The sequence below is a fragment of the Streptomyces sp. NPDC047315 genome, from assembly GCF_040643215.1.
Lineage (GTDB): Bacteria > Actinomycetota > Actinomycetes > Streptomycetales > Streptomycetaceae > Streptomyces.
On record NZ_JBEYTZ010000002.1, the window covers coordinates 112134 to 167511 of the forward strand.

Sequence of the window (55378 nt, forward strand, 5' to 3'; positions counted from 1 at the left end):
CGGACGGTGTGCACCATGCCGCGGAACTCGGGACGGTCCTCCTTGACGACCACGTCGTTGAGCTTCTTCAGCCCGAGCGAACGCAGCGTGTCACGGTGGTTCTGCTTGCTGCCGATGTACGACTTCGTCTGCGTGATCTTGAGGCGGGCCATTACGCACCCGCTCCCGCACGCGCACGAAGCAGGGCCGCGGGGGCGACGTCCTCAAGCGGCAGACCGCGGCGGGCCGCGATCTCCTCCGGACGCTGCAGGCCCTTCAGGGCCGCCACGGTCGCGTGCACGATGTTGATCGCGTTGTCGGAGCCGAGCGACTTCGACAGGATGTCGTGGACGCCGGCGCACTCCAGGACGGCGCGCACCGGACCACCGGCGATAACACCCGTACCGGGGGAAGCCGGCTTGAGCAGGACGACGCCCGCAGCCTTCTCGCCCTGGATGGGGTGGGGGATGGTGCCCTGGATGCGGGGGACCTTGAAGAAGTGCTTCTTGGCCTCCTCAACACCCTTGGCGATGGCGGCCGGCACCTCCTTGGCCTTGCCGTAACCGACACCCACGGTGCCGTCACCGTCGCCCACCACGACCAGCGCGGTGAAGCTGAAGCGACGACCACCCTTCACAACCTTGGCGACGCGGTTGATCGCGACGACGCGCTCGACGTACGCGGTCTTCTCGGCGGCAGACGCGCCGCCGTCACGGCCCTTCCGGTCCCGCCGCTCGCCGCCACCGGCACCGCTTCCGCGGCGCTGGGGTCCAGCCATTGGAATTACCTCTCTCTGTTACGTCCGCTAGCTCCGGAACCGGGGCTCAGAACTTCAGCCCGGCCTCGCGGGCGGCGTCAGCCAGAGCGGCAATCCGCCCGGCGTACTGGTTGCCACCACGGTCGAACACGACAGCCTCGACACCGGCGGCCTTGGCACGCTCCGCGACCAGGGCGCCGACCTGCTGGGCCTGGGCGCTCTTGTCGCCCTCGCCACCGCGGATCGAGGTGTCCAGGGTCGACGCCGACGCGAGCGTGTGGCCCGCGATGTCGTCGATGACCTGCGCCACGATGTGGCGGTTGGAACGCGTCACGACCAGGCGCGGACGCTCCGGCGTGCCGGAGATGCGCTTGCGGACGCGGATGTGGCGGCGCTTGATGGCGGCGCGCTTGTACGCGTCACCCTTGGCGATCTTCACACCGAATGCCATGGCTTACTTACCCGCCTTTCCGACCTTGCGGCGGATGACCTCGCCCGCGTACTTGACGCCCTTGGCCTTGTACGGGTCGGGCTTGCGCAGCTTGCGGATGTTCGCGGCGACCTCGCCGACCTTCTGCTTGTCGATGCCCTCGACAGAGAACTTGGTCGGCGACTCGACCTTGAAGGAGATGCCCTCGGGGGCCTCCACCAGGATCGGGTGGCTGTAGCCGAGCTGGAACTCCAGGTTGGAGCCCTTCGCGGCGACGCGGTAACCGACACCGCTGATTTCGAGCGCCTTCGTGTACCCCTTGGTCACGCCGGTGATCATGTTCGCCACCAGCGTGCGGGACAGGCCGTGGAGGGCCTTGTTCTGACGCTCGTCGTTGGGACGGGAGACGTTCAGAACGCCGTCCTCGCCCTTCACGATCTCGATCGGCGCCGCGACGACGTGGGTGAGGGAGCCCTTGGGGCCCTTCACCGAGACCGTACGACCCTCGATGGTGACGTCCACACCGGCGGGAACCTGGATGGGGAGCTTGCCGATACGCGACATTGCTATTCCTCCGTTCCCGTACTACCAGACGTAGGCGAGGACTTCCCCACCCACGCCCTTCTTCTGCGCCTGCTGGCCGGTCAGGAGACCGTGCGACGTGGAGATGATCGCCACGCCGAGGCCGCCGAGGACCTTGGGCAGGTTGGTGGACTTTGCGTACACGCGAAGACCCGGCTTCGAGATCCGCTTGATGCCCGCGATGGAGCGCTCACGGTTCGGGCCGAACTTGAGCTCCAGGACGAGGTTCTTGCCGACCTCGGCGTCCTCGACCTTCCAGCCCGTGATGAAGCCCTCCTGCTGGAGGATCTCCGCGATGTGCGACTTGATCTTGCTGTGCGGCATCGTCACGGAGTCGTGGTACGCCGAGTTCGCGTTCCGCAGACGCGTCAGCATGTCTGCGATCGGATCAGTCATGGTCATGAATTGGCCTTCGGCCTCTCTCGCCGGGGTTTCCTGTATGCGCCATCCCTCTCCCCACACAGGGGCGGGACGGGTGCGGCGCGGGGACCTACGGCGTAGTAAGTCGTATCAGGCGGCGGGCGCCCAACCCTCCAAGCCTAAGCCATGGAGGGTGGGGCGACCGCCACCCGTCTGCTTACCGAGAGACTCCGGGGTTCCCCGAAAGGGGAATTACCAGGAGCTCTTGGTCACGCCCGGCAGCTCGCCACGGTGAGCCATCTCACGAAGGCACACGCGGCAGAGGCCGAACTTGCGGTACACGGAGTGCGGACGGCCACAGCGCTGGCAGCGGGTGTACGCGCGCACACCGAACTTGGGCTTGCGGGCGGCCTTGGCAATGAGAGCCTTCTTCGCCATCTCGCTCACGCCTCCTTGAAGGGGAAGCCGAGGTGACGAAGGAGGGCGCGGCCCTCGTCGTCGTTGGTCGCCGTGGTCACCACGGTGATGTCCATACCCCGGACGCGGTCGATCTTGTCCTGGTCGATCTCGTGGAACATGACCTGCTCCGTGAGACCGAAGGTGTAGTTGCCACGGCCGTCGAACTGCTTCGGGGACAGGCCGCGGAAGTCGCGGATGCGCGGCAGCGCGAGCGACAGGGTGCGGTCCAGGAACTCCCACATGCGGTCGCCACGGAGCGTGACGTGGGCACCGATCGGCTGGCCCTCGCGCAGCTTGAACTGCGCGATGGACTTGCGGGCCTTGGTGACGGCCGGCTTCTGACCGGTGATCGTGGTGAGGTCCTTGATGGCGCCCTCGATCAGCTTGGAGTCGCGGGCGGCGTCGCCCACACCCATGTTGACCACGATCTTCACGAGGCCCGGGACCTGCATGACGTTCTCGTACGAGAACTCCTCAAGCAGCTTGCCCTTGATCTCCTCGCGGTACTTCGCCTTGAGGCGCGGAGTGGTGGTGGTAGCCATCAGATGTCCTCACCCGTCCGCTTGGCAACGCGGATCTTGTTGCCCTCTTCGTCGAAGCGGTAACCGACGCGGGTCACGACCTTCTTGCCGTCCTTCTCCACGACGAGCTGAACGTTGCTCACGTGGACGGGGGCCTCGGTGGTCACGATCCCGCCGGCCTGCGAGGCGCGGCCGGGCTGGTTCGCCTTGGTGTGCTTCTTGACCCGGTTGACACCCTCGACCAGGACGCGGTCCTCGCGGGGGAAGGCCGCGATGACCTTGCCCTGCTTGCCCTTGTCCTTACCGGTGATGACCTGGACCAGGTCGCCCTTCTTGATCTTCATGCTTACAGCACCTCCGGCGCGAGCGAGATGATCTTCATGAACTTCTTCTCGCGCAGCTCACGGCCGACGGGGCCGAAGATACGGGTGCCGCGAGGGTCGCCGTCGTTCTTCAGAATGACGGCGGCGTTCTCGTCGAAGCGGATGTACGAGCCGTCCTGGCGGCGGCGCTCCTTGACGGTGCGAACGATGACCGCCTTGACGACGTCACCCTTCTTCACGTTGCCACCGGGGATCGCGTCCTTGACGGTGGCGACGATGACGTCACCGATGCCCGCGTAGCGGCGGCCCGAGCCACCGAGAACACGGATGCAAAGGATCTCCTTGGCACCAGTGTTGTCGGCGACGCGCAGCCGCGACTCCTGCTGGATCACGTCTTATCTCCTGTGTGTCTGCCGGTTCCCCGGGGGGCCGCTCGCAAGCGGCCCCCCGGAGCCTGGCGGAACTGACCCGAGGGGAGTTGCCCCTCGGGCGATTACTTGGCCTTCTCGAGGATCTCGACGACGCGCCAGTGCTTGGTCGACGACAGCTTCCGGGTCTCCATCAGGAGGACGCGGTCGCCGACGCCGGCAGCGTTCTGCTCGTCGTGGGCCTTGAGCTTGTTCGTACGGCGGATGACCTTGCCGTACAGAGCGTGCTTGACGCGGTCCTCGACGGCGACGACGACGGTCTTGTCCATCTTGTCGCTGACGACCAGGCCCTCGCGGGTCTTGCGCGCGTTGCGCTCGATCTTCTGCTCAGTCACGTTGTTCTCGCTCATCAGGCGCTCTCCACCGTCTCGATGCCCAGCTCGCGCTCGCGCATCAGGGTGTAGATCCGCGCGATGTCCTTACGGACGGCCTTGAGCCGGCCGTGGTTCTCAAGCTGACCGGTCGCCGCCTGGAAGCGGAGGTTGAACAGCTCTTCCTTGGCCTCGCGGAGCTTGTCAACAAGCTCCTCGCTGCCCAGCTCGCGCAGCTCGGACGCCTTGGTTCCGGCCGACATCACGCCTCACCTGCCTCGCGCCGAACGATGCGGCACTTCATCGGAAGCTTGTGAGCAGCGCGGGTGAGCGCCTCACGAGCAATCTTCTCGTTCGGGTAGGACAGCTCGAACATCACCCGACCGGGCTTGACGTTCGCGACCCACCACTCCGGGGAACCCTTACCGGAACCCATGCGGGTCTCGGCGGGCTTCTTGGTCAGCGGGCGGTCCGGGTAGATGTTGATCCAGACCTTGCCGCCACGCTTGATGTGGCGGGTCATCGCGATACGGGCCGCCTCGATCTGGCGGTTGGTCACGTACGCCGGCGTGATGGCCTGGATGCCGTACTCGCCGAACGCAACCGTCGTACCGCCCTTGGCCATACCACTGCGCTTCGGGTGGTGCTGCTTGCGGTGCTTGACCCTACGGGGGATCAGCATGGCGGTCAGGCCTCCGTTCCGGTGCTCTCAGCAGCCGGAGCAGCGGCAGCGGCCTCGGCCTTGGGGGCCTCGGCAGCGGCGCTCTGCTGCGGCTTACGACCGCGACCGCCACGCTCGCCACCGCGGCCACCACGGCCGGCCGGGCGGTCGGAACCGCCACGGGCCGGGCGGTTGCCGGCGCGGGCAGCGGCGTTCTCGGCGCGGACCTCGGCGATGTTCTTGACGTCGCCCTTGTAGATCCAGACCTTCACGCCGATGCGGCCGAAGGTGGTCTTGGCCTCGAAGAAGCCGTACTCGACGTTCGCGCGGAGCGTGTGCAGCGGCACGCGGCCCTCGCGGTAGAACTCCGAGCGGGACATCTCGGCGCCGCCGAGACGGCCACCGCACTGGATCTTGATGCCCTTGGCGCCCGCCTTCATCGCCGACTGCATGCTCTTGCGCATGGCGCGGCGGAAGGAGACGCGGGAGGACAGCTGCTCGGCCACGGCCTGGGCCACCAGCTGAGCGTCCACCTCGGGGTTCTTGACCTCGAGGATGTTCAGCTGGACCTGCTTGCCGGTGAGCTTTTCGAGGTCGCCGCGGATGCGGTCGGCCTCGGCGCCACGGCGGCCGATGACGATGCCCGGGCGGGCGGTGTGGATGTCCACCCGCACGCGGTCACGGGTGCGCTCGATCTCCACCTTCGAGATGCCGGCGCGCTCCATGCCGGACGTCATCATCCGACGGATGGCGACGTCTTCCTTGACGTAGTCCTTGTACAGCTTGTCGGCGTACCAGCGGGACTTGAAGTCCGTGGTGATGCCGAGCCGGAACCCATGCGGGTTAACCTTCTGGCCCATTACCGGGTTCCTTCCTTGCTGCTGACGACCACGGTGATGTGGCTGGTCCGCTTACGGATCCGGTAGGCGCGGCCCTGGGCGCGCGGCCGGAACCGCTTCAGGGTCGGGCCCTCATCCACGTACGCCTCGCTGATGACCAGCGTGGAGGCGTCGGTGTGGTCGTAGTTGTGCGCGGCGTTGGCGATGGCGCTGTCCAGCACCTTGCCGACCGGCACGCTCGCGGCCTGCGGGGCGAAACGCAGGACCGCCTGAGCCTCCGTGGCGTCCATGCCACGGATGAGGTCCACCACGCGGCGGGCCTTCATGGGCGTGACGCGGATGTACCGCGCCTGGGCCCTGGCTTCCATGGTTGTCCCTTCAGTGTCTGACACGTTCGTCATAGTCGTTCACACCCCGCTGTTAGCGGCGCTTCGACTTCCGGTCGTCCTTGACGTGGCCGCGGAAGGTGCGAGTCGGCGAGAACTCGCCGAGCTTGTGGCCGACCATCGACTCGGTGACGAACACCGGGACGTGGATCTTGCCGTTGTGCACCGCGATCGTGTGGCCGAGCATGGCCGGGACGATCATCGAGCGACGGGACCAGGTCTTGATGACGTTCTTGGTGCCGGCTTCGTTCTGGGCGTCCACCTTCTTGATCAGGTGGTCGTCGACGAAGGGCCCCTTCTTGAGACTGCGCGGCATCTAAACCCGCTCCTAGCGCTTCTTGTTCGTCTTGCGGCGGCGGACGATGTACTTGTTGCTCGCCTTCTTGGGAGAACGAGTACGGCCCTCCTTCTGACCCCACGGGCTGACCGGGTGGCGACCACCGGAGGTCTTGCCCTCACCACCACCGTGCGGGTGGTCAACCGGGTTCATCGCGACACCACGGACGGTCGGGCGGACGCCCTTCCACCGCTTGCGGCCGGCCTTGCCCCAGTTGATGTTCGACTGCTCGGCGTTGCCGACCTCGCCGATGGTGGCGCGGCAGCGGACGTCGACCAGGCGGATCTCACCGGACGGCATGCGCAGGTGGGCCATGACGCCCTCCTTCGCCAGCAGCTGCACGGAGGCACCCGCGGAGCGGGCGAACTTCGCACCGCCGCCGGGCCGCAGCTCGATGGCGTGGATGGTCGTACCGACCGGGATGTTGCGCAGCGCCAGGTTGTTGCCGGGCTTGATGTCGGCGCCGGGGCCGTTCTCGACCCGGTCGCCCTGGCTCAGGCCGCGGGGGGCGATGATGTAGCGCTTCTCGCCGTCCGCGTAGTGCAGGAGCGCGATGCGCGCGGTGCGGTTGGGGTCGTACTCGATGTGAGCGACCTTGGCCGGCACGCCGTCCTTGTCGTGACGACGGAAGTCGATCACGCGGTAGGCGCGCTTGTGGCCACCGCCCTGGTGACGGACGGTCACACGACCGGTGTTGTTACGGCCGCCCTTGCTGTGCAGGGGGCGGACCAGCGACTTCTCCGGCGTGGACCGCGTGATCTCGACGAAGTCGGCGACGCTGGAGCCACGACGGCCCGGGGTCGTCGGCTTGTACTTGCGGATACCCATTGTCTCTCAGTCCTCGGAAGAATCCGGACTATCTAGACGCTCCGACCTCCGTCAGGAGGTCGGACCGCCGAAGATGTCGATGCGGTCGCCCTCAGCGAGGGTCACGATGGCGCGCTTGGTGTTGGCGCGCTTGCCGAAACCGGTGCGGGTGCGCTTGCGCTTGCCCTGCCGGTTGATCGTGTTGACCCCGGTGACCTTGACCGAGAAGACCGCCTCGACGGCCTGCCTGATCTGGGTCTTGTTGGCGCGCGGGTCGACGACGAACGTGTACTTGTTCTCGTCCAGCAGCGCGTAGCTCTTCTCGGAAACGACCGGCTTGACGAGGATGTCACGCGGGTCCGAGAAGGTCTTGCTGGTGACGACCGCCGTGGTGTTCTCGGACATCAGGCGTCGCTCCCTTCGGTCTCAACGGCCTTGTCGGGGCCAGACACGAAGGACTCGAAGGCGGCCTGGGTGAAGACCACGTCCTCGGAGCGGATCACGTCGTACGTGTTCAGCTGGCCCGGCTCCAGGATGTGCACCTGGGGCAGGTTGCGGGCGGACAGCCACGCGGCCTCGTCGGCGCGGTCGACGACCAGGAGCAGGTTCTTGCGCTCCGAGATCTTGCCGAACAGCGTCTTGGCGGCCTTGGTGGAGATCTCACCCTCGACCACGCCGGTGACGACGTGGATGCGGGAGTTGCGGGCCCGGTCGGTGAGGGCACCGCGCAGGGCGGCGGCCTTCATCTTCTTGGGGGTCCGCTGCGAGTAGTCACGCGGCACGGGGCCGTGGACGACGCCACCGCCGGCGAACTGCGGGGCGCGGGTCGAGCCCTGACGGGCGCGGCCGGTGCCCTTCTGGCGGTACGGCTTCTTGCCGCCACCACGGACCTCGCCGCGCGTCTTGACCTTGTGCGTGCCCTGGCGGGCAGCGGCCAGCTGCGCGACGACGACCTGGTGGATCAGCGGGATGCTGACCTTGGCGTCGAAGATCTCGGCCGGGAGCTCGACGGTCCCGGTCTTGTCGCCCGCGGGCGACAGAATGTCAATGGTGCTCATAGTCCCTTAGGCCCCCTTGGCCGCAGTGCGGACCAGGACCAGGCCGCCGTTCGGACCAGGAACCGCGCCCTTGATGAGCAGCAGGCCCTTCTCCGCGTCAACGGCGTGAACGGTCAGGTTCTGGGTGGTGACCCGCTCGTTGCCCATGCGGCCAGCCATGCGGAGGCCCTTGAACACGCGGCCCGGGGTGGCGCAGCCACCGATGGAGCCGGGGGAGCGGTGCTTGCGCTGGGTGCCGTGACCGGCGCCGAGGCCCTTGAAGTTGTGACGCTTCATGACACCGGCGAAGCCCTTGCCCTTGCTCTTGCCCGTGACGTCGACCTTGACGCCGGACTCGAACACCTCGGCAGTGACCTCCTGGCCGAGCGTGTACTCGCCGGCGTCGGAGGTACGGATCTCCACCAGGTGGCGGCGGGGGGTCACGTCGGCCTGGGCGAAGTGACCCTTGAGGGGCTTGTTCACCTTGCGCGGGTCGATCTCGCCGAAGGCGATCTGGACCGACTCGTAGCCGTCCCTGTCATTGGTGCGGACCTGGGTAACGACACAGGGCCCGGCCTTGACGACGGTCACCGGGACGACACGGTTGTTCTCGTCCCAGACCTGGGTCATGCCGAGCTTCTCGCCCAGGACGCCCTTGATCTGCTTTGCCATCTTCTCCCGGCCTCTCAGAGCTTGATCTCGATGTCAACGCCGGCCGGAAGGTCCAGGCGCATCAGCGAGTCAACGGTCTTGGGCGTCGGGTCGAGGATGTCGATCAGGCGCTTGTGCGTACGCATCTCGAAGTGCTCGCGCGAGTCCTTGTACTTGTGCGGCGACTTGATGACGCAGTACACGTTCTTCTCAGTGGGCAGCGGCACCGGGCCCGCGACCGACGCACCAGTACGGGTCACCGTCTCGACGATCTTCTTCGCCGAGGAGTCGATGACCTCGTGGTCGTAGGCCTTGAGCCGGATGCGGATCTTCTGTCCCGCCATGGCTACTCAGTAGTCCTGTCTCTCGATGAACGCTCTGGAACCCGGCGGGCTGATGCGGCCTTCTCCGACCCCCGCGGTCGGGCGTGTCGCACTCCCTCTACGCAGATGTCCCAAGGGACATCCCAACCAAGGGGGTGCGGGCCCTGCCCGCGCGTCGGGGTGAAGACCACCCACCGGGTGCCTGGTCGGTACCCCGCTGACACTTCCCGGAAGATTCCCGTACGTCCGCCCCAGCGCTGCCGTGCGGCCCTTGCGGGCCGTGGGGCAGTTGGGACGACGAGTACTGTGGGACTCGCTTCCGGTCCTCCCGGCGGGAGGCGCGCAGCATCGGCACTCAACCGAGCAACCCGGACAGTCTGCCACATGGCCGTGCGGCCTGGCCAATCGGGCGCAAGAGGTTACCCGCCGATCCTCTTCTTTCAAACTCCGCCACGCACTGCGCTCCGCTGGGCTGTGCGGGATGCGCCGATCCGCCGCTGCGGTACGGCCCGCCTGGCGCCTGCGACCCGTGTGTGCCTGGTCTCGCAGTTCCCCGAGCCCCTAAACACCTCCGCCGCCAGCCTGCACCTAAGTGACGGGGGCAGCGAAACAGGGGCGCGGGGAACTGCGCGAACAAGCCCCACCGGGCCGCAGTGGAAATGACTTCCGTAGGGGAACGGCGAGGTTCTGGGGGCGCGGGGAACTGCGCGAACAGCCACAGACGGGTGGCAGGCGCCAGGCGGGTCGCACCGCAGCGGCGGATCGGCGCATCCCGCCCCGCACAGCCCAGCGGAGCGCACGCGTCGCAAATTCGATCGAGCCCGAGCCGGCCCGGCTCCTACAGTGGCCGCACCCACTCACCCCGCAGCCCCCCGGAGGGTAGTCGCATGCGTACGCACTACCCCCGCACCCCACACCTCCCCTGGTCACCAGGCGCCTCCGCCGACGACATCCGCGCCTCAGCGCCACCCCCCGCCCTCACCGACCGCGACGTCGTCGTCACGGAGAAGCTCGACGGCGAGAACACCACCCTCTACTCCGACGGCCTGCACGCCCGCTCGCTGGACTCCGCGCACCACCCCTCCCGCGCCCCCGTCAAGGCGCTCCAGGCCCGGCTCGCCCACGCCATCCCCGCCGGCTGGCGGATCTGCGGCGAGAACCTGTACGCCCGCCACTCCCTCCCCTACGACGACCTCGACGGCCACTTCTACGGCTTCTCCGTCTGGGACGAGCGGGGCGACTGCCTCGACTGGGACCGCACCGTCGCCTTCCTCCACGGCCTCGGCGTCCCGACCCCGCGCGTGCTGTGGCGCGGCACGTACGACGCCCGCGCCGAGAGGGCGCTGCGTGCGCTGAAGGTCGACACCGCACGCAGCGAGGGGTACGTCGTCCGTACGGTCGAAGGGTTCGGATACGCCGACTTCGCGACCCGCGTCGCGAAGTGGGTTCGGCCCGGGCACGTGCAGACCGACACGCACTGGATGCACGCCGCCGTCGTCCCGAACCGCCTCGGCCCACGAGCCGCGCTCTGGGACGTACGCTCCGGCGCCGCCGTGGACGCGGCGGAGCTGGCCCGGGCCGCGGGCTGCCCGCCGACGGGAGACTCCGGGAACCTCGACGCCGTCGAAGGCTTCGGCGTCCTCGGGGACGACCGCCTCGCCGGCGCGCTCGCCCTGCTGTCGCGCGACCACCCGCGGAGCGGACTCGCTGCCCGGCTCTCCCCCGCCGTCGGCATGCGGACCGCCCGCCGCGCCGCCGACCTGGTGGGGCTGTGCCCGAACCTGCACCGTCCGTACCCGGACGAGGCGCGCCGGACGGGCCTCGTACGCATGGCGCACGCGGCCGACCCGCGGGTGCTGCACGCCGTCGCCCGCGCGCTCGCGCCGGACGCGGCGGCGCGGGAGCAGGTGGAGTGGTCCGCCCTGTACGCACAGGACGCGGGCCTGTTCGACGCGCCGACGCCCTGGTCCACGTGGCCCTTCCCCGGCCTCGCCCCGCACGCCGCGGCCCGCTGCCGCGCGGAGGCCCGTGAGGCGTACGCGCAGGGCCGCGTCCACGGCCCTGAGGAGGCCGTCGCGGCGACCTGGCGGTGGCGCGACGGGGACTTCCCGCACCTGATCCACCTGGTCGGCCCGTCCGGCAGCGGCAAGAGCAGCTTCGCCGCGGGCCTGGGCGCCGACCGGCTGATCTCGCTGGACGCGCTCCGCGAGGCCGCCGGCTCCCGCGCCGACCAGCGCGGAAACTCCGACGTCCTACGGGCCGGGCTGACCGAACTGGACGCGGCACTGGCGCGCGGCGGGACGGTCGTCTGGGACGCCACCTCCCTCAACCGGCACCAGCGCTCCCTGGTGCACGCCGTCGCCGCGCGCCGGGACGCGCTGATCACGCACGCGGTCGTCCTCGTCGACGAGGACGAGCTGCTACGGCGCAACGGCACGCGACGGCACCCGGTCCCGCCCGAGGTGCTGACGGCCCAGCTCCGCCGGTTCGCCCCGCCGTACCCGGGCGAGGCGCACCGCACCTGGTACGTCGGCGCGACGGGCCACGTAGAAGACGAAGACACGGGGAGCGTTTGTGCGTACGAGTGAGGAGATCTATCACCGGGTGCGGTGGGACGCGCGGTTCGACCCGGCGCGGTTCGTGCTCGGCGTCGCCCAGCGGGGCACCGAGCCGAAGCGGATCCCGTTCACCTCCTTCGTCCCCGGCGGGGACGTCCCCTGGCACCGGGTGCTGTTCATCGAGGCGGACGGCGAGGTCGTCTGGGACCGCGCGAGCGGTGTGGACCGGATCGACGCGACGGACGCGGGCCGGGTGCGCGAGCCGCGCCGTCTGCGCCCGCCGTTCTTCGAGTCGCGCCCGGTCCCCGAATCCCCCGGTCGCACCACCAGTTCCGACCTGCGCGTACTGACCTGGAACACGCTCTGGGACCGCTACGACCCCCACCTCCTGGACACCGCCCGCCGCCGGCTGCTCCTCCTGGACGCCCTGCGCGCCGCCGACGCGGACGTCATCGCCCTCCAGGAGGTCCAGTCGCCGCTGTACGACCTGCTGCGCGACGCGGACTGGCCCGGCGCCGGCTACGCGCTGGTCCCCGGCCGCCGCGAGGCCGACGAGTACGGCCTCCTGCTGCTCAGCCGGCTGCCGGTACGGGAGGCGGGCCTGCACGTGCTGGGCCCGCACAAGGCGGTCGCCGCAATCGTGGTGGAGACCGGCGCAGCCCCCGTGACGGTGGCCGTGACCCATCTGACCAGCGACCACTCCCCCGAGGGCCCGGCCCTGCGCGCCTCCCAACTCGCTGCCCTGGCCGAGGGCTTCGGTTCCGTGGCCGGCGACCTGGTCCTGATGGGCGACTTCAACGACGCGACGGACACACCGGAGAAGGCACTCTCCCTCCAGGACGTGTCCCCGGACGGCCCCCCGACCTTCGACCCGAGCACCAACCCCCTGGCCGCCCTCTCCTCCACCACGGGCCGCCCGGGCCGCCTGGACCGCGTCCTGCTGCGGGGCGCCTGCCGACCCGTACGCACGGACCTCCTGGGCGTCGCCCCGGTGGACGGCCTCTTCGTCTCGGACCACTTCGGCGTCGCGGCGACCTTGGCTAGGGCGGAGAGCTCGACGGCGGCGGAGAGCCGGGAGCGCCGGGGGCCCCTCCAGCCCCAGGCGCCCGCGGACCTGCGCGACCAGTCGCGAACGGCCCGCGCCCAACTCGCCGCTGCCTTCCCGGAAGGCGCCCTCCACCTCGCCGGCTCCCGCCGCATGCGCTGCGAACTCCCCGGCGCGGACCTGGACTTGGTCCTCGCGCTGCCTGGCGCGGTCGCCGTCGAGGACGTACGCGACCGGGTGCGGGCCGCGCTCCCGGACGCGGTACGCCTCCGTGCGGTCACCCGTGCCCGTACGGACGGTGTGAAGTTCTCGTTCCAGGGCCTGGACGTGGACCTCGCGGTCGTGGCCACGGGCGACGTCCCACCCGCCGAAGCCGTGCCCCGCCGCACCGAACTGCCGCCGCCCGCCGCGATCGCGCTCAGCGCCGTCAGCGACGCGGACGCCGTCCTGACCCTGGTGGGCACCGCACGCCACGACGCCTTCGCCCGCCTGACCCGCCGCGTCAAGGCGTGGGCCCGCGTCCGCGGCCTGGACTCGGCCCCGTTCGGCGGTCTGCCCGGCCTGGGCTGGGCCGTACTCACCGCCCGTACGGTCCACTCCGCCGACCCCGACCCCGACGCCGCCCTGTCCGACGACGCCCTCCTCAGGGACTTCTTCGCCACCTGGGCCGCCCACGACTGGGACACCTTCGAACTACTGACCCCCACCGCCCCGATCCGCCCCCTCACCGACGGCATCGGCCCGAGCGGTCGGGACCTGATCGCGAGGGAGCTGTACGACGCGTGGGAGACGGTCGACGCGGCACACTCCTCCAACACCGCACCGGAACCGCAGCTCCTCACCGCCCCACCCCTGACCGACCGGCACGCCGCCTGGGCGGTGATCACCGTCCCGACCCCCGACGACGCCCTGATCGGCCGCGTCCGCGGCCGGATGCGCGCCCTGATCACCCACCTCGAAGACGCGGGCCTCAACGGCATCCAGGGCTGGCCCCACCCACACGGCACCACCCCACTGCACTTCACCGTGGGCCTGGGCCCCCACCGTCCGGACATCCGCCAGTTCACCGAGGCGACGTCGGACTGGGCCCGCGGCCTGCGAGGCGTAACGGTCACGATGGAGCGCTCCGTCCCCCGTTGGCGTTCGCCGAGTCTGGAGCCGTGAGTCAGCGCTCGACGGCGTACGGGAGGAAGGCGGTCCAGGCACCCGGGGTGAAGTCGAGGTGGGGGCGGGTGGTGTCCTTGGAGTCGCGGACGTGGATGGTGCCGGGGGTGGTGGCGACCTCGACGCAGTCGTTGATGTCGCTGCTGTCGCTGTAGCTGCTCTTGAACCAGGCGACCTCGACGCAGTCGTTGCCGTCGCTGCTGTCGCTGTAGCTGCTCTTGAACCACTCCAGCTCGGCAGCATTTCCGGAGGGCTTCAGGGTCATGTCTCTCCCAGCACTTGCTCGACAAAGGCCAGTGACTCGGTGGTGTTCAGAGCCTGGGTGCGGATGATGCCATAGCGCAGCTCGATGATCCGGAGCTGTTTCGGATCAGAGACGGGACGGCCGTGGAACTCGTCCTCGCAACGTCCCACCGAAGTGCCGTCCGGAAACTTCAGCACCCGGATCAGCCCCTTCATTCCGGCGTGCTCTTCGCGGTCGGTCGGCATCACCTGGAACGTGACGTGTCGCAACTGGGCCACCTCCAAGAGGTGTTCGAGCTGTCGGCGCAGCACCATTCTGCCCCCGATCGGCCGGCGGAGGGTCACCTCTTCCTGGATGAAACTCAGCTCGGGAGCAGGAGACCGCTCATAGATCGAGTGCCGAGCCATTCGGGCTTCCACCCCACGCACGACCTGGTTCGGCGAGTGCGCAGGCCGCTGCATCGTGAAGAGCGCTTGGGCGTACTCGGGCGTCTGGAGCAGCCCATGGATGTTGTGGTTGTTGTACGTCTGGATCTCGGCGGCCTGCGCCTCCAGCAACGCCAGCTCCCGAACCCTCTTCGGGTACCTCGCGTCCGCCGCCTGCTTCTTCATCGCCGCGATCTTGCCGTGGGCCTCCAGCACCCGGTCCGACCTGTCCAGGTACTCCGGCCGGGGAATCCGCAGGCCCCTTTCGACCTTCCGGACCATGTCCTCGCCGTACCCGATCTGACACCCGAGGTCCGCCGCGCTGAGCCTCGCTTCTTCCCGCCAGAGCTTCAGTTGGCTGCCGACCATCGCGATCATCGGGGCGATCTCGTCGCCCGGATCGACATCCCAACCGGGTTCGTCGACCTCACCCGTAACGTCCGTCGCAACGTTCGTCGCATCGTCCACTTCACACCCGCTTTCGACGTGTTGGCCGTGTCCAACGGCCGCCGTACCCCCAGGTCACGCGGGACAGCCGGGACAGCTCGGGACAACGGCGAGACAGAATCCGTACGTACCGAGCGGATCCCTGTTCCGGCGCTGTGCCCTTCGTCACGCTGTTCTGCGTGAGCAAAGAGATCACCCAACCCCCCACCGCCACCCGCCAGTTCTCCGTGCAGCTCTCCGCGACCCGACGCGGTGCCCGGCTCGCCCGGCTGCTCGCGATCCAGCAGCTCCAGTCCTGGGGCTGCGAGCACGCGAACGTCAGCCACGTCGTCGCCGAACTGGCCGCGAACGCGGTGATGCACGGGCGCGTGCAAGGGCGCGACTTCCGGCTGCGACTCTTGGCACTGCCCGGCGTCATCCGCATCGAACTGATCGACGCCCGGGGCGACCGCGCCCCGATGCGGCGCCGGCAGGACGAGAGAGAGCCAGCCGCCGAGGGCGGGCGCGGGCTCCTCATCGTCAGCGGGCTCGCCGACCGCTGGGGCGTCTCGTCCGGCCCGCCCCCCTGCAAGACGGTGTGGGCAGAGCTGGACCTCCCCACCCACTCCCCACGACGCGGCACGCCCGCACACTGACGTCAAGGCCGCCACCCCCGATCACCCGTCTGCATGAATATGCTGAACCGAGTATCATTATGCAGCCGTTCGGGCCTAGCGTCCATCCCATGGTCACCTCATCTCACGAGGCCGCGCACCGGATCTTCCAGGAGTACACCGGGCTCTTCTCCGGGGTCTCCCAGGTACTGGGACTCGGCCTCTCCCCCATCGCCTCCGTGACGGTCCTCCCGACCGACCTCACCGAGGCCCGACCCGTCGAACGTCGACTCGACACCCTCTTACGGTGCGAGACGGAAGGCGACGGCTCCTTCCTGCTCGCCGTCGAGGCGCAGGGCAAGAAGGACCCGGACAAGACCGGGAGCTGGGCGTACTACCTGTCGTACCTGTACTCCAAGTACCGACTGCCGCCCCTGCTCCTGGTGGTCTGCCAGGACCGCGCCACCGCGGAATGGGCGGAGCGGCCGGTCCACATCGGCCCGTCGCAATGGCCGGCGCTCACCCTGCGCCCCCTGGTGGTCGGCCCACAGAACATGCCCCCGATCAGGGACGCGGCAGCAGCCAGGAAGGACCTGGCACTCGCCGCCCTCTCCGCCATCACCCACGCTGACGATCCGGACGTCGGTGCCATACTGAAGGCACTGTCCAAAGCACTCCAGGACACGCCGGAAGCCGTCGCCAAACCCCGTCATCGAACTGATCTCACAGGGCTTGGGCAAGCGCCCGGCCGCAGAGCACTGGAGGAACCTCGGTGGCTACGGACCTCTCCTTCTACACCTCGCCGATCTCCGAGGAAATCCGGGACGAAGGCCGCGCCCAAGGGCACTCCCGAGCGATCCTCACCGTCCTCGACAAGCGCGGCATCCTCCTCGCCGACGACCAGCGCGAGCGGGTCGCCGCCTGCACCGACCTCGACGTGCTCGACGTCTGGTTGGGCCGCGCGATCACCGCCACCAGCGCTGACGAACTCTTCACCGAGGAGTCCGAGCCCCAGGATTGACGCCGCAACACCCACGTTCGACTGACAGCGCCGCGCCGGCGGAGGAACCGGCGCGGCGCTGTCGTGTCTATGCACGGTCCGACACGCCCACCCCCGGCGCAACAAAACTCGCCGTGCTGAGCAACCCCGGATCACGATTATCCGTCTAGAGGATCGCGGAAGTGGCCTGACCAGCCTTTTCAGCGCACATGCACACCCATCACCACCAGTCACCACCAGTCACCACCAGCAGCACTACAGCAACGCAGAACGCACAACGTAGGACGCACAACGGGGGCAGCCTGCCCGCTGCCGGGGAAGCGGACGGAGCACAAAGTACATGCGTATGACAACTACCCCTGCCGTGCTCAGGGGGGACCGCGACGGCGGTCGAGCGCGGACCCCGCGGCGGCGGACCGTGGTCGCCGCGCTCGGGGCGCTGGTCGGGGTGGGGATGGCCACCGGCGCGTGCAGCGTCCCGCCCGGGCGCAAGTCCGTGCCGACCGCGGACCCCGCCCCCGGGATGCCCATAGCGTCCTCGCGGCGTGCGCAGCTCATGCAGATCCTCGCCCACCCCGACGACGACCTGTACTTCATGAACCCGGACACCCAGCAGATGCTGGACGCCGGCGTGCCGCTCGTCTGCGTCTACGTGACCGCCGGCGAACACAACGGTCTGAACCGCATACCGGGCCACAAGGGAGAGACGGTCGCCGACCGCCCCGCGTACTCCTCCGCCCGCCACCAGGGACTGCGGCAGGCGTACGCGACACTGCTCGGGCTGCACCAGTTCACCGCCTGGTCAAAGGGCGTCGTCTCGCTGCGCGGCGACCGGCTCGCCGAGATCAACACGCTCACCAACGGCGTCCGCCGCGTCGAGTTGGTCTTCCTCAACCTGCCGATGCGCACCGCCCGCCGGCGCGCCGCGCTGCCCAGCCTGTGGCACGACCGGGGCATCGGCGTGCAGACGGTGGTGGCGAAGGACTCCCCGCTGCGCAAGACCGTGCCGTACGACTACGAGGGGCTGATCGACGTCCTCGTCGGGCTGATGGAGCAGTACCGGCCGACCGTGGTCCAGACCCTGGACCCGGACCCGGACATCCAGCACAGCGACGAGCCGACCCGCAAGAAGGACTCCGAGCAGCGCGGCTACTCGGACCACGCCGACCACACCGCGACGGCCTGCTTCAGCTGGGCCGCGATGGTGCGCTGGGTGCGGGACGCCACGGCGAACGGCGGTGAGGTGCCGGGCTTCGTCGCCACCTCCTTCCGCGGGTACTACAACCGGCACTGGCCGAAGAACCTGCCGGGCGAGGTGCTGAAGGAGAAGGCTTCGCACCTCGTCCCGTACGGCGGCGACCCCTCCTGGCAGTGCGGCAACTCCTCCGGCTGCGGCGACTACGCCGTCGGCGGGGTGCGCCCGCTGCGGAACAAGAAGGGCTGGGTGCGCTCCACCCACCACCGCTACCCCGGCGCGCGCCCGATCGCGGTGGCGGAGGGGAACGGACGGCTCACCGCGTACGGCGTGCTGGGTCTACGCGCGGTGCGCTGGCGCGAGACGAAGGCCGGCAGCGGTACGTGGGAGAACCCCGCCGACCTCGGCGGCGGACCGCTCGCGCCCGTGCTCGGCCACGCCGCGCTGCGCGACGGGCGCCAGCTCCTGTTCGGCCTGCGGATCTCCGCGATCGGCGGACGGGGCTCGGAGAACCACCGCGAGGTCGTGCTGCTGGAACAGCGGGCGACCGGCGGCGACTTCCTGCCCTGGAAGGGCCTCGGCAACCCCGAGCACACCGACGACCGGGGCCGACGGATCGGCGTGCCCGTCGCGGTGACCGGCGGCGACGGCCGCGTACACCTGTTCGTACGGAACGCGGACAAGGGCGTGAGCAGCCGGGTGCGCAACGCCGACGGCACGTGGGCGCGCTGGCACGACCTCGGCGGCGCGGACATCCAGGACGGGCTGTCCGCGGTCGTCGACGGGGAAGGCCGGGTGCACCTGTTCGCGGCGGGCCGCGAAACCGTGCACCACTGGACGCAGGACGCGCCGGAGGAGGACGTGACGTTCCGCGAGCGGGAGGGCGAGCCGCTGCCGGTGCCGGGCGACGGCGTCACCGCGCTGGCCCTTGCGGACGGCGGCGTCGAGGCGTACTACCGGCAGCCGGCGTCGGGCCGACTCGTCGCGGTCCGCGCGGACGGCGACGAGCCCGCGGTCCGCGTGGTGGACAAGGCGGACGGGTACGGCCCGGTCGCCGTCGGCCTCGCGGCCGGCAAGCCGTTCCTCCTCGGCCGCGATTTGAAGGGGCGCGTACAGGTCCAGGGCGCTCCGCAGCGGGTGGAGGCGGTGGGCTTCCCTGAGCTGGTGGTGAGCGGCGGAACGGTGGCGGCTGTGGGCATGGGCTACGCGGCCCAACCCTGGCTCCTGCGCCCCCACGCCAAGCCGCTCCCCGTGGCCGCGGGCTGACCCGGAAGCGTCCGGGCTGCGGGGCGCCCGCGCCCGCAGGGCACAGGGGGCGGAACTGCGCGACAAGCCCACCACCGGGCCGCAGAGACCAACGTTCCCGCAGGGACACGGCGAGGGCGGTGCGCCGGCGCAGGCCCGTGGGCTTCCCGGGCCGTCAGTCCCCCGGCGTCGCTTCGCGCGGAGCGCCCTCGTGGTGGACGTGCAGTTCACCGTTCTGAACGGTGTAGAGGGAGGCGTTGTCCTTCGCCACGTTTTTCTGGGTCGAGCCGCAGTCGTCGCCGGCGGGCTCCGGGGACTCCGAGCGGGACTGGCCGTTGACCTCTACGCGGTTCTTGTGGCCCGCGACGAGGGGGCCGCTTGCGTCACGGCCGACGCTGATCGTGAACTGGTCGCCCGACGAATTCGTCATGGTGGGATTTCCTTTCAAGGCGTGGAGGGGCGCGCGGACGGTCATTCGACGCGGGTCCAGGTGTCGGTCTCCGTCCCGCAGGTGGTGCACTCCCACGTGCCGTCCGTTTCCGCGCTGTCGGTCGTCACGACGTCGGCCGACTGCGCGTCGGACGCGAGGGTGACCGTCATCTCCTTCGTCCCTCGGACCGAGCAGTACTGATCGTGCAGCTCCGTCGTGGCGCTGTACCTGCCGTTGCTGCCGGTGAACTCCAGGCTTCCGCCCCCGCAGGTCGAGCTCAGCCCCAGGGTGTACGAGCCGTCGCCCGACTCGGTGACGTCGAAGGTGTCGCCCGCTCCGTTGCTCCACTTTCCCGCTAGGCCGTCGGGCTCCGTGGGTTCGTCGGACGGCGTGGGCTCGTCCGGCCACGTGGGTTCCCCGCCCCCGCCCGCCCGCGCGGCGTCTCCGAACCCGGTGCCCGACCGGGACGTGCCGGAGTTGGCCGAGTCCCGGTTCCACTCCTGGATCTGTTGGACGCCGAGACCGATCACGACGAGCGCGGCGGCGCCCGCCAGCAGCAGGCCCATGCCCCCGCTCGCAGCGGCAGCGCCTCCCGCGGCGGCCCCGCTCGCAGCGGCCCCGCCTCCGGCAGCCGCGCCGCTCCCGCCGGACGCCGCCGAGCCGGATGCCGCCCCGCTGGACTGGCCGACGCTCTGCGAGGTCGAGTGCAGCGCGCTCACGGGGGCGTCGGGCGCGGGCGGGGCCGCCGAGGTGGCGGGGGTGGTGGAGCCCGTCGGACCTGCCGGCATTCCGTGCGCCGCCACCTGCGACGACCCGGCGTCCGGTACGGGCGGCGCACCCACGTCCGGCGCGGGACCCGCCGTACCGGAACCGGCACCAGAGCCCGCGTCGGCGCCACCGGCACCGGTGCCTGCGCCGGGACCGACGTGCCCCGGCACCACCTGCGGCGCGTACTGCTGGGCGTCGAGCGCGGCCTGAGCACCATGGCTGTTGCCGATCTCCCGCCAGAGCACCACCGCCTGGGCCAGCAACGTCGCCGCCAGCACCTTCTGGCCGAGCAACAGGAAGCGGACCGCCCGCTCGTGGGTGAAGTACGCCCTGGCCGCGTTGTCCCCCGTCTGGTCGGCTGCGCGCTGGCCCTGATCCAGCAGTCGGCCCCAGACCCCCACCCGCAGTGACCGCGCCAGCAGGGGCGACACCGCCCGTGCGAGGCGCACCGCGCGGTCCGCCTGTCCGTGCCGCTCGGCGAGTTGAGCCGCGATCTCCAGTGCCCGCGCGTGATCGGCGACGTCCGCGGGTGTGACGCCCGGCGCGGTCGCCCACTGCGTGAAGTGGTCGCAGAGCCGGTCGGCGGGGAAGGGTTCGGACACCCGGCGCCGCACTTCGGGCACCGCGTCCGCGGCGCCCCGGTAACCGCGCTCCGTGGCGACGACGAGGCCCAGCCCCGCCAGCTCCGTGCAGAGGGCGTCCGGGTCGGACACGTCGCACAGGATGCCGACGTGACCTGCGGACAACTCCGCGCCCTGCAACGTCGCGAAGAGGTTCAGCGCACGCAGCTGCGCCGCGCCGAGCCGCTGGAACAGCAGCGGGAGCAGGCCGCTGATCTCCGCGGGGCGGGGCAGCGTCACGCTGCTCAGCCCGTCGACGCGGGCGAGGCCCGCGGCCCGCAGCAGCAACAGGGGGATCCCGAGCGCCAGCGTGCACAGCTCGTCGGCGGCGGCGCGCTGGCCCTGCGGCAACGGCCCGCGCAGTTCCCTGGTCAGCAGGGACAGGCTGGCCTCGGGGCCCAGTCCCCGCAGCTCCACCGACGTGCTCTCGCCGAGCAGGGTCCGCTCCCGGCTGGCCAGGACGAACGTCGCTGCCGGGGCGGCGTCGGTGAGCGCCCGCAGTTGCCGAAGGTCCAGGTCCACGTCGTCCACGTAGACCATCAACTCCAGCTGTGCAAGCAGCCGCTGCACCTCCGTCCGCGACGGCGCGTAGTCCGGAGCCTCGTAACAGGCTTCGAAGATCTTCTGGGCGAGGTCGTCGACCTCGTGGTCGATGGCGCTCAGGAAGATCACCCCGTCCCGGCCGGGCTCCAGGCAGTGCGCCGCGTACCGCAGCAGCGCGCTCTTGCCCACCCCCGGCGGCCCCCAGACCTGCACCAGGCCGCCGCCCTCCTCGACGGCCGCTTCCAGGGCGTCCAGGTCCCGTTCCCTGCCGATGGGTTCACGCTGCCGGCGCGGGAGCAGTACGGCCTGCTCGCGGCGCACCGGTGCGGGGCGCTGCTGCGGGGCGATCAGGGTGACGTGCGAGCCGTCGCCGTCGATCACGACGTTGTGGTTGCCCACGACCACGGGCCCCGACGCGTCTCCGTCGACGGACGCGCTGTACGAGTCGCCCGTTCGCCCGGCACCCCGCCGCGGCCCCGACCCGTTCTGCCCGTCGCCTCCGGCCGGCTCCCGTCGGTGCATGTCTGGTTCGCCCATGGCTACGTCTCAATCCCGGTCGCGCGGAGCGTGACGACCTCCTCGGCTGACCACCTTGACCGGCCGTCGATCTTTCCGAAGCCCCTTGGTGCAGCAGCGAGTTCTGCGGCCCGGGAGCCCCACCACCCCGTCGGTGAGGGACACACGCTAGTGAGCACGTCCGCAGGCGATTCCGTCTTACGACAGTTTCTCGGCACTTTTTCCACAGCTCGTGCTACATCTCTCGCGCCTCCGCCCGGGACGCGGCGGCCGTCACGGCTGATCGTTGGCGATGGCGTTCAGCCGGGCGAGGTCCTCGACCTTGATGGCGCGGTAGCCCGTGGAGATGACACCCGCTTCGCGGAGCCGGCGGAGCGCCTTCTGCACGGTGGGCTCGGCCGCCCCGGACAGGGTCCCGAGCTCCGGTTGGGTGATCGGCCAACGGATCACGATGCCGTCGCCCGAGTGCTCGCCGTGGCTCAGCGCGACCTGGTACAGCACGCGGGCCAGCCGGGTGGGGGCGTCGCACCCCGTGAAGTCGACGCGGTAGCTGTTGGCGGCACGGAGCTTGGCGACGATGGACGCGTTGACCGCGTGCGCGATCGCGGGCTCCCGGTCCAGGAAGGCGAGGAAGCCCTTGCGGTCGAGCACCCTGGCGGTCACGATCCCGCACGTGGTGACCGTCGCCGACCGCGGCTTGCCGTCCACCGCGGCGAGTTCGCCGACCAGTTCCCCGCCCATGCGGACGGCCAGCAGCGCGTCCCGGCCGTCGCGGGTGCGCCCGGTCGCCTTGACCACGCCGTCGACGAGGAGCAGGACGAAGGCGGTCGCGTCGCCCTCGCGCATGAGGACGCGGCCCGCCTCGTACCCCACCCGCGTACCGAGCGCGAGGAGCCGGCCGCGGGCCGACGGGGCGAGGGAGCCGAGCAGGCTCGACCGGGGCCAGGTCCACTCCCTGCTCGCCGGCCGCTCGCTCCCGCCGCGGTACGGCGCCGTGCCGCTCATGCGTCCTCGCCTCCCGCCAACCGGTCGGACCCAGTATTGCTACGGGATTCCGGGCGTTCAATCAGTGCACAGTAGGCGTCCGACAGACGCGTCGACCGTCTTTCCCCGTTCCGACCCCAAGAGGTGCGCATGCATGTAAAGCCGGAGTACCGGGCCTTGTTCGCCGTGGACATCGAACGCTCGGCGGGACGCGGCGACTCGGCGTTCCTGGAGATCCGCCACGCCCTGCTGTCCGCGCTCCGCGAGTCGTTCGGGCGGAGCGGGATCGACTGGGACGCGTGCCTGTGCACCGACCTCGGCGACGGCATCCAGGTGACCGCACCGGCAGGGCTGTGGAAGACGAAGCTGATCCACCCGCTGATCCACGAACTCGACGCCCGCCTCCGCGCCCACAACCGGCTGGCCGGTCCGCTGACCCGGATCCGCGTTCGGATCGCCCTGCACGCGGGCGACGTCCACCTCCACCCCGACGGCCAGGTCGTCGGCCGGCCGCTCGAAGTGCTCGCCAGGCTGCTGAACGCCGCACCGACCCGGGTCGCCCTCAACCGGGCCCCCGACGCGGTCGCGGCGCTGATCGTCTCGCAGCACTTCCACGAGGAGACCGTCTGCCACGGTTATCCGGGGATCGATCCGGCCGCCTTCCACGATGTCACCGTCACGGAAAAGGAGTACGTCGCGTCCGCGTGGCTCCACGTTCCCGGCCGGCAAACCGGCCAGCGGACGAGCGCGCCCGCTCCGGAGGAAGCCACGCAACCCCCCGCAACCGCCGACCCCGTCCCACCAGAGCCCGACCCCGCCCCCAGCCCCAGCCCCAGCCCCAGCAAGATGCGCAACAAGGCCAAGGGGAACGGCTCCGTCTACGCGGTCCAGAACGGCACCCAGCACGTACGCGTCACCGACCGCAGGACCTGACTCCTGACGTCCCACCAGCCCGCGGACCTGACGGAAGACGCAAAGGAGCCCCGCACCTTCGCAGGTGCGGGGCTCCTTCGTTGGCTGGTGCGCCTAGATCACTTGGTGATCTTGGTGACCTGGCCGGCGCCCACCGTACGACCACCCTCACGGATGGCGAACTTCAGGCCCTCCTCCATGGCGACGGGCTGGATCAGCTCGACGGTCATGGTGGTGTTGTCGCCCGGCATGACCATCTCGGTGCCCTCGGGGAGGGTCACGACGCCGGTCACGTCCGTGGTACGGAAGTAGAACTGCGGGCGGTAGTTGTTGAAGAACGGGGTGTGACGGCCACCCTCGTCCTTCGACAGGATGTACGCCTGCGCCTCGAACTCCGTGTGCGGGGTGACCGAGCCCGGCTTGATGATGACCTGGCCGCGCTCGACGTCCTCGCGCTTGATGCCGCGGAGCAGCAGACCGACGTTCTCACCGGCCTGGCCCTCGTCGAGCAGCTTGCGGAACATCTCGATGCCGGTGACCGTGGTGGTGGTCTTCTCGGTCTTGATGCCGATGATGTCGACGGTCTCGTTGACCTTGAGGATGCCGCGCTCGATACGACCGGTGACGACGGTGCCACGACCGGTGATCGTGAAGACGTCCTCGATCGGCATCAGGAACGGCTTGTCCACGTCGCGCTCGGGCTGCGGGATCGCCTCGTCAACGGCGGCCATCAGCTTGAGGACGGACTCGCCCCACTCCTTGTCGCCCTCAAGAGCCTTGAGCGCGGAGACCTTGACGACCGGGACGTCGTCGCCCGGGAACTCGTACTCGGTCAGGAGCTCACGGACCTCGAGCTCGACGAGCTCCAGGATCTCCTCGTCGTCCACCATGTCGGCCTTGTTCAGGGCGACGACGATGTACGGAACGCCGACCTGGCGGGCCAGGAGCACGTGCTCCTTGGTCTGCGGCATCGGGCCGTCGGTGGCGGCGACCACGAGGATGGCGCCGTCCATCTGCGCGGCACCCGTGATCATGTTCTTGATGTAGTCCGCGTGACCCGGGCAGTCGACGTGCGCGTAGTGACGCGACTCCGTCTGGTACTCGACGTGCGCGATGGAGATGGTGATACCGCGCTGGCGCTCTTCGGGAGCCTTGTCGATCTGGTCGAAGGCCGAGGCCTCGTTCAGGTCCGGGAACGCGTCGTGCAGCACCTTGGTAATGGCGGCCGTGAGGGTCGTCTTACCGTGGTCGATGTGACCGATGGTGCCGATGTTGACGTGCGGCTTAGTCCGCTCGAACTTCGCCTTCGCCACTGGGGTCCTCCTGTGGAGTGGTTCTGTACGCCTTACTCATCGGCGCCAGGTGATCTTTGCTGGGATGCCGGGGCCCGGGGCATTCCCCACCGGTACGAACCGGTTCGCTGGGAAATGCCCCGAAGGCTCCGGGAACAAGCCTAAAGCGTGTACTCGGGTGAGTTACTCGCCCTTGGCCTTCGCGATGATCTCCTCGGCGACGTTCCGGGGAACCTCGGCGTAGGAGTCGAACTGCATCGAGTAGCTTGCGCGACCCGAGGTCTTGCTGCGGAGGTCGCCGACGTAGCCGAACATCTCCGAGAGCGGCACCAGGCCCTTGACGACCCGGGCGCCCGCCCGCTCCTCCATGGCCTGGATCTGGCCACGGCGGGAGTTGATGTCACCGATGACGTCACCCATGTAGTCCTCGGGCGTGGTGACCTCGACGGCCATCATCGGCTCGAGCAGCACGGGGCTGGCCTTCCGCGCGGCCTCCTTGAACGCCTGCGAACCGGCGATCTTGAAGGCGAGCTCGGAGGAGTCGACCTCGTGGTAGCCACCGTCGATGAGCGTGACGCGGACGCCCGTCATCTCGTAGCCCGCGAGGATGCCGAACTGCATGGCCTCCTGCGCGCCCGCGTCCACCGAGGGGATGTACTCCTTGGGGATGCGGCCACCGGTGACCTTGTTCACGAACTCGTACGCCGTGTCGCCGCCCTCGATGGGCTCGATCGCGATCTGCACCTTCGCGAACTGACCGGTACCACCGGTCTGCTTCTTGTGCGTGTAGTCCACGCGCTCGACGGCCTTGCGGATCGTCTCGCGGTAGGCGACCTGCGGCTTGCCGACGTTGGCCTCGACGCGGAACTCGCGCCGCATCCGGTCGACCAGCACCTCAAGGTGGAGCTCGCCCATACCACCGATGATGGTCTGGCCGGTCTCCTCGTTGGTGTGCACCTGGAAGGAGGGGTCCTCCTCCGCGAGACGCTGGATGGCGACACCCAGCTTCTCCTGGTCACCCTTGGACTTGGGCTCGATGGCGACCTGAATGACCGGCGCCGGGAAGTCCATGGACTCCAGGATGACCGGGTTCTTCTCGTCCGCGAGCGTCTCACCGGTGGTGGTCTGCTTCAGGCCCATGACGGCGACGATGTCGCCCGCGCCCACCGACTCGATCTCCTCACGCTTGTTGGCGTGCATGCGGTAGATCTTGCCGATGCGCTCCTTGCGGCCCTTCACGGAGTTCAGCACCGCGGTGCCCGAGTTCAGGCGCCCGGAGTAGATCCGGATGAAGGTCAGCTTGCCCAGGTGCGGGTCGCTCGCGATCTTGAAGGCCAGCGCGGCGAGCGGCTCGTCGTCGGACGGCTTGCGCTTGATGACGGTCTCCGCGTCCTTGACGTCGTGGCCCTCGATGGCCTCGACGTCGAGCGGGGACGGCAGGTAGCGCACGACCGCGTCGAGCAGGGGCTGGACGCCCTTGTTCTTGAACGCGGTGCCGCAGAACACCGGGGTGACCGTGGTGTCCGAGGACTTGCCGGACGCGATGGTGATGCGCCGGATCGCGGTGTAGAGCTGCTCCTCGGTGGGCTCCTGGCCCTCCAGGTAGAGCTCCATGATCTCTTCGTCGTTCTCGGCGACGGTCTCGACCAGCTTGCCGCGCCACTCCTCGGCGGCCTCGGCGTGCGTGGCCGGGATGTCGACGACGTCGTACATCTCGCCCTTGGCCGCCTCGGCGGACCAGACCAGAGCCTTCATGCGGACCAGGTCGATGACGCCCTTGAAGTCCGCCTCGGCACCGATCGGGAGCTGCATCACGATCGGCGTCGCGCCCAGGCGGCTGCTGATCATGTCGACACAGCGGTGGAACTCGGCACCGGTGCGGTCGAGCTTGTTGACGAAGCAGATGCGCGGGACGCCGTAGCGGTCCGCCTGACGCCAGACGGTCTCGGACTGCGGCTCGACACCGGCGACACCGTCGAAGACGGTCACGGCGCCGTCGAGGACGCGGAGCGAACGCTCCACCTCGACGGTGAAGTCGACGTGACCCGGGGTGTCGATGATGTTGATCGTGTGATCGACGTCTTCGAGCGGCCAGTGGCAGGTGGTCGCGGCAGACGTGATCGTGATGCCACGCTCCTGCTCCTGCTCCATCCAGTCCATCGTGGCGGCGCCGTCGTGGACCTCACCGATCTTGTAGCTCACACCGGTGTAGAAGAGGATGCGCTCGGTGGTCGTCGTCTTGCCCGCGTCGATGTGGGCCATGATCCCAATGTTGCGGACCCTGGCCAGGTCAAGCGAAGTGGTGGCCATGTGGCTCAGTCTTCTCTCGGTTCTCGATGGGGGTAGCGACTACCAGCGGTAGTGCGCGAAGGCCTTGTTGGACTCGGCCATCTTGTGCGTGTCCTCGCGCTTCTTGACCGAGGCGCCGAGGCCGTTGGAGGCGTCGAGCAGCTCGTTCATCAGGCGCTCGGTCATGGTCTTCTCGCGACGGGCGCGGGAGTAGCCGACGACCCAGCGCAGCGCCAGGGTGGAGGCGCGACCGGGCTTGACCTCGATCGGCACCTGGTAGGTGGCGCCACCGACACGGCGGGACTTGACCTCGATGGACGGCTTGACGTTCTCCAGCGCGCGCTTCAGCGTGATCACCGGGTCGGCGCCGGTCTTCTCGCGAAGACCCTCCATGGCGCCGTACACGATGCGCTCGGCGGTGGAACGCTTGCCGTGCAGCAGGATCTTGTTGATGAGCGAGGTCACCAGAGGAGAGCCGTAGACCGGGTCGATGATGACCGGGCGCTTCGGGGCGGGGCCCTTACGAGGCATTCTTACTTCTCCTTCTTGGCGCCGTAGCGGCTGCGGGCCTGCTTGCGGTTCTTGACGCCCTGGGTGTCCAGGGAACCGCGGATGATCTTGTAGCGAACACCCGGCAGGTCCTTCACACGGCCACCACGCACGAGCACGATGGAGTGCTCCTGCAGGTTGTGTCCCTCACCCGGGATGTAGGCCGTGACCTCGATGCCAGAGGTCAGACGCACACGCGCGACCTTGCGGAGGGCCGAGTTCGGCTTCTTCGGGGTGGTCGTGAACACACGCGTGCAGACGCCGCGGCGCTGGGGAGAGCCCTCGAGCGCGGGCGTCTTGTTCTTCTCGACCTTGTCCTGCCGGCCCTTGCGGACCAGCTGCTGGATCGTAGGCACTACTTCTCCGGTTTCTGTGTGCCGTTAGTAAAACTAACCTGGAACGTCGCCGACCCACGCGGTCGGGTGTGTCGAAGCTGCGGGGCTCCTCCGCAGAGCGGAGAGGGCGCAGATTACGGTGGCCGGTCAGAGGACTCGCCGTGCGGTTGAGGACACGCACAGGAGCCCAGGCACACCCCAGGCACAAGGTCTGAGCGTACCTACCGCACGGACTTGGGTCAAAACAAATGCCCACGCACGCGACAGCCCGGGCGACCTCGGAGAACGCCCCGTTCGGACGGCGTACGCAGGGGTGCGGCGCGCCGTACGGCGCTGGCCAGCAGGTCCGCGGCCCCGGGCGCGGTTTCGGCGGGGCCGGCGGCAGGGCCCGGCGGGGCGGCGGGGGTCGGCGGGGCTCGGTTCGCGGCGGATGGGGGTCGGCGAGGGTCGGCCGGGGGTCAGTCCGCGGTCCGGCGGCGCCCCTCCGGGCGTGCGTCGCCCTCGGCGGCGCTCTCGTCGTCGGGCTCCAGGAACTGGTTCACCACTTTGACGAAGACGCCCATCCGGTCGTCGGGGACGCCGAGCCAGCGCGCGAAGTCCTCCAGGGTGGGCCGGGGATCGGCCGGTGGCGCGAGGTCCGTTCCCAGCGGAAGTTCCTCGGGGGTGACCCGTCCGGACCTGATCAGCATGTCGCGCACGGACACCCCGAGGAGCGGGGCGATCCGGCGCATGGTCTCCAGGTCGGGCATGCTCTGGCGCTGCAGCAGACGGGTGACCGCGGCCCGGTGCACCCCTGCTTCGTCGGCGATCCTGGACTTTCCTCCGCCGCGCGGACTGTCGATGTCGTAGCCGCGCTCTCGCATCAGGCCCTCGACCCAGCCCGCGAACTCGTCCAGCCCATGAGTCGTCATGCAACTGCTCCTCACTAGCTTCAGATGCACACTCTAGCGTGCTTGCGCGCACGGAATTACGTGATCGAGGCTCCCCTGAGCGGCGAAACAGCAAAGATCCCTTCACATTTTAGTTGCGCGCACGCACGCAACATGTCAGGGTGACTGCCCATCCCACTCAGCGGTCACCTGAGCCCCTGGAGCCCCATGCGTCCCACGGTGTTCCGGCAGCCCTTGACCTTCGTCACACGCATTCGCCACCCGCACCGCTCGTCACACGCACCGTTCGTCATCCGGCCCTTCGGACCCTGGAGAGACGCCTTGCCCCTGCCCGACTCCACCCCCTGGCAGTTGTCCGCCGCGTGCGTCGGGCTCCCCCCGTCCGCCGTCTTCGCCCGCGGGGTCCAACAGGCGGCGCCCGCGCTGCGCGCCTGCGCCCGCTGTCCGGTGCAGCGGGAGTGCGAGGAGACCGTGGCGCCGGCCGAGAGCTGGTTCGACGGCGTCTGCGCCGGGCGGCTGTGGCGCAACGGGCGCCCGGCGTCGGCGGCGCGGATCGCGCGGGTCGTGGACCTGGACGCCGGCGTCGCCCGTACCGCCCGCACTGCCCTTGGGAGTCAGCTGTGACCGATCCCGTACTGCGCGACATCGCCCTGTGGACGGCGGCGCTCGTACGACAGTTCCCCGAGCTCGCCGAGGAACTCGCACCCGGCCGGCGCAGCCCCGTCGGCCCCGGGCCGACCGCGCCCCGCCCCGGCCTGGACGAACTCGTGCGCGAGGAGCGCCGCGAGGCCCTGCTGCTCCACAAGCTGCACGGCCTCACCGGCGCCGGGCGCGGCGCGGCGCCGATCCGGCTGCACGTGTCGGACGCCATCCGGGACGTGACCGACGGCGTGGTGGAGCTTGAGGAGGCCGTACGGGCCCGGCTCGGCCTGCCGCGCCCGGGCCGGGCGCCCGTCGTCGAACGGCTGCGACGGGTCACCGCGCTCCTGGACGACGTGGCCGCGGATCCGGTGCTCGCCCGGCACGTGCGCGACGAACTCCGCCGCATGGCGCGCCGCTGCGCGCGGGCCCTGGGCGACACGGAACTGGTCGTACGGGTCTCCGGGCGCTGCCCGTGGTGCGACTCGGTGTCGCTGCGGGCCTTCCCGGACCGGCGTGCGGTGCTGTGCGTGAACCCGGCGTGCACCTGCGACGACGAGACGTGCGGGTGCCAGGACGACCCGGCGTACCGGCACGTGTGGCTGGAGGAGCGGTGGGGGGAGCTGGCGGCGGCGGCCGGGTGCGGTGTGGAGCAGTTCGCGGCGGCGATGGAGGAGGTGCCGTGCTGAGGCCGGCACTGACGCCGACGCTCCTGCCCGGGCCGCTGGCCGCGGCGGAGGCGGGGGTCGCGCCGGCGACGATCCGCAAGTGGGTGCAGCTGGGTCTGCTGACGGCGGCGGGGAAGGCGGGGCGGGCGCAGTTGTTCCGCTTGGAGGACGTCTTCGCGGCGGAGCGGGCGGCGAGGCGGGGTGGGCGGGCGGGTGCGCGTCCCGCGCGGTGAGCTGACGACACAGACACGAAGCGCCTCGTGTCCCCGAACGGGGATGCGGGGCGCTTCCGCGTTCCCTCGCCCTGCGCCACTGGGCGACCCGCCGCGCCCCTGCGGGTGCGTTGCCCTCTGCGGCCCGGTGGTGGGCTTGTTCGCGCAGTTCCGCCCCCTACGCCCGGAGGGCGTGGGGGGACCCCCAGCGCCCCTCAATACCCCGCCGCTTCCCTGCGGGAGCGTTCATATCCGCGGCCCGTCTGTGGCTTGTCGCGCAGTTCCCCGCGCCCCTGTTTCGCTTCCCCCGTCACTTGCCTGCGGGCTGAGGGCAGGGTGTTTGGGGCGCTGGGGGGTGCCCCCGTGCCCGCAGGGCACAGGGGGAGGAACTGCGCGAGCAGCCACAGACGGGCCGCAGAGGGCAAGGAAGGCGCAAGGGCCGCGGGCACAGGGCGCGGTTAGTTGCGTGCGCGCACGCTCTCTGTCACAGTTGGCGCAGCGGCGGAGCTGTGCCCGGGGCAACCCCCACACAGCTCCGCCGTCCGCATTCGGGCGCCGCAGCGCACCCGCAACGCACCCGCAACGCCCGCCCCCCGCCACTTCACCGAGGTGATCCGACATGACCACACCCCCGGGTGCCTTCCCCGATGTCGAGGCGCTGGTCGTCGACATCCTCAAGGCCGACGCCGCCCTCGTCGCGACGCAGGCGCACATCGCGGTCGACCCGCCGCCCGGCTTCAACGGCACCACCCGCGCGGTGCTCGTCAACCGGCGCGGCGGCGCCTGGACCGGCGACCTGCACGTCGACATGCCGTTGATCGAGTTCGAGGTCTACGGGCCGACCAAGGCCGACGCGCACGTCCTGTGCAACGCGGCGCGGCGCGTACTGCTCGCCGCGATCGGCAGGACGTACGGCGTGAACGCGATCACCGACGTCGAGGAGGAGGACGGCCCGCGCTGGCTGCCCGACTACGTGTACCGCGCCGCGAACCGCTACGTCTGCGTGATCCGGCTCTCGCTGAACGTCTTCTGACGTTCGCCCCCGATCGAGGCCCCGCCGCCGGCGGGGCCTTTGCCGTACCCGGGCCCACCACCGGGTCCGTCTCACCCACCCACCAAGGAGATCCACCATGGCAGGAGCCAACTCGTCCGAGATCCGCGTCGCCGGCAGCGGCCGACTGTACGTCGCCGCCGCCGGTACCGAGGCGCCGGTCGCCTTCACCGACAACTCCAGCGCCGACTGGACGGCGGGCGGCTGGAAGGACCTCGGCTTCACCACCGCCGACGGCGTCACCTTCGCCAAGAAGGACAAGCTGGAGCCGGTCGACTCGTGGCAGGCCGTCAGCCCGATCCACTTCGTGTACTCGGACCGGGACCTGACGCTGAAGTTCTCGCTGCTCCAGTTCAACGAGGACACGCTGCCGTTCTTCATGGGCGGCGGCGAGATCAAGACCGAGGGCACGCCCCCGGCCACCACCGACGTCTACCGCTACGACATCGCCGAGCGCGCGTACGCCGACGTGCGCGCCCTCGGCCTGGAGTTCACCGACGTCAAGGCCGGCACCAACACCGCGGTGAAGTACCGCTTCGCCATCCCGCGCGGCCAGGTCACCGCGTCCGACGACATCAAGCTGGCGCGCAAGTCCGCGGCCACGCTCGGCATCACCTTCACGGCGATGTCCCGCGGCGAGGGCAAGGCGCTGGCGAGCTTCGTGATGAAGGACAACTCCTACTCCGCCACGGTCTGACCTCCGGTCCGACCCGCGCTCTGATCCCTGCTCCCTCCCGGGGGCGGTCGGCCGCGTGACCGCGCGCCGCACCGCCCCCGCCCCCTCTTCTTCTCCAGCACACGAACCGAGGAGTACGCGTCATGGCCCGTTTCGACGTCAACGCAGCCCGCGCCCAGCGCCTGGAGGCGCGCGGTCGCACCTGGTCCTTCGATCTGGACGGCGAGACCTTCACCCTCCCCACCGAGCTGAGCCGCGCCACCGCGAAGGCGCTGCGCAAGCTCGACGACAACGACGTGGACGGGCTGCTCGCGCTGCTGATGGGCGACGAACAGTTCGCCCGCTTCGAGGAGTACGAGCTCTCCATGCAGGACGTCGCCGCCGTCCTGGAGGCGTACGGCAAGGAGACCGGGCTCGGCCTGGGGGAAGGCTGAGCCTCGCCGCGTTCGTCGACGAACACGCCGAGGCCCTTGAAGCGGACCTGCTCCGCTACTACGGCGTCGACCTGCTGGACTGGCACCGGGGCGAACTCTCCAGCCGCCGGGTCGCGGTGCTGCTGAAGCACCTGCCGGCGGAGAGCGCCGTGAGCCGGTCCGTGCACGGGGAGGCCGCCGACTGGTCCGTCAGCGACCACCTGTTGGCGGCGGTCGTCGACCATCTCGCGGTCTCCAACTGGATGTTCGCGAGCGCCAACTCCGAGGAGGGCGACCAGCAGGATCCGCCCAAGCCGGTGCCGCGGCCGGGCGACGCGTCGAGCGACGCGTCACAGGACCCGGACGCGGAAGCCGACGGCGGAGCGAAGGCGCCGGCCCCCGCGGAGATCGCTCGGTTCTTCGGCTGATGCCACGGCCCCCGGAGTCCGCCCCGTTTCAGGGCGCGGCCTCCGGGGGCGGATCCGGCGTGACCCGTTCCACCCGTTCGACCCGTTCCACCTGTTCCACCCGTTCAACTCGTTTGACCCGTTTGGCTCGCACCACCCGTTCGACCCGTTCAGCTCGCTCGACCCGGTCAACCTGCTCGACCTGCCCGACCTGCTCGCCCTTCCCCTCGCGTGCCGTTCCTTCGGGCCGCCTCCCCCCACCGACCTGCGGCGGCAGCGGGGCCAGCGGCGGCACGATCGGCCGTCCGCGCTTGCCGCGCAGCACCTTGCGCATGATGCGCGCCGCCTGCCTCTCCCGTACCTCCCGTGCGGTGAGCAGCACGGGAGCCTCCTCGGCGACGACGTCCGGCACGGGCTCCGGAGCCGGCTCGGCCGGTACGGGCGGTACGGGCGGTACGGCCGGCACAGGACGGGCGGTCCACCCGTCGCTTCGATGGGGCTCCTCGTCGGCGGGTTCGCGCGCCTGCGCCAGCCCGTTGAGGTGCGCCCGCTCCTGGTGGGCGCGCTCCTCCGCGTGCACGACGACGTCCGGCGGTTCCATGAGGCGCGCGAAGGGCAGCGCGATCACCTGGGCTCCGTCGGTGCGCACCACGTCGGTGCGCCGGGGCACCCGGACGCCGCGGGCGACCAACTGGCCCTGGGCGTAGGCGTCTGCGATCAGCTTCTCGTACGAGAGCCGGATGCCGGGCAGCTCCTCCGCCACCGCATCGGCCCAGCCGGCGGTGAAGGCGGCCGTCTCCCGCCGGTCGACCTCGGCGCGCGGCAGCACGACGAGGTCGGAGGGGTGCAGCCCGTGCCGGAAGACCAGTTCGGAGATCCGGGCGAAGAGATGCGGCAGGTCAGGGGAGCAATCCAGCCAATCGATCGCAGAATCGTCCCGATCCGCCCCCAAGTTCCCGTCCATGTGTACGCAGTGCCTCCCCCACCCAGACGCCAAGAGGTCCAACGCCCCCCTGACGCGCGTCTTCTGACGCTCGTTCCATGGTGCATGTCTGGCCTTCACACGGGAGACACGGGTCGTTGACGCTCGACAACCCGAACCTTCACGCCCGACAATGATTCGCACATCAGTTCGAACAGCTCGATAGAGTCCAACGCCGGGGTCCGGCGACCGACCGTGATCCCGTCGCACCGGCACGTGATCGGAAGGCAGGGGACCATGACGCCTCACACCGGAGGAAGCCACGCGGGCAGCACGTTCCACGACCGGCTGGCCACGCTCCTGCGCACCCCTGGACCCCTCGATGTGAAAGCCCTGCTCGCCACCCTCGACGCGGAAGTCGCGGCTCGCGAGACCCACGCGTACAAGGCCGGCTGGAACGACGCGCTCGCGGAACTCCACGTGAGGCGCGCCTGACCTCCGGCCCCGCCCGTACGCCCCCCAAGCCACCCGCCCGCGCACTTCCCGGGCGGGTGGTTCGCGTGTGCGGGGCGCGCACGGGCCTCCGACGCAGCGATGCGAGGTAGAGATGGCTCAGACAGGACACGCGGAGATCCTGGAGAGGATCGCCGAGCTCAAGAAGGACATATCCGGCCTCAAGACCCCCGGCCAGGAGAGCAAGAACGCTAAGGACTACGTCACCGACGCCGAGTTGCAGGCCAAGGCCAAGGAGATCATCAAGGCGGTGGAGAAGGGGCCGAAGAAGGAGGAGAAGGCCCCGTGGGAAGCCATCCTCGAACAGCTCAAGCTGGGCCCGCTGGCCGGCGCGATCAAGGACTTCGGCACGGGGCAGATCATCCTCCTGGGTGCCATGGGCGCCCTGACGCTGCTCATCATGGGCCTCGGCGGCACGCTGCACGCCTTCAACCGGCTCTGGCTGCCGCTGAGCAAGATGCGCGAGCAGCGCAACATCCGCCTGGGCAGGAGCGAGCCGGACCCCAATGGGGAAGTCGGCCGGGTCTGGGGCAGGAACGACCGGGGCCGCATCGCGACGATGCGCCCCAGTGAGGCCCTCGCCGCCCCCGCCCTCCGGGTCATCCGCTCCAACATCAACACGCAGCAGCTCAGCGCGCACGAGCGGGTCATCGGCCGCCTCATTCCGCAGGTGCGGAAGTTCAACGAAGAGATGGCCCGGTCGCCCAAGTCCAGCGAGGTGAAGAAGCTCGCGAGCGCCGCCGAGAAGCTGAACACCGCCCTCGGCAAGCCGAAGTTGCAGCCCGACCACCTCCGCCAGGTCTGGATCCAGGTCGGCGCGCTCGACCGGAAGACGAAGGAAGTCAGCCCCGCCCACCTGAACAGCATCGCCTCGGCCGCCGGGCGACTCTCCAGCGCCACGGGCACCCTCACCACCCGCTTCAACAACCTCACGACCGCCGCGGGGCGCGCCGCCGCCGCGGTCGGCACCAGCTGACCCGCCCCCCACCGAAAGGAGGGCGGGATGAGTCTCGTCCGTTCCATGAAGAACGCCACCACCTCCCTGAATTCCTTCAGGTCCTCGGCGAACGGCGTCGCACAACCCATCCGCAACATCGGCAACGCCAGCAGCAGCGCATCCGGCAAGATCCGCTCCCTGCGGTCCGCCTCGCAGTCCTCCAGCACCCAGCTCCGTCGGCTCAAGACCGCCTGCGACCAGGCCGACCGCGCGATGAAGAAGGCCGGCAACACCGGGCAGTCGTCCGGCGCCAAGCTCGGCCGGTTCAAGACCGGCGCCGACCGCGCCGCCCAGGGGCAGAACCGGCTCAACCGCTCCATGCGGGGGAACTTCCTCGTACGGCTGCTGGAGCTGTTCATGCCGCTCATCGAGACCGTCGTGCAGATGGCGGCCCGCTCGCGGACCATGCAGCGGGTCATCCGGACCGCGTTCAACGCGATCCGCACCGTCATCAGCACCGTCATGAAGGTCGTCGGGCCGATCATGCGCAAGGCCGGCTCCCTGATCAAGTCGGTCTGGAACGGGATCCGACGGGCCATCTCCACCGTCGTCAAGGCCGTGGCGACCGTGATCCGGACCTACGTCAACACCTGGCGCCGCATCATCACCACGGTCATGAACGCCATCCGGTCGACCATCCGGGCCGTCTGGAACGGCATCAGGGCCGTGATCACCCCCGTCGTCAACTGGATCCGCAGCGCGATCCCGTCCGCCTTCCGGGCCGTCAAGGACCGGATGTCCAGCATCTGGAACGGCCTCAAGGACATCGCCTCCAAGGCGTTCAACGGCATCAAAGACGGCGTCCGCACCCCGATCAACGCCGTCATCCGGCTGATCAACTCCATGATCGGCAAGCTGAACGGCATCAAGGTCAGCATCCCCGGCTGGGTGCCGATGGTCGGCGGCAAGACCTTCGGCGTCAACCTGCCCACCATTCCCCAACTCGCCGCCGGCGGCGTCGTCCAGCCGCGGCGCGGCGGCGTGCACGCCATCCTCGCCGAGGCGGGCGAGGCCGAGGCCGTGCTGCCGCTGTCCAAGCTCGACCGGCTGCTGGCGCTCACCGCCAAGCGGGCCAAGCTCGCCCAGGCCAAGGCGCGCGCCGGCGGCGGACGCGCCGGGCTCCACATCGAGCACTACCACGCCGCCGCCGGCAGTGACCCGCAGGCCACCGCCAACGCCCTGATGTTCCTGGCGAAGGCCCGCGGATGAGCTCCCTCGCCGCCGCCCTGCCCCTGAACCCGCTGCGCAACGCCGGCACCTCCGCCGGCAGCCTCAGCCGTGGCATCGGCGGCATGTCGGACCAGCTGGGGAAGCTGGCCTCCGACATCCGCCGGGCGGCGTCCGGGATCGACCGGGTCGGCCCCGCACTGCGCACCGCGCTCCCCGCGCTACAGCAGCTGCGAAACGGCGCGTCGACCGGCGCCGCCTCCGCCAACAAGATCGCCCGCTCCACCGCCTCCTCCGGCGTCCGCCGCTTCGGCACCGCCGCCTCCCGCGCCCGCACCTCCGTCGCCAAGCTCGGCGGCGGACCGCTCGCCGCGGTCCTCGGCCTGATCGTCTCCATGGTCGACGTCGCCGCCCTGCTCAGCGGGATCATGGGCGGCTTCGGCACCGTGCTGACCATCGCCTCCGTCGCCATGACGGCGGTCAACACCGCCATGCGGGCCAACCCCCTCGGCTTCGTGCTCGGCATCGTGATCCCGCTGGCCGCGTACCTCATCGAGTACGCGATGAGCACCAAGACCGGCCAGCGGATCGCCCGCCAGGCGTTCGACGCCGTCCTGCGCGGGATCAGGGCCGCGATCGCGGTCATCGGGCCGGTGATGAAGGCCGCCGGCAACGGCGTCAGATCGGCCTTCCGCACCGTACGCAGCCTGATCGGCGGCGCGCTGCGCGGCATCGGCGCGGCCATCGGCGGGATCTCCCGGGCCGGCTCCGCCATCAGGTCCGCGGTCACCGCGCTGCGGGCGATCGCCTCGCGCGCCTTCCGCGGGCTCAGGAGCGCGGTCGAGCGGCCCCTGAAGTGGGTCAGGGAGAACGTGCCGAAGTTCTTCACCCGGGCCAAAGAGGCGGTGTCCAAGACCCTGCGGGGCATCGGCGACTTCCTGGAGAGCGGCGCCCAGACCGTGCTCGGGGTCATCAAGGGGCCGATCAACGGGCTGATCGCCTTCGCCAACTGGGTCATCGACGGGCTGGGGAAGCTCAGCGTCAACATCCTCGGCAAGAAGTTCGGCGTCGACCTCGACAAGCTCCCGATGCTCGCCGACGGCGGCGTCGTCTTCCCCCTCGACAACGGCGGCACCCCGCGCATCGCGCCCGCCGAAGACCTCGACCACCGGCCGGTGTCCACCGGCCCCGAGGTCCCGCACGGCCCGCGCCGCATCGCGCACTTCCGCGAGGAGCCCGGCGCCGGCCCCCGCGCCACCGCCGAGGACCTGCTCTTCCTCGCCACCAGCGGCTGCGCCTGAGCGCCCGTCCGCGTCACCGGTCCAGCGCCGCACGCGCCTTCGCAGCCGCGGACGAAAGCCGCACGCGAGCGAAAGCCGCACGCGAGCGATTCGAAGCCCTACGAGAGTGAGGTGACGGCCCCATGGCCGAGACCACCAACCCCTACACCGCCGACCTCGCGCCCGGCTCGCTCATCACCCAGGACGGGCAGATGCAGTGGGCCGGGCTCCTCATCGGCACCGGCACCCCCTTCGACCTCGACCGGGCCGGCCTCACCGGCTGGGAGGACCTGCCGGAGTACGACTCGTCCGACGCCGAGCGCCCCACCTCGCACGGCGCCTGGCCCGGCGCCCGCTACGCCAAGCCCCGCAAGGTCGGCGGCACCGTGTGGATGGCGCCGGCGGCCGGCGAAGGCCCGGCCGCCCTGTACGCGCTGCGCCAGGCGTTCGCCCTCCTCGACGAGGAACGCTGGCTCGCCGTCCGGCTGCACGGCGAGGTGCTGGCCGTACGCGCCCGGGTCAGCCAGCGCGTGGTCCCCGCCGACCGGGTCTTCGCCACCCAGGGCGCGGCCAAGGCGTCCGTTCAGTGGACCGCCACCGACCCGCGGCGCTACCAGGTCACCGAGCAGCGGGCGATCACCGGCCGCCCGGAGCCCGAGTCGGGGCTGACCTGGCCGTTGACCTGGCCGCTGAACTGGGGACAGGCCAAGAGCACCGGCGACGTCGTCGCCGAGAACACCGGCTCCGCACCCGCCCACCCCGTGATCGTCTTCCGCGGTCCCTGCGCCATGCCGACCATCACCGAGCGGATCAGCCGGCGCCGGCTGCGCTACGCGATCGACCTGGCCCTGGGCGAGGAACTGGTCGTCGACACCGGCGAGGGCACCGTCACGCTCAACGGCACCGCCTCGCGTCGCCACACCGCCATGGGCGACTCCAGCCCCGAAGAGCTGTTCACGCTCGAACCGGGCCGCTCCGAACTCTCCTTCCGCCCCGACTCGGCCGGCCCCCAGGCCCAGATGACCGTCCGCTGGCGCAGCGCCGAGTGGTGACGCGCACCCCGCAAGCCCGCCCCGCCGCCCGCCACCAGCCCCCGAGGTGAATCATGACCGTACGCGCCACCTGGCTCACGCCCACCGGACAGACCCGCGAGGACACCCGCCTCGCCCAGTCCACCCTGCTGACCCCCGTCGGCACGAGCTCCACCGACCCCACGCTGCGCTCCCGCTCAGGCATCGTGCCCGGCGGGTTCGTCCTGTCCCAGGCCGGCCCGATGTCCTGCACCATCGGCACCGGCCGGGCCGTCATCCAGGGCCACGACAACGCCCAGGGCGCCTACACGGTGGCCGTCACCTCCCCGGAGACCCTGAACTTCGCCGACGGCGACCCCCTCCACGGCCGGATCGACCTGATCGAACTCGCCGTGCTGGACAAGGACTTCGACCTCGGCGGCACGGGGACGCACGAGGCGGTCGTCCGCGTCGTCCAGGGCACCCCGTCGGCCACCCCCGCGATCCCCGCCAGCGGGCCGGGCAGCGCGATCCCGCTCTACTCCGTCCGCGTCCAGACCAGCGCTTCCGCCGGCACCGGCGGCATCCTCTGGGCCTCCGCCACCACCCCGCAGCACTACGCCACCGCCGCCCTCGGCGGCATCACCCCGGCGGGCGGCGCCGGCTTCAAGGGTGCGTACGTCGGCCAGTACCGGGACACCAACAGCCAGCTCCAGCGCTGGGACGGCACCGACTGGATCGCCTATCCGCGGGCCGTCGGCGGCATCGCGTCCAGCGAAGTGACGGCGGGTGCGTACGTCGGTCAGTACCGGGACGCCGACGGCACCCTCCAGCGCTGGGACGGCAACAGCTGGACGTACGCCGAGGGCCGGTCGAGCGTGCTGTTCAGCGTCGTGCAGTCGGCGCAGCAGACGATCCCGAACAACGCCTGGACCGTCGTCACCTTCCAGGGCCTCGACATCGACGACGCCCGCGCGTGGAACGGCCGGGACGCCTACGTCGTCAAGCGGGCCGGCTGGTGGCGGGTGTCGGGACACGTCGCCTGGTCCGGCGAAGCCAACCCGGCCGGGGGCCGTGGTGCGCGACTGATGGTCAACGGAGTCGGCCTGCCCCGCGCGACCTGGCAGACCGCGTCCGCCGTCGCGGCGGTCACGGTCGGCGGCACTGCCCTGGTCAAGCTCGCCGTGAACGACACCATCCAGCTCGCGGCCAACCAGACCCAGGGCGCCTCGATCAAGACCCTCGGCGGCTCCGGCTACTACACCAACCTCCACGCCGAGTGGATCCGGTCCTAAGACGCGTCCCGCGCCCCATCCCGTACGACGTACGACAGGAGAGCTTCATGAACATGCGCAGCAGCTGGCTCAAGGAAGCCGGCCAGACCCGCGAGGACACCCGCCTCACCCAGATCGGCGCCACCACCCCCGCCAACACGGTGGATGTGCTCTCGGGCGTCCTGCCCGGTTCGTACGAAGGCATACACCGGCTGTCCGGGCTCTGGCTGTCGCGCAAGGACGCCATGACGGGCACGCTGCACGGCGGGCGTGCCGTGATCCAGGGCCCGGGCGCCCAGGGCGTCTACCCGGTGGCCCTGAACTCCCCCATCGACCTGTCCTTCGCCGCCGGTGACGCCCAGTTCGGCCGGATCGACCTGGTCGTCATCCGGATCTACGACGGCCTGTACGACGCCTCCAACCGCTACGACGCCGTCGCCGAGATCATCCAGGGCGTCCCCGGCCAGGCCCCGGCGCCGCCGGCTGCACCCGCCGCCAGCCTTCCGCTGTTCGAGGTGCTCGTGCCCGCCGGCGCCAGCGCGGGCAACGACGGCGTCGCTTGGGCCACCGGGGTCAAGGACCGGCGCACCACGGTGGTGGCGGTCGGCGGCATCCGGCCGGCCACGGGCGAGGAGCGTCAGGGCGCGTACCCCGGTCAGTACCAGGACTCGGCCGACGGAACCCTCCAGCGCTGGAACGACAAGAAGGAGTGGGTCTCCTACCCGCGGGCGATCGGCGGCATCGCGCCCGCCGGCGCCATCACCGTCGGCAGCTACGTCGGCCAGTACCGGGACACCCCGGGCGGGGTGCTCCAGCGCTGGAACGGCACGGTGTGGCAGCCGGCGGCGCCGTACCCGGCGTACGTCGAGAACCGGGACGGCGGAACCACCACGTCCCTCACGTACACCCCCACCCTCGCGGGCCGGCCCCCGACTCCGCTCACGATCACCTTCACCGCGCCCCCCTCCGGCAAGGTGCTGCTCGCCTACGGGAACTCCGCGATGATCGAACGGAACGGCACCGGCCAGCAGTTCACCAGCGTGCGCGTCACCCAGGGCGCCACCCTCGTCCAGGACGCCACCGACGAGTTCGCCGCCAAGGCGGCCGGCGGCTACCACACGTCGGTCTCCACCCAACTGCTCCTGGGCAACCTCCAGCCGGGGGCCGCGTACACCGTCACGGCCGTGCACCGCGTCAAGGACGCCACCCAGCCCGGCTGGTTCGACCACGTCTTCATCCGCGTCGACGCCATGGCGTGAGGCCCCCATGTCACTGAACACCCCCTATCGGGCGATCTTCGCCGATCTGCTCACCGACCAGACCATCGACATCCTGCCGCTGCGGGACGTCCAGATCGACGACTACATCGGGAAGCCCGGCTCCCTGTCGGGCACGGTGCCGATCCCGGACGCCACCATCGCCGAGCGGGTGCACCGCGTCGAGGAGGGCCGCACCGCGGTCTACCTGGAGCGCGGCGGCGACCTGTGGTGGGGCGGCATCATCTGGACCAGCACGCTCCAGAGCAGCGAACGGGGCGTGCTGACCCTCGGCATCCAGGCGGCCACCTTCGACTCGTACCCGGCCCGGCGCCGGATCCGCAAGGACATGCCGTTCACCGACGCCGACCAGCTCCAGGTGGCCCGCACCCTGTGGCGGGAGCTCCAGTCGAGCCGCGGCGGGGACATCAAGGTCCGCTACGGCGACGAGTCGGCGCACCCGCCGCAGCTCGTCACCACCGCCTGGCGGGACGGCGACGAGACCCTGTACTCCGAAGCGCTCGACCAACTCGCCGCGCTCTCGGGCGGGTTGGAGTACTACGTCGCCGTGTACCGGGACCCGGCCACCGGCGAGCGGGTGCGCCAGCTCCGGCTCGGCGCCCCGCGGCTGCGCACCGGCAGCACCGACATCCTGCTGGACCGGCCGGGGACGATCCTGTCGTACTCCTTCCCGCGCGACGCGACCCGCGGCGGCACCACGTCCCGGGCCCGCGGCGCCTCGGTCAACAGCAACCAGGCGGCGGAGTCCCGCCCGCTGATCTCCCAGGAGGAGGAGGCCGGCGACCTGCTCGACGGCGGCTGGCCGCGGGTGGACCTCTCGTCGGACCACAACGAGGTCAGCGACCCGGCCGCGCTGGCGTCGCTGGCCGTGTCCACCCTGGCGCAGGCCCGCGGCGCCGTGGTCGTCCCGGAGATCACGATCCGGCTCGGCGGGGTCGTCCCGCCGGCGCTGCTCGGCCGCTCCGCGCGCATCCGGATCACCGACGAGTGGCATCCGCAGGGGCTCGACGCCCGTTACCGGATCATCGGCGTGAAGGTACGGCCCCCGGAGCGCGGTCGCGCCGATACCGCCGAGCTCTATCTGGAGGAGTCCTGATGCCCCAGCTCCCCGAGGACATCATCGACCAGATCAACGCGATGAAGCGCCGGCTGCACGTGCTGTCCCGGGCGGTCCACAGCCGCCCGGCGCTCAACCGGATCAGCGGTGGCGCGGTGGAGATCGTCAACGGCGGCTCGCTGACCGTGCGGGCCTCCGACGGCCAGCCCGTGTTCCAGGTGAGCGACGCCGGGCTGGCCCGGCCCTGGCTCGCGCTGCTGGCACCGCAGGACGTCCGCACCACCAGCTGGCCCCAGACGGCCTCCGCCGTGTGGACCACGGTCAGCCAGAGCGTGAACCCGATCTGGCAGCCGCGGATGCGCCTCCAGCTCTCGACCCGGGCCTCGTCCGGGGCCACCGGGCAGATACGGGTGCTGATCGACGGGGTGCAGTGGGGGCCCGTGGTCGCCGCCGGCCAGACCTTCGACCACACGGGCGCGGTCGCCACCAGCCTGCCCGCCGCCTTCGGCACCACGATGAAGGTGGAGGTCCAGGGCCAGGTCACCAGCGCCACGGGCACCGTGTACGCCCAGACCCTCGCCGTCTACGGAACCCAGAACTAACCCTGTTCGATACGTGCCCCGCGCCCCCGTGCCCCCGCGGCCGGGGCCGGGGCCGTTCCCCTTCCTGGAGGCCCCACCATGGCCACCCCGCTGACCGCCGACCGCCTCGTCGCCGCACTGCGCGCCGAGGGCGTCACCGTCGTCGAACGCTCCGGCTGGCGCACCCACAACCGCAACCACACCGGCGCCTGGGGACCGGTGCACGGCGTGATGATCCACCACACCGTCACCTCCGGCACCACGGCGTCCGTCGACCTCTGCTTCCGCGGCCACGCCGACCTCCCGGGCCCCCTGTGCCACGCCGTCATCGCCAAGGACGGCACCGTCCACCTCGTCGGCAACGGCCGCGCCAACCACGCCGGCGGCGGCGACCCCGACGTCCTGCGGGCCGTCGCCGACGAGCGCTACGGCACCCGCCCGCCCGCCACCGACCACCACCAGGGCAGCCCCGGCGCCGTCGACGGCAACGCCCGCTTCTACGGTTTCGAGTGCGTCAACCGCGGCGACGGCAAGGACCCCTGGCCCGCCGCCCAACTCGACGCCATCGAACGCGCCTCCACCGCCCTGTGCCGGGCCCACGGCTGGAGCGCCAAGAGCGTCATCGGCCATCTGGAGTGGTCCAACCGCAAGGTCGACCCGCGCGGCTTCACCATGCCCGACCTGCGCGAACGCATCGCCCGCCGACTCGCGGGCAAGCCGTCGGCGCCCAAGCCGTCCCCCGGCAAACCGAAGCCGCCCACCGCGACCGAACCCCCCGCCGCCCCGCAGCACGCCACCTTCCCCGGCGCGGACTTCTTCGCCAAGGCCCCCCGCTCCGCCCTGATCACCGCGATGGGCCGACGCCTGGTCGCCGAGGGCTGCTCCGCGTACGCCGTCGGCCCCGGCCCCCAGTGGTCGGACGCCGACCGCCGCTCCTACGCCAAGTGGCAGCACAAGCTCGGCTACCGCGGCGCCGACGCCGACGGCTGGCCCGGCAAGAAGAGCTGGGACGCCCTCAAGGTCCCCCGCACCTCCTGACCGCCCCGCCCCCGCCCCGCCCACGAAAGGAGCTCCCGTGTCCGAAGCCGCCAGGAGGACCGCCCGTACGGTCCTGCAGAGCGCCGTCGGCATCGCCGTCGTCCTCCCCGCGATCGTGGACGCCTCCGGGCTGCCCGCCACCCTGCCCTGGGTGGCCGGCGCACTCGCCGTCGCCGGCGCCCTGACCAGGGTCATGGCCCTCGACGGCGTACAGCGCCTGCTGCCGCCCTGGCTCCGCAGCGAGCCGACGCACGCAGCCGTGCCCGTATCCACCGCTCCGCAAGACCCGGGAGTCGCCGATGACCGACTCTGAACACCAGCACGACCCGATCGCCGTCGCCGTCGAGCTGGAACGCATGCGCGGCACCCTCGAAGCCGGCTTCGCCCGGGTCGACGGCGCACTCGCCCTGCTGGTCCAGCGCAGCGACCAGACCGACAAGCAGCTCGCCGACATGGAGTCCCGACTGGACTCCCTGGAGCGTGCCCGCTGGCCGCTGGCGAGCATCGCCGCCCTGACCGCGAGCGCCGGAGTGTTCCTCGCCGTCTGGGAGATGTCCGGGCGCTGACCCGTACGCAGGCACGCCGAAGGGCGGTCACCCCGCATCGGGATGACCGCCCTTCGTCAGACGCTACGCCGCGTCACTCACTGGTTGTACGGACCGTAGTCGTAGTCCTCCAGCGGAACGGCCTGGCCGGAGCCGGTGCCGAACGGCGAGTAGTCGATGTCGTCGTAGCCGACGGCCGAGTACATCGCGGCCTTGGCCTCCTCGGTGGGCTCCACCCGGATGTTGCGGTAGCGGGACAGACCCGTACCGGCCGGGATGAGCTTACCGATGATGACGTTCTCCTTGAGGCCGATCAGGGAGTCCGACTTGGCGTTGATCGCCGCGTCGGTCAGGACCCTGGTCGTCTCCTGGAAGGACGCCGCCGACAGCCACGACTCGGTGGCCAGCGACGCCTTGGTGATGCCCATCAGCTGCGGACGGCCGGAGGCGGGGTGACCGCCCTCGGTGACCACGCGACGGTTCTCGGTCTCGAACTTCGACCGCTCGACCAGCTCGCCCGGCAGCAGCTCCGCGTCGCCGGACTCGATGATCGTCACCCGGCGCAGCATCTGCCGGATGATGATCTCGATGTGCTTGTCGTGGATCGACACGCCCTGCGAGTTGTAGACCTTCTGGACCTCGCCGACCAGGTGGACCTGGACGGCGCGCTGGCCGAGGATGCGCAGCACGTCGTGCGGGTTGACCGCACCGAAGGTCAGCGGCTGGCCGACCTCGACGTGGTCGCCCTCGCGCACCAGGACCTTGGCTCGCTTCGAGATCGGGAACGGCGTCTCGTCGCTGCCGTCGTCCGGGGTGACGACGAGCTTCTTCGTCTTCTCGGTCTCCTCGATCCGGACGCGGCCGGACGCCTCGGAGATCGGCGCGACGCCCTTGGGCGTACGGGCCTCGAAGAGCTCGACGACACGCGGCAGACCCTGGGTGATGTCGTCACCGGCCACACCACCGGTGTGGAAGGTACGCATCGTCAGCTGGGTGCCGGGCTCACCGATGGACTGGGCGGCGATGATGCCGACCGCCTCGCCGATGTCGACCAGCTTGCCGGTGGCGAGCGAGCGACCGTAGCAGAAGGCACAGGTGCCGACCGCGGACTCGCAGGTCAGGACCGAGCGGGTCTTGACCTCCTCCACGCCCGCGCCGACCAGCGCGTCGATGAGCACGTCACCGAGGTCGACGTTGGCGGGCGCGATGACCTTGCCGTCGACGACGACGTCCTCGGCGAGCATCCGCGCGTACACGGACGTCTCGACGTTCTCCGCCTTGCGCAGGACGCCGTCGGCGCCGCGCTCGGCGATCCCCAGCTTGAGGCCGCGGTCGGTGCCGCAGTCCTCTTCGCGGATGATGACGTCCTGCGAGACGTCCACCAGACGACGGGTCAGGTAACCCGAGTCGGCGGTCCGCAGGGCGGTGTCCGCCAGACCCTTACGGGCACCGTGCGTGGCGATGAAGTACTCCAGCACGGACAGGCCCTCGCGGAAGGATGCCTTGATCGGCCGCGGGATCGTCTCGTTCTTGGCGTTGGACACCAGACCACGCATACCGGCGATCTGACGCATCTGCATCATGTTTCCACGAGCACCCGAGTGCACCATCATGTAGATGGGGTTGGTCTTCGGGAAGTTCGCGTTCATCGCCTCGGCGACCTCGTTGGTCGCGCGGGTCCAGTTGTCGATCAGCTCGTTCGTGCGCTCCTGCTTGGTGATCAGGCCGCGCTCGTACTGCTTCTGGATCTTCTCGTCCTTGGCCTCGTAGGCCGCGACGATCTCCTTCTTCGCACCTGGGACGACGACGTCCGAGATGGCGACGGTGACGCCGGACCGGGTGGCCCAGTAGAAGCCGGCCGCCTTCAGGTTGTCGAGCGTCGCCGCCACGATGACCTTCGGGTAGCGCTCGGCGAGGTCGTTGACGATCTCGGAGAGCTGCTTCTTGCCGACGGTGTAGTCGACGAAGGGGTAGTCCTCGGGCAGCAGCTCGTTGAAGAGCGCACGGCCCAGGGTGGTGTTCAGCCGGAAGCTGTCGCCCTGCTGCCAGCTGCCGCCGATGCCGTCGGCGCCGGCCTCCTCGTCGACCGGCGGGGTCCAGCCGCGCGGCGGGATGGTGCCCACCGGGAAGCGGATGTCCACCTTGGCCTGCAGGGAGAGCTCACGGGCGTCGAACGCCATGATCGCCTCGGCGGTGGAGCCGAAGGACCGGCCCTCGCCGCGCACCTCGCGCTCTTCCTCGTCGGTGGTGAGGAAGAAGAGTCCGAGCACCATGTCCTGGGTGGGCATGGTGACGGGACGGCCGTCGGCCGGCTTGAGGATGTTGTTCGAGGACAGCATCAGGATGCGGGCCTCGGCCTGCGCCTCCGCGGAGAGCGGCAGGTGGACGGCCATCTGGTCACCGTCGAAGTCCGCGTTGAACGCGGTGCACACGAGCGGGTGGATCTGGATGGCCTTGCCCTCGACGAGCTGCGGCTCGAACGCCTGGATGCCGAGGCGGTGCAGCGTGGGGGCACGGTTCAGCAGCACCGGGTGCTCGGCGATGACCTCTTCGAGGACGTCGTACACCACGGTGCGACCGCGCTCCACCATGCGCTTGGCGGACTTGATGTTCTGCGCGTGGTTCAGGTCGACCAGGCGCTTCATCACGAACGGCTTGAAGAGCTCCAGCGCCATGGCCTTGGGCAGACCGCACTGGTGCAGCTTGAGCTGCGGGCCGACGACGATGACGGAACGCGCCGAGTAGTCGACTCGCTTGCCGAGCAGGTTCTGACGGAAACGACCCTGCTTGCCCTTGAGCATGTCGCTGAGGGACTTCAGCGGACGGTTGCCGGGGCCGGTGACCGGACGACCGCGACGGCCGTTGTCGAACAGCGCGTCGACGGCCTCCTGGAGCATCCGCTTCTCGTTGTTCACGATGATCTCGGGGGCCCCGAGGTCCAGCAGGCGCTTCAGTCGGTTGTTGCGGTTGATGACCCGGCGGTACAGGTCGTTGAGGTCGGAGGTCGCGAAGCGGCCACCGTCCAGCTGCACCATCGGACGCAGGTCCGGCGGGATGACCGGCACGCAGTCCAGCACCATGCCCTTGGGGCTGTTGCTGGTCTGCAGGAAGGCGGAGACGACCTTGAGGCGCTTGAGCGCACGGGTCTTCTTCTGGCCCTTGCCGGTGCGGATGATCTCGCGGAGGCGCTCGGCCTCCTCGTTGAGGTCGAAGGACTCCAGGCGCTTCTGCAGCGCGGCGGCGCCCATCGAGCCGTCGAAGTACGTGCCGAAGCGGTCGCGCAGCTCGCGGTAGAGCAGCTCGTCGCCCTCCAGGTCCTGGACCTTGAGGTTCTTGAAGCGGTTCCACACCTCGTCGAGGCGGTCGACCTCGCGCTGCGCGCGGTCGCGCAGCTGCTTCATCTCGCGCTCGGCGCCTTCGCGCACCTTGCGGCGCACGTCGGCCTTGGCGCCCTCGGCCTCCAGCTCGGCCAGGTCGCCTTCCAGCTTCTTGGCGCGGGCCTCGACGTCGGCGTCCCGGCGGTTCTCGATCTGCTGGCGCTCGACGGAGACGTGGGCCTCCAGCGACGGCAGGTCGCGGGTGCGGCGCTCCTCGTCCACGAACGTGATCATGTACGCGGCGAAGTAGATGACCTTCTCCAGGTCCTTCGGCGCGAGGTCCAGCAGGTAGCCCAGGCGCGAGGGAACGCCCTTGAAGTACCAGATGTGGGTGACGGGGGCGGCCAGCTCGATGTGGCCCATCCGCTCGCGGCGCACCTTGGCGCGGGTGACCTCGACGCCACAGCGCTCACAGATGATGCCCTTGAAGCGGACGCGCTTGTACTTGCCGCAGTAGCACTCCCAGTCCCGGGTCGGACCGAAGATCTTCTCGCAGAAGAGTCCGTCCTTTTCGGGCTTGAGCGTGCGGTAGTTGATCGTCTCGGGCTTCTTGACCTCGCCGTGCGACCACTGGCGAATGTCGTCAGCGGTGGCCAGGCCGATCCGAAGCTCGTCGAAGAAGTTGACGTCGAGCACTATGCGTCAATCCCTCTCAGGGTTGTGTCTCTCAGTGGTCTGTACGGAGTCCTTGGGTGGCGGCCGGGGCCCTGGCGGGGGCCCCGGCCAGACCCGTCAGACCTCTTCGACGCTGCTCGGCTCGCGCCGGGACAGGTCGATGCCGAGCTCTTCCGCAGCGCGGAAGACGTCCTCGTCGGTGTCGCGCATCTCGATGGACATGCCGTCCGAGGACAGCACCTCCACGTTGAGGCACAGGGACTGCATCTCCTTGATGAGCACCTTGAAGGACTCGGGGATGCCGGGCTCGGGGATGTTCTCGCCCTTGACGATGGCCTCGTACACCTTCACGCGGCCGGTGACGTCGTCGGACTTGATGGTCAGCAGTTCCTGGAGGGCGTACGCGGCGCCGTAAGCCTCCAGCGCCCACACCTCCATCTCACCGAAGCGCTGGCCACCGAACTGGGCCTTACCACCCAGCGGCTGCTGGGTGATCATCGAGTACGGACCGGTCGAGCGGGCGTGCAGCTTGTCGTCGACCAGGTGGTGGAGCTTCAGGATGTACATGTACCCGACCGAGATCGGGTCCGGGAACGGCTCGCCGGAGCGGCCGTCGTACATCCGGGCCTTGCCGGACGGCAGGACCATGCGGTCGCCGTCGCGGTTGGGCACGGTGGCCTCGAAGAGACCGGCGATCTCGTCCTCGCGGGCGCCGTCGAAGACCGGGGTGGCGACGTTGGTGCCGGGCTGGACCTCGTCCGCGCCGATCGTCTTCAGCCGCTCCATCCACTCCTCGTTGCCCTCGACCTTCCAGCCCTGGCTGGCGAGCCAGCCGAGGTGGATCTCCAGGACCTGTCCCGGGTTCATTCGGGACGGGACGCCGAGCGGGTTGAGGATGATGTCGACCGGGGTGCCGTCCTCCATGAACGGCATGTCCTCGATCGGCAGGATCTTGGAAATGACGCCCTTGTTGCCGTGGCGGCCGGCGAGCTTGTCACCGTCGGTGATCTTGCGCTTCTGCGCCACGTACACCCGGACGAGCTGGTTGACGCCGGGCGGAAGCTCGTCGCCCTCCTCGCGGTCGAAGACGCGCACGCCGATGATCTTGCCGGTCTCGCCGTGCGGCACCTTCAGGGAGGTGTCGCGGACCTCGCGGGCCTTCTCGCCGAAGATCGCGCGGAGCAGGCGCTCCTCCGGAGTCAGCTCGGTCTCGCCCTTCGGGGTGACCTTGCCGACCAGGATGTCGCCGGCGATGACCTCGGCGCCGATGCGGATGATGCCGCGCTCGTCGAGGTCGGCCAGGACCTCCTCGGAGACGTTCGGGATGTCCCGGGTGATCTCCTCGGGGCCCAGCTTGGTGTCGCGGGCGTCGACCTCGTGCTCCTCGATGTGGATCGAGGAGAGGACGTCGTCCTGGACGAGGCGCTGCGACAGGATGATCGCGTCCTCGTAGTTGTGGCCCTCCCACGGCATGAACGCCACGAGGAGGTTCTTGCCGAGCGCCATCTCGCCGTTCTCGGTGGCGGGACCGTCGGCGAGGACCTGGCCCTCGACGACGCGGTCGCCCTCGACGACGATGACCTTCTGGTTGACCGAGGTGCCCTGGTTGGAGCGGGAGAACTTGGCCACCCGGTAGGTGGTGTAGGTGCCGTCGTCGTTGCCGACGGTGATGTAGTCCGCGGAGACCTCCTGGACCACACCGTCCTTCTCGGCCTTGATGACGTCACCGGCGTCGACCGCGCAGCGGTACTCCATGCCGGTGCCGACCAGCGGCGCCTCGGCCGTGATCAGCGGAACGGCCTGACGCATCATGTTCGCGCCCATGAGGGCACGGTTGGCGTCGTCGTGCTCCAGGAACGGGATCATGGCGGTCGCGACCGACACCATCTGGCGCGGCGAGACGTCCATGTAGTCGACCTCGGTCGGGGCGACGTAGTCGACCTCGCCGCCGCGACGGCGGACCAGCACCCGGGCCTCGGTGAAGCGCAGGTCGTCGTTGAGCGTGGCGTTGGCCTGCGCGATGACGAAGCGGTCCTCCTCGTCGGCGGTCAGGTAGTCCACCTCGTCGGTGACCTGGCCGTCGACGACCTTGCGGTACGGCGTCTCGATGAAGCCGAAGGCGTTGATCCGGCCGTAGGAGGCCAGCGAGCCGATCAGACCGATGTTCGGGCCTTCCGGCGTCTCGATCGGGCACATCCGGCCGTAGTGCGAGGGGTGCACGTCACGGACCTCGAAGCCGGCCCGCTCACGGGAGAGACCACCGGGGCCGAGGGCGTTGAGACGACGCTTGTGCGTCAGGCCCGACAGCGGGTTGTGGTGGTCCATGAACTGCGAGAGCTGGCTGGTGCCGAAGAACTCCTTGATGGAGGCGACGACCGGCCGGATGTTGATCAGGGTCTGCGGCGTGATCGCCTCGACGTCCTGGGTGGTCATGCGCTCGCGCACGACGCGCTCCATACGGGCGAGACCCGTACGGACCTGGTTCTGGATCAGCTCGCCGACGTTGCGGATGCGGCGGTTGCCGAAGTGGTCGATGTCGTCGGTCTCGACCATGATCGAGCGACCGGACGCACCGACGGTCTCGGTCTCACCGGCGTGCAGCTTCACCAGGTACTTGATGGTGGCGATGACGTCGTCGGTGGTGAGCACGCCGGCGTCCAGCGGCTCGTCCGCGCCGAGCTTCTTGTTGACCTTGTAGCGGCCGACCTTCGCGAGGTCGTAGCGCTTGGGGTTGAAGTAGAGGTTCTCCAGCAGCGTCTGCGCGGCCTCGCGGGTCGGCGGCTCGCCCGGACGCAGCTTGCGGTAGATGTCGAGCAGCGCGTCGTCCTGGCCCTGGGTGTGGTCCTTCTCCAGGGTGGCGCGCATGGACTCGTACTCGCCGAACTCCTGCAGGATCTGCTCGGTCGTCCAGCCGAGCGCCTTGAGCAGGACGGTCACGGACTGCTTGCGCTTGCGGTCGATGCGGACGCCGACCATGTCGCGCTTGTCGATCTCCATCTCCAGCCAGGCACCCCGGGACGGGATGATCTTGGCGGTGAAGATGTCCTTGTCGGACGTCTTGTCGATGGAGGAGTCGAAGTAGACGCCCGGGGAGCGGACCAGTTGGGACACCACGACACGCTCGGTGCCGTTGATGACGAAGGTGCCCTTGTTGGTCATCAGCGGGAAGTCACCCATGAAGACCGTCTGCGACTTGATCTCGCCGGTCTCGTTGTTGGTGAACTCCGCCGTGACGAAGAGCGGAGCGGCGTAGGTGAAGTCGCGCTCCTTGCACTCGTCGATCGAGTTCTTCGGAGGCTCGAAGCGGTGGTCGCGGAAGGTCAGCGACATGGACCCGCTGAAGTCCTCGATCGGGGAGATCTCCTCGAAGATCTCCTCCAGACCGGACTTGGTCGGGACGTCCTGTCCGCTGTCCAAAGCCGCCTCGACGCGAGCCTTCCACGCGGCATTGCCGAGCAGCCAGTCGAAGCTCTCGGTCTGGAGCGCGAGGAGGTTCGGAACCTCAAGGGGCTCTTTGATCTTTGCAAAGGAGATGCGCAGCGGGGCGGTGCTGGCGCCGTTGTTCGTATTCGCGGTCGAGGCGTTGCGCGAGGCGGCCAAGAGGGGGTCCTTCCGAGGGCTCGGACTCACTACGCGCGTACCGGTCCCGTACCGGCACGGGGGAGAAATCCCAGGTCAGGGATGGCTCTGGCCCACTGTGCTCAGACGGGGAATGCCCCTGGTGACGGGCAGGAGGCAGTTAACAGGCAGCGCAAAGGGTCAGTGTAGCCACTTGGCCCACTGATGTCCAGTGCGGGCTTTTCGAGACCCTCGCTGCCCTCGTTGTTCTCAACTCCGCGTCACCCTCGCGCCCGGGAGGCGCACATCGATACTGCCCACTCGGTCGCCGATCCATGCCTCGGATCCGGATCGGCGTGACCACGCGTCCTGAGAATTGCGCGCTGCGTGCGGTTCGTCAAGGCCCCCTGTTCGGGACCCGCCACCGTCGCCGTCACTGACCGGGTACCCCCAGGGACTCAGTGCGGTTACCCGGAAGGCGGGGCGCACGGAGATGATCACCATACTCCCCGCGCCGCCCGGCGCAAGGCAGCACGGCCCGGCGTCGACACGACAGAAGGGCGACCACCCGGATGGGTGATCGCCCTTCGGCACTGTCCCGTTACGTCGCTAAGCAGCTTCGATCACGAGACGAGCCTCACAGGACCCGGCACGGCCGGGTGCCCGCTACGGCGCCGTGACGCAATGCGATTACTTGACCTCGACGGAGGCGCCGGCGCCCTTGAGGGCCTCGGCGGCCTTCTCGGCGGCGTCCTTCGCGACCTTCTCCAGGACCGGCTTCGGGGTGCCGTCCACCAGGTCCTTGGCCTCCTTCAGGCCGAGGGAGGTCAGCTCGCGCACGACCTTGATGACCTGGATCTTCTTGTCGCCAGCGCCGGTGAGGATGACGTCGAACTCGTCCTGCTCCTCGACCGCGGCGGCCTCGCCGCCGGCAGCGCCACCCGCGACGACGACCGGCGCGGCAGCGGCGGCGGTGACGTCGAACTTCTCCTCGAAGGCCTTCACGAACGCGGAGAGCTCGATGAGGGTCATGTCCTCGAACTGCGCAAGCAGGTCGTCCTGGCTGAGCTTCGCCATGGTAGGCGTCCTTCCACTAATTCGGCTGGTGCCGGATGTACATGTAGGCGGGCGTACGTGCGGCCCGCTGCGACCGTCGCGTCAGGCGGCGGTCAATGCGCGAGCCGAGTTACTCGGCACCGCCCTGCTCGTCGCGCTGGGCACGGAGCGCGTCCACGGTGCGGACGAGCTTCGAGGGAAGCGCCTGGAAGAGCGAGGCAGCCTGGGACTGCTTGCCCTTCATGGCGCCCGCCAGCTTGGCGAGCAGAACCTCGCGGGACTCAAGGTCCGCGAGCTTCTTGATCTCATCGGCGGACAGCGCCTTGCCGTCAAGGACACCGCCCTTGATGATCAGGTTCGGGTTGTCCTTGGCGAAGTCACGAAGACCCTTAGCCGACTCCACCGGGTCACCGGTGATGAAGGCAACCGCCGTCGGACCGTTGAACAGGTCGTCGAGCGAGGAGATCCCGGCCTCGTTGGCCGCAATCTTGGTCAGCGTGTTCTTCACCACGGCGTACTGGGCGTTCTCACCGAGCGAACGGCGCAGCTGCTTGAGCTGAGCCACGGTGAGACCCCGGTACTCGGTCAGCACGGCGGCGTTCGAGCCGCGGAACTGGTCCGCCAGCTCGGCTACCGCGGCAGCCTTGTCGGGCCTAGCCATGAGCGTCGGCCTCCTTCCGGGTGATGAGGACCGCGCGGACCCGAAGGAGGGAGACTGGGCAAAACGAAACGCCCCGGCGCAGGCGCACGGGGCGTAGCTCGACCGGACGGAGTCCGGGAGCGTATCCACTGTCACCTGCGCAGGTCGTCCGCTGCTAGCGGATCCTTCGGCCGCCGCACCCTCTTGCGAGCACGCGGCAACGACCAGCGGTCTTTGGCTTCTGTGGCAGCGTACGTGAGGGGCGGCGACAGAGGCAAATCGCCTCCGGGGCCGCCCCGCGGCACGCCGCGGTCCGGGGCGTCTCCCCCGGACCGCAGGGACTCCTCGCGCCGCACAGGACGCCCTCAGGGCCCGGGAAGGCACGGCGGGGCCCGCGGGGCGGGCAGCGGCGACGGAGCCCCCGGCTCAGCCGTTCAGGCTCTCCAGCGTCTTGTCGACGTCGGCGAGGTCCTTGTCCACCTGGTTCAGCTGCTTGTCGACGTCCTTCATCGCCTGCGCGAAGTCCACGACGTCCTTGGCCGGCGGGGCCTCGACCTGCGCGGCGGCGCCGTACTCCGAGTACTTCGCGGAGATGGTGACCGGGCCCGCCTTGGAGGCCATGGCGATGTCCATCTTCACCGGGTAGCCGTCCCCGTTCACCCAGACCTGGGTGTCGTACGAGGTGATGCCGGCCTCCTTGACCGCCTTGATCATCTCGGCGCGGTCGGCCTTGCTGAGGACCAGGGAGTCGTTCTTGTTCACCATCTCTTCGACGCTGATCGAGCCCTTGTAGTGCTCGGTGTCGACGCCGTCGACCTTCGCGGAGCCGACGTGCTTGATGTCCTTGGACTCCAGGAGTACGGCCAGGGACTCGGCCGGGCTCTGGTTCATGTCGTCCAGGTTGCCGGTGAGCTGCTTCTCCAGCGCCTTGTTGCCGGACCCCTCGGCGATGGCCTTGAGGTCCATCTTCATCCAGCGCTTGCCGCCGAACATCTCGGCGACCTCGGCACCCGCGGCGCCCACGTCCGTGTACAGGACGCCGTCCACCCAGACCGTGCGGACCTCCGCCGGGCCGCCGAGCGCCGCGGCGCCGCTGGACGTCACCTTCACGTCCATCACCGTGGGGTCCCAGCCCATGACGCCGGACATGGTGGTCGACCCGCCGCCCTC

Annotated in this window: 60 protein-coding genes and 1 pseudogene (2 of these 61 only partly in view); 25 read left to right on the forward strand and 36 right to left on the reverse strand. The window is 70.0% G+C overall.

From position 1 onward, the window contains the following. From rpmD to rpsJ, 20 genes are all read right to left on the reverse strand, one after another. A protein-coding gene (rpmD, locus tag ABZ842_RS02345; RefSeq protein WP_006347219.1) for a 50S ribosomal protein L30 crosses the window boundary here: on the reverse strand, positions 1 to 152 show its 5' portion. It extends 31 nt beyond the left edge of the window; 152 of the gene's 183 nt are visible here — the first part of the coding sequence; it begins with the start codon at positions 150 to 152; the stop codon falls past the left edge of the window. Continuing rightward, a complete protein-coding gene (gene rpsE, locus ABZ842_RS02350) occupies positions 152 to 757 on the reverse strand; it encodes a 30S ribosomal protein S5 (RefSeq protein WP_361530267.1) in 606 nt (201 codons plus the stop codon). The genes rpmD and rpsE overlap by 1 nt, the downstream gene beginning before the upstream one ends. A gap of 46 nt (positions 758 to 803) precedes the next feature. Further along, positions 804 to 1187 carry a 50S ribosomal protein L18 gene (rplR, locus tag ABZ842_RS02355; RefSeq protein WP_361530270.1) on the reverse strand — a complete coding sequence of 128 codons (384 nt, stop codon included), beginning with the start codon at positions 1185 to 1187 and terminating at the stop codon, positions 804 to 806. Positions 1188 to 1190: 3 nt separating this feature from the next. Then, a complete protein-coding gene (gene rplF / locus ABZ842_RS02360; protein ID WP_361530273.1) occupies positions 1191 to 1730 on the reverse strand; it encodes a 50S ribosomal protein L6 in 540 nt (179 codons plus the stop codon). A gap of 21 nt (positions 1731 to 1751) precedes the next feature. After that, positions 1752 to 2150, reverse strand: a complete 399-nt coding sequence (rpsH, locus tag ABZ842_RS02365) for a 30S ribosomal protein S8 (protein ID WP_006347222.1) — start codon at positions 2148 to 2150, stop codon at positions 1752 to 1754. Positions 2151 to 2360: 210 nt separating this feature from the next. Beyond that, positions 2361 to 2546 (reverse strand): type Z 30S ribosomal protein S14, encoded by a 186-nt coding sequence (locus ABZ842_RS02370; protein ID WP_003956452.1) that lies wholly within the window; start codon positions 2544 to 2546, stop codon positions 2361 to 2363. A gap of 5 nt (positions 2547 to 2551) precedes the next feature. Beyond that, positions 2552 to 3109, reverse strand: coding sequence for a 50S ribosomal protein L5 (gene rplE, locus ABZ842_RS02375; protein ID WP_361530276.1), 558 nt, complete (start codon positions 3107 to 3109; stop codon positions 2552 to 2554). Further along, the gene (gene rplX / locus ABZ842_RS02380; RefSeq protein ID WP_361530279.1) at positions 3109 to 3432 is read right to left on the reverse strand and encodes a 50S ribosomal protein L24; all 324 of its coding nucleotides are present in this window, start codon (positions 3430 to 3432) and stop codon (positions 3109 to 3111) included. Before rplX ends, rplE begins: the two co-directional genes overlap by 1 nt. Before the next feature lie 2 nt (positions 3433 to 3434). Then, positions 3435 to 3803: a 50S ribosomal protein L14 gene (gene rplN / locus ABZ842_RS02385; protein WP_003956455.1), complete on the reverse strand. Its 369-nt coding sequence runs from the start codon at positions 3801 to 3803 to the stop codon at positions 3435 to 3437. Between the two features lie 101 nt (positions 3804 to 3904). After that, the gene (gene rpsQ / locus ABZ842_RS02390; RefSeq protein ID WP_361530282.1) at positions 3905 to 4189 is read right to left on the reverse strand and encodes a 30S ribosomal protein S17; all 285 of its coding nucleotides are present in this window, start codon (positions 4187 to 4189) and stop codon (positions 3905 to 3907) included. Continuing rightward, positions 4189 to 4413: a 50S ribosomal protein L29 gene (rpmC, locus tag ABZ842_RS02395; protein WP_323449566.1), complete on the reverse strand. Its 225-nt coding sequence runs from the start codon at positions 4411 to 4413 to the stop codon at positions 4189 to 4191. The genes rpsQ and rpmC overlap by 1 nt, the downstream gene beginning before the upstream one ends. After that, positions 4413 to 4832, reverse strand: coding sequence for a 50S ribosomal protein L16 (gene rplP, locus ABZ842_RS02400; RefSeq protein WP_361530285.1), 420 nt, complete (start codon positions 4830 to 4832; stop codon positions 4413 to 4415). Before rplP ends, rpmC begins: the two co-directional genes overlap by 1 nt. Positions 4833 to 4837: 5 nt before the next feature. Next, positions 4838 to 5671 (reverse strand): 30S ribosomal protein S3, encoded by an 834-nt coding sequence (rpsC, locus tag ABZ842_RS02405; RefSeq protein ID WP_361151333.1) that lies wholly within the window; start codon positions 5669 to 5671, stop codon positions 4838 to 4840. Then, positions 5671 to 6018, reverse strand: a complete 348-nt coding sequence (rplV, locus tag ABZ842_RS02410) for a 50S ribosomal protein L22 (protein ID WP_009997296.1) — start codon at positions 6016 to 6018, stop codon at positions 5671 to 5673. The genes rpsC and rplV overlap by 1 nt, the downstream gene beginning before the upstream one ends. 52 nt (positions 6019 to 6070) lie before the next feature. Continuing rightward, positions 6071 to 6352: a 30S ribosomal protein S19 gene (gene rpsS / locus ABZ842_RS02415; protein ID WP_361530289.1), complete on the reverse strand. Its 282-nt coding sequence runs from the start codon at positions 6350 to 6352 to the stop codon at positions 6071 to 6073. Between the two features lie 12 nt (positions 6353 to 6364). After that, positions 6365 to 7201, reverse strand: a complete 837-nt coding sequence (rplB, locus tag ABZ842_RS02420; RefSeq protein WP_361530292.1) for a 50S ribosomal protein L2 — start codon at positions 7199 to 7201, stop codon at positions 6365 to 6367. A 51-nt stretch (positions 7202 to 7252) separates the two neighbouring features. Beyond that, positions 7253 to 7585 (reverse strand): 50S ribosomal protein L23, encoded by a 333-nt coding sequence (rplW, locus tag ABZ842_RS02425; RefSeq protein WP_361530295.1) that lies wholly within the window; start codon positions 7583 to 7585, stop codon positions 7253 to 7255. Continuing rightward, positions 7585 to 8238 (reverse strand): 50S ribosomal protein L4, encoded by a 654-nt coding sequence (gene rplD / locus ABZ842_RS02430; RefSeq protein WP_361530298.1) that lies wholly within the window; start codon positions 8236 to 8238, stop codon positions 7585 to 7587. Before rplD ends, rplW begins: the two co-directional genes overlap by 1 nt. Positions 8239 to 8244: 6 nt before the next feature. After that, on the reverse strand, positions 8245 to 8889 hold the full coding sequence (gene rplC, locus ABZ842_RS02435; RefSeq protein WP_361530301.1) for a 50S ribosomal protein L3: 645 nt from the start codon (positions 8887 to 8889) through the stop codon (positions 8245 to 8247). 14 nt (positions 8890 to 8903) lie between these two features. Beyond that, positions 8904 to 9212 carry a 30S ribosomal protein S10 gene (gene rpsJ / locus ABZ842_RS02440; RefSeq protein WP_003948644.1) on the reverse strand — a complete coding sequence of 103 codons (309 nt, stop codon included), beginning with the start codon at positions 9210 to 9212 and terminating at the stop codon, positions 8904 to 8906. 866 nt (positions 9213 to 10078) lie between these two features. Here rpsJ and ABZ842_RS02445 point away from each other — a divergent pair. Next, the gene (locus ABZ842_RS02445) at positions 10079 to 11779 is read left to right on the forward strand and encodes an RNA ligase family protein (RefSeq protein WP_361530304.1); all 1701 of its coding nucleotides are present in this window, start codon (positions 10079 to 10081) and stop codon (positions 11777 to 11779) included. Beyond that, complete coding sequence (locus ABZ842_RS02450) at positions 11766 to 13958, forward strand: RNA repair domain-containing protein (protein WP_361530307.1); 2193 nt, start codon at positions 11766 to 11768, stop codon at positions 13956 to 13958. Before ABZ842_RS02445 ends, ABZ842_RS02450 begins: the two co-directional genes overlap by 14 nt. A gap of 1 nt (position 13959) precedes the next feature. Here ABZ842_RS02450 and ABZ842_RS02455 read toward each other — a convergent pair whose 3' ends face one another. Beyond that, positions 13960 to 14223, reverse strand: a complete 264-nt coding sequence (locus tag ABZ842_RS02455; RefSeq protein ID WP_361530310.1) for a DUF397 domain-containing protein — start codon at positions 14221 to 14223, stop codon at positions 13960 to 13962. Continuing rightward, positions 14220 to 15095 (reverse strand): helix-turn-helix transcriptional regulator, encoded by an 876-nt coding sequence (locus ABZ842_RS02460; RefSeq protein ID WP_361530313.1) that lies wholly within the window; start codon positions 15093 to 15095, stop codon positions 14220 to 14222. The genes ABZ842_RS02455 and ABZ842_RS02460 overlap by 4 nt, the downstream gene beginning before the upstream one ends. 158 nt (positions 15096 to 15253) lie before the next feature. Between ABZ842_RS02460 and ABZ842_RS02465 the strand changes: the two genes are divergently transcribed. From ABZ842_RS02465 to ABZ842_RS02475, 3 genes and pseudogenes are all read left to right on the forward strand, one after another. Then, complete coding sequence (locus ABZ842_RS02465) at positions 15254 to 15709, forward strand: ATP-binding protein (RefSeq protein WP_361530316.1); 456 nt, start codon at positions 15254 to 15256, stop codon at positions 15707 to 15709. Between the two features lie 89 nt (positions 15710 to 15798). Next, positions 15799 to 16688: pseudogene (locus ABZ842_RS02470) on the forward strand (hypothetical protein). A 433-nt stretch (positions 16689 to 17121) separates the two neighbouring features. Continuing rightward, positions 17122 to 19128 carry a PIG-L family deacetylase gene (locus ABZ842_RS02475; protein WP_361530957.1) on the forward strand — a complete coding sequence of 669 codons (2007 nt, stop codon included), beginning with the start codon at positions 17122 to 17124 and terminating at the stop codon, positions 19126 to 19128. 154 nt (positions 19129 to 19282) lie between these two features. On the opposite strand, the gene ABZ842_RS02480 is transcribed toward ABZ842_RS02475, so the two are convergent. From ABZ842_RS02480 to ABZ842_RS02490, 3 genes are all read right to left on the reverse strand, one after another. After that, on the reverse strand, positions 19283 to 19537 hold the full coding sequence (locus ABZ842_RS02480; protein ID WP_361530319.1) for a hypothetical protein: 255 nt from the start codon (positions 19535 to 19537) through the stop codon (positions 19283 to 19285). Positions 19538 to 19578: 41 nt separating this feature from the next. Beyond that, complete coding sequence (locus ABZ842_RS02485; protein ID WP_361530322.1) at positions 19579 to 22005, reverse strand: AAA family ATPase; 2427 nt, start codon at positions 22003 to 22005, stop codon at positions 19579 to 19581. 252 nt (positions 22006 to 22257) lie between these two features. Beyond that, positions 22258 to 22989: a Crp/Fnr family transcriptional regulator gene (locus tag ABZ842_RS02490; RefSeq protein WP_361530325.1), complete on the reverse strand. Its 732-nt coding sequence runs from the start codon at positions 22987 to 22989 to the stop codon at positions 22258 to 22260. A 129-nt stretch (positions 22990 to 23118) separates the two neighbouring features. Between ABZ842_RS02490 and ABZ842_RS02495 the strand changes: the two genes are divergently transcribed. Then, entirely contained in the window at positions 23119 to 23901 is a 783-nt protein-coding gene (locus tag ABZ842_RS02495; protein ID WP_361530328.1) for a hypothetical protein, read from the forward strand. A 98-nt stretch (positions 23902 to 23999) separates the two neighbouring features. Here ABZ842_RS02495 and tuf read toward each other — a convergent pair whose 3' ends face one another. The 5 genes from tuf to ABZ842_RS02520 all read right to left on the reverse strand — a co-directional run bounded on the left by tuf (position 24000) and on the right by ABZ842_RS02520 (position 29256). Further along, entirely contained in the window at positions 24000 to 25193 is a 1194-nt protein-coding gene (gene tuf / locus ABZ842_RS02500) for an elongation factor Tu (RefSeq protein ID WP_361530331.1), read from the reverse strand. Positions 25194 to 25355: 162 nt separating this feature from the next. Then, the gene (gene fusA / locus ABZ842_RS02505; RefSeq protein ID WP_361530334.1) at positions 25356 to 27482 is read right to left on the reverse strand and encodes an elongation factor G; all 2127 of its coding nucleotides are present in this window, start codon (positions 27480 to 27482) and stop codon (positions 25356 to 25358) included. 39 nt (positions 27483 to 27521) lie between these two features. After that, positions 27522 to 27992 (reverse strand): 30S ribosomal protein S7, encoded by a 471-nt coding sequence (rpsG, locus tag ABZ842_RS02510; protein WP_361530337.1) that lies wholly within the window; start codon positions 27990 to 27992, stop codon positions 27522 to 27524. A gap of 2 nt (positions 27993 to 27994) precedes the next feature. Continuing rightward, positions 27995 to 28366 carry a 30S ribosomal protein S12 gene (gene rpsL, locus ABZ842_RS02515; protein ID WP_003948652.1) on the reverse strand — a complete coding sequence of 124 codons (372 nt, stop codon included), beginning with the start codon at positions 28364 to 28366 and terminating at the stop codon, positions 27995 to 27997. 437 nt (positions 28367 to 28803) lie between these two features. After that, entirely contained in the window at positions 28804 to 29256 is a 453-nt protein-coding gene (locus ABZ842_RS02520; RefSeq protein ID WP_361530340.1) for a helix-turn-helix transcriptional regulator, read from the reverse strand. Positions 29257 to 29556: 300 nt separating this feature from the next. On the opposite strand from ABZ842_RS02520, the gene ABZ842_RS02525 reads away from it, so the two are divergent. From ABZ842_RS02525 to ABZ842_RS02555, 7 genes are all read left to right on the forward strand, one after another. Next, a complete protein-coding gene (locus ABZ842_RS02525) occupies positions 29557 to 29859 on the forward strand; it encodes a WhiB family transcriptional regulator (protein ID WP_361530343.1) in 303 nt (100 codons plus the stop codon). Then, on the forward strand, positions 29856 to 30563 hold the full coding sequence (locus tag ABZ842_RS02530) for a hypothetical protein (protein WP_361530346.1): 708 nt from the start codon (positions 29856 to 29858) through the stop codon (positions 30561 to 30563). Before ABZ842_RS02525 ends, ABZ842_RS02530 begins: the two co-directional genes overlap by 4 nt. Beyond that, positions 30557 to 30775, forward strand: a complete 219-nt coding sequence (locus tag ABZ842_RS02535; protein WP_361530349.1) for a hypothetical protein — start codon at positions 30557 to 30559, stop codon at positions 30773 to 30775. The genes ABZ842_RS02530 and ABZ842_RS02535 overlap by 7 nt, the downstream gene beginning before the upstream one ends. Before the next feature lie 598 nt (positions 30776 to 31373). Continuing rightward, complete coding sequence (locus ABZ842_RS02540; RefSeq protein ID WP_361530352.1) at positions 31374 to 31787, forward strand: hypothetical protein; 414 nt, start codon at positions 31374 to 31376, stop codon at positions 31785 to 31787. Between the two features lie 97 nt (positions 31788 to 31884). After that, a complete protein-coding gene (locus ABZ842_RS02545) occupies positions 31885 to 32502 on the forward strand; it encodes a phage tail protein (protein WP_361530355.1) in 618 nt (205 codons plus the stop codon). A 122-nt stretch (positions 32503 to 32624) separates the two neighbouring features. Beyond that, positions 32625 to 32915 (forward strand): hypothetical protein, encoded by a 291-nt coding sequence (locus ABZ842_RS02550; RefSeq protein ID WP_361530358.1) that lies wholly within the window; start codon positions 32625 to 32627, stop codon positions 32913 to 32915. A gap of 149 nt (positions 32916 to 33064) precedes the next feature. Then, positions 33065 to 33322: a hypothetical protein gene (locus ABZ842_RS02555; RefSeq protein WP_361530361.1), complete on the forward strand. Its 258-nt coding sequence runs from the start codon at positions 33065 to 33067 to the stop codon at positions 33320 to 33322. A gap of 28 nt (positions 33323 to 33350) precedes the next feature. Here ABZ842_RS02555 and ABZ842_RS02560 read toward each other — a convergent pair whose 3' ends face one another. Then, complete coding sequence (locus ABZ842_RS02560) at positions 33351 to 34265, reverse strand: hypothetical protein (RefSeq protein ID WP_361530364.1); 915 nt, start codon at positions 34263 to 34265, stop codon at positions 33351 to 33353. A 255-nt stretch (positions 34266 to 34520) separates the two neighbouring features. On the opposite strand from ABZ842_RS02560, the gene ABZ842_RS02565 reads away from it, so the two are divergent. From ABZ842_RS02565 to ABZ842_RS02620, 12 genes are all read left to right on the forward strand, one after another. After that, entirely contained in the window at positions 34521 to 34718 is a 198-nt protein-coding gene (locus ABZ842_RS02565; RefSeq protein ID WP_361530367.1) for a hypothetical protein, read from the forward strand. 112 nt (positions 34719 to 34830) lie between these two features. After that, positions 34831 to 35712: a hypothetical protein gene (locus ABZ842_RS02570; RefSeq protein ID WP_361530370.1), complete on the forward strand. Its 882-nt coding sequence runs from the start codon at positions 34831 to 34833 to the stop codon at positions 35710 to 35712. A 27-nt stretch (positions 35713 to 35739) separates the two neighbouring features. Beyond that, positions 35740 to 36942 (forward strand): phage tail protein, encoded by a 1203-nt coding sequence (locus tag ABZ842_RS02575; RefSeq protein WP_361530373.1) that lies wholly within the window; start codon positions 35740 to 35742, stop codon positions 36940 to 36942. Continuing rightward, positions 36939 to 38201 carry a tape-measure protein gene (locus ABZ842_RS02580; protein ID WP_361530376.1) on the forward strand — a complete coding sequence of 421 codons (1263 nt, stop codon included), beginning with the start codon at positions 36939 to 36941 and terminating at the stop codon, positions 38199 to 38201. Before ABZ842_RS02575 ends, ABZ842_RS02580 begins: the two co-directional genes overlap by 4 nt. 122 nt (positions 38202 to 38323) lie before the next feature. Further along, positions 38324 to 39232: a phage tail protein gene (locus tag ABZ842_RS02585; RefSeq protein ID WP_361530379.1), complete on the forward strand. Its 909-nt coding sequence runs from the start codon at positions 38324 to 38326 to the stop codon at positions 39230 to 39232. A gap of 53 nt (positions 39233 to 39285) precedes the next feature. After that, entirely contained in the window at positions 39286 to 40485 is a 1200-nt protein-coding gene (locus tag ABZ842_RS02590) for a hypothetical protein (protein ID WP_361530382.1), read from the forward strand. Between the two features lie 47 nt (positions 40486 to 40532). After that, entirely contained in the window at positions 40533 to 41723 is a 1191-nt protein-coding gene (locus ABZ842_RS02595; protein WP_361530385.1) for a hypothetical protein, read from the forward strand. Between the two features lie 7 nt (positions 41724 to 41730). Further along, on the forward strand, positions 41731 to 42837 hold the full coding sequence (locus ABZ842_RS02600) for a hypothetical protein (protein WP_361530388.1): 1107 nt from the start codon (positions 41731 to 41733) through the stop codon (positions 42835 to 42837). Beyond that, on the forward strand, positions 42837 to 43400 hold the full coding sequence (locus ABZ842_RS02605) for a hypothetical protein (RefSeq protein WP_361530391.1): 564 nt from the start codon (positions 42837 to 42839) through the stop codon (positions 43398 to 43400). Before ABZ842_RS02600 ends, ABZ842_RS02605 begins: the two co-directional genes overlap by 1 nt. 78 nt (positions 43401 to 43478) lie before the next feature. Next, positions 43479 to 44417: a peptidoglycan-binding protein gene (locus ABZ842_RS02610; RefSeq protein ID WP_361530394.1), complete on the forward strand. Its 939-nt coding sequence runs from the start codon at positions 43479 to 43481 to the stop codon at positions 44415 to 44417. 37 nt (positions 44418 to 44454) lie between these two features. Beyond that, positions 44455 to 44730, forward strand: a complete 276-nt coding sequence (locus ABZ842_RS02615; protein WP_361530397.1) for a hypothetical protein — start codon at positions 44455 to 44457, stop codon at positions 44728 to 44730. Then, the gene (locus tag ABZ842_RS02620; protein ID WP_361530400.1) at positions 44717 to 44983 is read left to right on the forward strand and encodes a hypothetical protein; all 267 of its coding nucleotides are present in this window, start codon (positions 44717 to 44719) and stop codon (positions 44981 to 44983) included. The genes ABZ842_RS02615 and ABZ842_RS02620 overlap by 14 nt, the downstream gene beginning before the upstream one ends. 77 nt (positions 44984 to 45060) lie before the next feature. Here the strand turns inward: ABZ842_RS02620 and ABZ842_RS02625 are convergent, their stop codons facing one another. From ABZ842_RS02625 to ABZ842_RS02645, 5 genes are all read right to left on the reverse strand, one after another. Further along, entirely contained in the window at positions 45061 to 48975 is a 3915-nt protein-coding gene (locus tag ABZ842_RS02625) for a DNA-directed RNA polymerase subunit beta' (protein ID WP_361530403.1), read from the reverse strand. A 96-nt stretch (positions 48976 to 49071) separates the two neighbouring features. Continuing rightward, positions 49072 to 52554, reverse strand: a complete 3483-nt coding sequence (gene rpoB, locus ABZ842_RS02630; RefSeq protein WP_361530406.1) for a DNA-directed RNA polymerase subunit beta — start codon at positions 52552 to 52554, stop codon at positions 49072 to 49074. Between the two features lie 648 nt (positions 52555 to 53202). Further along, on the reverse strand, positions 53203 to 53589 hold the full coding sequence (gene rplL, locus ABZ842_RS02635) for a 50S ribosomal protein L7/L12 (RefSeq protein WP_361530409.1): 387 nt from the start codon (positions 53587 to 53589) through the stop codon (positions 53203 to 53205). Between the two features lie 109 nt (positions 53590 to 53698). Then, the gene (gene rplJ / locus ABZ842_RS02640) at positions 53699 to 54229 is read right to left on the reverse strand and encodes a 50S ribosomal protein L10 (RefSeq protein WP_361530412.1); all 531 of its coding nucleotides are present in this window, start codon (positions 54227 to 54229) and stop codon (positions 53699 to 53701) included. A gap of 405 nt (positions 54230 to 54634) precedes the next feature. Then, positions 54635 to 55378, reverse strand: the 3' portion of a protein-coding gene (locus tag ABZ842_RS02645) for a hypothetical protein (RefSeq protein ID WP_361530415.1). 234 nt of this gene lie beyond the right edge of the window; the window shows 744 of its 978 coding nt (coding positions 235–978); its start codon lies beyond the right edge, outside the window — the gene reads right to left on this strand; its stop codon occupies positions 54635 to 54637.

Excerpts from the sequence above, each read along its gene's own strand:
- ABZ842_RS02610 (WP_361530394.1), top strand. The coding sequence starts at position 43,479 with ATGGCCACCCCGCTGACCGCCGACCGCCTCGTCGCCGCACTGCGCGCC.
- rplR (WP_361530270.1), bottom strand. The coding sequence starts at position 1,187 with ATGGCATTCGGTGTGAAGATCGCCAAGGGTGACGCGTACAAGCGCGCC.
- ABZ842_RS02560 (WP_361530364.1), bottom strand. The coding sequence starts at position 34,265 with ATGGACGGGAACTTGGGGGCGGATCGGGACGATTCTGCGATCGATTGG.
- ABZ842_RS02540 (WP_361530352.1), top strand. The coding sequence starts at position 31,374 with ATGACCACACCCCCGGGTGCCTTCCCCGATGTCGAGGCGCTGGTCGTC.
- ABZ842_RS02620 (WP_361530400.1), top strand. The coding sequence starts at position 44,717 with ATGACCGACTCTGAACACCAGCACGACCCGATCGCCGTCGCCGTCGAG.
- fusA (WP_361530334.1), bottom strand. The coding sequence starts at position 27,482 with ATGGCCACCACTTCGCTTGACCTGGCCAGGGTCCGCAACATTGGGATC.
- rpsJ (WP_003948644.1), bottom strand. The coding sequence starts at position 9,212 with ATGGCGGGACAGAAGATCCGCATCCGGCTCAAGGCCTACGACCACGAG.
- ABZ842_RS02545 (WP_361530355.1), top strand. The coding sequence starts at position 31,885 with ATGGCAGGAGCCAACTCGTCCGAGATCCGCGTCGCCGGCAGCGGCCGA.
- ABZ842_RS02585 (WP_361530379.1), top strand. The coding sequence starts at position 38,324 with ATGGCCGAGACCACCAACCCCTACACCGCCGACCTCGCGCCCGGCTCG.
- ABZ842_RS02485 (WP_361530322.1), bottom strand. The coding sequence starts at position 22,005 with ATGGGCGAACCAGACATGCACCGACGGGAGCCGGCCGGAGGCGACGGG.
- rpsH (WP_006347222.1), bottom strand. The coding sequence starts at position 2,150 with ATGACCATGACTGATCCGATCGCAGACATGCTGACGCGTCTGCGGAAC.
- rplE (WP_361530276.1), bottom strand. The coding sequence starts at position 3,109 with ATGGCTACCACCACCACTCCGCGCCTCAAGGCGAAGTACCGCGAGGAG.
- ABZ842_RS02475 (WP_361530957.1), top strand. The coding sequence starts at position 17,122 with ATGGCCACCGGCGCGTGCAGCGTCCCGCCCGGGCGCAAGTCCGTGCCG.
- rplW (WP_361530295.1), bottom strand. The coding sequence starts at position 7,585 with ATGTCCGAGAACACCACGGCGGTCGTCACCAGCAAGACCTTCTCGGAC.
- rpsE (WP_361530267.1), bottom strand. The coding sequence starts at position 757 with ATGGCTGGACCCCAGCGCCGCGGAAGCGGTGCCGGTGGCGGCGAGCGG.
- ABZ842_RS02495 (WP_361530328.1), top strand. The coding sequence starts at position 23,119 with ATGCATGTAAAGCCGGAGTACCGGGCCTTGTTCGCCGTGGACATCGAA.
- ABZ842_RS02480 (WP_361530319.1), bottom strand. The coding sequence starts at position 19,537 with ATGACGAATTCGTCGGGCGACCAGTTCACGATCAGCGTCGGCCGTGAC.
- ABZ842_RS02580 (WP_361530376.1), top strand. The coding sequence starts at position 36,939 with ATGAGCTCCCTCGCCGCCGCCCTGCCCCTGAACCCGCTGCGCAACGCC.
- rplP (WP_361530285.1), bottom strand. The coding sequence starts at position 4,832 with ATGCTGATCCCCCGTAGGGTCAAGCACCGCAAGCAGCACCACCCGAAG.
- ABZ842_RS02520 (WP_361530340.1), bottom strand. The coding sequence starts at position 29,256 with ATGACGACTCATGGGCTGGACGAGTTCGCGGGCTGGGTCGAGGGCCTG.
- ABZ842_RS02595 (WP_361530385.1), top strand. The coding sequence starts at position 40,533 with ATGAACATGCGCAGCAGCTGGCTCAAGGAAGCCGGCCAGACCCGCGAG.
- rpsS (WP_361530289.1), bottom strand. The coding sequence starts at position 6,352 with ATGCCGCGCAGTCTCAAGAAGGGGCCCTTCGTCGACGACCACCTGATC.
- rpsQ (WP_361530282.1), bottom strand. The coding sequence starts at position 4,189 with ATGAGCGAGAACAACGTGACTGAGCAGAAGATCGAGCGCAACGCGCGC.
- ABZ842_RS02550 (WP_361530358.1), top strand. The coding sequence starts at position 32,625 with ATGGCCCGTTTCGACGTCAACGCAGCCCGCGCCCAGCGCCTGGAGGCG.
- ABZ842_RS02605 (WP_361530391.1), top strand. The coding sequence starts at position 42,837 with ATGCCCCAGCTCCCCGAGGACATCATCGACCAGATCAACGCGATGAAG.
- rpsG (WP_361530337.1), bottom strand. The coding sequence starts at position 27,992 with ATGCCTCGTAAGGGCCCCGCCCCGAAGCGCCCGGTCATCATCGACCCG.
- rpmC (WP_323449566.1), bottom strand. The coding sequence starts at position 4,413 with ATGTCGGCCGGAACCAAGGCGTCCGAGCTGCGCGAGCTGGGCAGCGAG.
- ABZ842_RS02565 (WP_361530367.1), top strand. The coding sequence starts at position 34,521 with ATGACGCCTCACACCGGAGGAAGCCACGCGGGCAGCACGTTCCACGAC.
- rplB (WP_361530292.1), bottom strand. The coding sequence starts at position 7,201 with ATGGGTATCCGCAAGTACAAGCCGACGACCCCGGGCCGTCGTGGCTCC.
- ABZ842_RS02455 (WP_361530310.1), bottom strand. The coding sequence starts at position 14,223 with ATGACCCTGAAGCCCTCCGGAAATGCTGCCGAGCTGGAGTGGTTCAAG.
- ABZ842_RS02445 (WP_361530304.1), top strand. The coding sequence starts at position 10,079 with ATGCGTACGCACTACCCCCGCACCCCACACCTCCCCTGGTCACCAGGC.
- ABZ842_RS02590 (WP_361530382.1), top strand. The coding sequence starts at position 39,286 with ATGACCGTACGCGCCACCTGGCTCACGCCCACCGGACAGACCCGCGAG.
- ABZ842_RS02570 (WP_361530370.1), top strand. The coding sequence starts at position 34,831 with ATGGCTCAGACAGGACACGCGGAGATCCTGGAGAGGATCGCCGAGCTC.
- ABZ842_RS02600 (WP_361530388.1), top strand. The coding sequence starts at position 41,731 with ATGTCACTGAACACCCCCTATCGGGCGATCTTCGCCGATCTGCTCACC.
- rplC (WP_361530301.1), bottom strand. The coding sequence starts at position 8,889 with ATGGCAAAGCAGATCAAGGGCGTCCTGGGCGAGAAGCTCGGCATGACC.
- rplF (WP_361530273.1), bottom strand. The coding sequence starts at position 1,730 with ATGTCGCGTATCGGCAAGCTCCCCATCCAGGTTCCCGCCGGTGTGGAC.
- rplV (WP_009997296.1), bottom strand. The coding sequence starts at position 6,018 with ATGGAAGCCAGGGCCCAGGCGCGGTACATCCGCGTCACGCCCATGAAG.
- rplD (WP_361530298.1), bottom strand. The coding sequence starts at position 8,238 with ATGAGCACCATTGACATTCTGTCGCCCGCGGGCGACAAGACCGGGACC.
- rplJ (WP_361530412.1), bottom strand. The coding sequence starts at position 54,229 with ATGGCTAGGCCCGACAAGGCTGCCGCGGTAGCCGAGCTGGCGGACCAG.
- ABZ842_RS02370 (WP_003956452.1), bottom strand. The coding sequence starts at position 2,546 with ATGGCGAAGAAGGCTCTCATTGCCAAGGCCGCCCGCAAGCCCAAGTTC.
- ABZ842_RS02490 (WP_361530325.1), bottom strand. The coding sequence starts at position 22,989 with ATGAGCGGCACGGCGCCGTACCGCGGCGGGAGCGAGCGGCCGGCGAGC.
- ABZ842_RS02575 (WP_361530373.1), top strand. The coding sequence starts at position 35,740 with ATGAGTCTCGTCCGTTCCATGAAGAACGCCACCACCTCCCTGAATTCC.
- rplL (WP_361530409.1), bottom strand. The coding sequence starts at position 53,589 with ATGGCGAAGCTCAGCCAGGACGACCTGCTTGCGCAGTTCGAGGACATG.
- rpsC (WP_361151333.1), bottom strand. The coding sequence starts at position 5,671 with ATGGGCCAGAAGGTTAACCCGCATGGGTTCCGGCTCGGCATCACCACG.
- rplX (WP_361530279.1), bottom strand. The coding sequence starts at position 3,432 with ATGAAGATCAAGAAGGGCGACCTGGTCCAGGTCATCACCGGTAAGGAC.